32 protein-coding genes are annotated in these 44,666 nt (G+C 53.0%); 21 read left to right on the top strand and 11 right to left on the bottom strand.

Going from position 1 to position 44,666, the window contains the following annotated elements; translation table 11 throughout:
• The first annotated feature begins 561 nt into the window (after positions 1–561).
• On the top strand, positions 562–1,713 hold the full coding sequence (locus JWF83_RS21365) for an MFS transporter (protein WP_413652474.1): 1,152 nt from the start codon (positions 562–564) through the stop codon (positions 1,711–1,713).
• 61 nt (positions 1,714–1,774) lie between these two features.
• On the opposite strand, the gene pflA is transcribed toward JWF83_RS21365, so the two are convergent.
• The 4 genes from pflA to ycaO all read right to left on the bottom strand — a co-directional run bounded on the left by pflA (position 1,775) and on the right by ycaO (position 8,120).
• Positions 1,775–2,515 carry a pyruvate formate lyase 1-activating protein gene (gene pflA / locus JWF83_RS21360; protein ID WP_413652473.1) on the bottom strand — a complete coding sequence of 247 codons (741 nt, stop codon included), beginning with the start codon at positions 2,513–2,515 and terminating at the stop codon, positions 1,775–1,777.
• Positions 2,516–2,736: 221 nt separating this feature from the next.
• Complete coding sequence (gene pflB / locus JWF83_RS21355; RefSeq protein ID WP_413652471.1) at positions 2,737–5,019, bottom strand: formate C-acetyltransferase; 2,283 nt, start codon at positions 5,017–5,019, stop codon at positions 2,737–2,739.
• Between the two features lie 88 nt (positions 5,020–5,107).
• Complete coding sequence (gene focA / locus JWF83_RS21350) at positions 5,108–5,971, bottom strand: formate transporter FocA (protein ID WP_413652470.1); 864 nt, start codon at positions 5,969–5,971, stop codon at positions 5,108–5,110.
• A gap of 391 nt (positions 5,972–6,362) precedes the next feature.
• A complete protein-coding gene (gene ycaO / locus JWF83_RS21345; protein ID WP_413652468.1) occupies positions 6,363–8,120 on the bottom strand; it encodes a 30S ribosomal protein S12 methylthiotransferase accessory factor YcaO in 1,758 nt (585 codons plus the stop codon).
• A gap of 299 nt (positions 8,121–8,419) precedes the next feature.
• Here ycaO and serC point away from each other — a divergent pair, with 299 nt between their 5' ends.
• The 12 genes from serC (at position 8,420) to JWF83_RS21285 (ending at position 22,784) form a co-directional block, all read left to right on the top strand.
• Positions 8,420–9,505 carry a 3-phosphoserine/phosphohydroxythreonine transaminase gene (serC, locus tag JWF83_RS21340; RefSeq protein WP_413652467.1) on the top strand — a complete coding sequence of 362 codons (1,086 nt, stop codon included), beginning with the start codon at positions 8,420–8,422 and terminating at the stop codon, positions 9,503–9,505.
• A gap of 198 nt (positions 9,506–9,703) precedes the next feature.
• The gene (gene aroA, locus JWF83_RS21335; protein WP_413652466.1) at positions 9,704–10,990 is read left to right on the top strand and encodes a 3-phosphoshikimate 1-carboxyvinyltransferase; all 1,287 of its coding nucleotides are present in this window, start codon (positions 9,704–9,706) and stop codon (positions 10,988–10,990) included.
• Between the two features lie 261 nt (positions 10,991–11,251).
• Positions 11,252–11,941: a (d)CMP kinase gene (gene cmk, locus JWF83_RS21330; RefSeq protein ID WP_413652465.1), complete on the top strand. Its 690-nt coding sequence runs from the start codon at positions 11,252–11,254 to the stop codon at positions 11,939–11,941.
• A gap of 137 nt (positions 11,942–12,078) precedes the next feature.
• Entirely contained in the window at positions 12,079–13,752 is a 1,674-nt protein-coding gene (gene rpsA / locus JWF83_RS21325; RefSeq protein WP_413652464.1) for a 30S ribosomal protein S1, read from the top strand.
• An 88-nt stretch (positions 13,753–13,840) separates the two neighbouring features.
• Positions 13,841–14,125, top strand: a complete 285-nt coding sequence (gene ihfB / locus JWF83_RS21320) for an integration host factor subunit beta (protein ID WP_017802462.1) — start codon at positions 13,841–13,843, stop codon at positions 14,123–14,125.
• Between the two features lie 226 nt (positions 14,126–14,351).
• Positions 14,352–16,613 carry a ComEC family protein gene (locus JWF83_RS21315; protein WP_413652462.1) on the top strand — a complete coding sequence of 754 codons (2,262 nt, stop codon included), beginning with the start codon at positions 14,352–14,354 and terminating at the stop codon, positions 16,611–16,613.
• Between the two features lie 35 nt (positions 16,614–16,648).
• Positions 16,649–18,397: a lipid A ABC transporter ATP-binding protein/permease MsbA gene (msbA, locus tag JWF83_RS21310; RefSeq protein ID WP_413652460.1), complete on the top strand. Its 1,749-nt coding sequence runs from the start codon at positions 16,649–16,651 to the stop codon at positions 18,395–18,397.
• Positions 18,394–19,371 carry a tetraacyldisaccharide 4'-kinase gene (gene lpxK / locus JWF83_RS21305; protein WP_413652459.1) on the top strand — a complete coding sequence of 326 codons (978 nt, stop codon included), beginning with the start codon at positions 18,394–18,396 and terminating at the stop codon, positions 19,369–19,371. The genes msbA and lpxK overlap by 4 nt, the downstream gene beginning before the upstream one ends.
• A 188-nt stretch (positions 19,372–19,559) precedes the next feature.
• Positions 19,560–20,777: a winged helix-turn-helix domain-containing protein gene (locus JWF83_RS21300; protein WP_413652458.1), complete on the top strand. Its 1,218-nt coding sequence runs from the start codon at positions 19,560–19,562 to the stop codon at positions 20,775–20,777.
• 34 nt (positions 20,778–20,811) lie between these two features.
• The gene (locus JWF83_RS21295; protein WP_017802467.1) at positions 20,812–20,994 is read left to right on the top strand and encodes a Trm112 family protein; all 183 of its coding nucleotides are present in this window, start codon (positions 20,812–20,814) and stop codon (positions 20,992–20,994) included.
• Positions 20,991–21,737 carry a 3-deoxy-manno-octulosonate cytidylyltransferase gene (kdsB, locus tag JWF83_RS21290; protein ID WP_413652456.1) on the top strand — a complete coding sequence of 249 codons (747 nt, stop codon included), beginning with the start codon at positions 20,991–20,993 and terminating at the stop codon, positions 21,735–21,737. The genes JWF83_RS21295 and kdsB overlap by 4 nt, the downstream gene beginning before the upstream one ends.
• Positions 21,738–21,890: 153 nt before the next feature.
• Positions 21,891–22,784 (top strand): YcbJ family phosphotransferase, encoded by an 894-nt coding sequence (locus JWF83_RS21285; RefSeq protein ID WP_413652455.1) that lies wholly within the window; start codon positions 21,891–21,893, stop codon positions 22,782–22,784.
• Here the strand turns inward: JWF83_RS21285 and elyC are convergent.
• Positions 22,764–23,549 carry an envelope biogenesis factor ElyC gene (gene elyC / locus JWF83_RS21280; protein ID WP_413652453.1) on the bottom strand — a complete coding sequence of 262 codons (786 nt, stop codon included), beginning with the start codon at positions 23,547–23,549 and terminating at the stop codon, positions 22,764–22,766. The genes JWF83_RS21285 and elyC overlap by 21 nt on opposite strands.
• Positions 23,550–23,673: 124 nt before the next feature.
• Between elyC and cmoM the strand changes: the two genes are divergently transcribed.
• The 7 genes from cmoM (at position 23,674) to JWF83_RS21245 (ending at position 34,340) form a co-directional block, all read left to right on the top strand.
• Positions 23,674–24,459: a tRNA uridine 5-oxyacetic acid(34) methyltransferase CmoM gene (gene cmoM, locus JWF83_RS21275; protein ID WP_413652452.1), complete on the top strand. Its 786-nt coding sequence runs from the start codon at positions 23,674–23,676 to the stop codon at positions 24,457–24,459.
• A complete protein-coding gene (mukF, locus tag JWF83_RS21270) occupies positions 24,456–25,778 on the top strand; it encodes a chromosome partition protein MukF (RefSeq protein ID WP_413652451.1) in 1,323 nt (440 codons plus the stop codon). The genes cmoM and mukF overlap by 4 nt, the downstream gene beginning before the upstream one ends.
• Entirely contained in the window at positions 25,759–26,484 is a 726-nt protein-coding gene (gene mukE / locus JWF83_RS21265; protein WP_413652449.1) for a chromosome partition protein MukE, read from the top strand. The genes mukF and mukE overlap by 20 nt, the downstream gene beginning before the upstream one ends.
• Positions 26,481–30,968 (top strand): chromosome partition protein MukB, encoded by a 4,488-nt coding sequence (gene mukB / locus JWF83_RS21260; protein ID WP_413652447.1) that lies wholly within the window; start codon positions 26,481–26,483, stop codon positions 30,966–30,968. Before mukE ends, mukB begins: the two co-directional genes overlap by 4 nt.
• A 155-nt stretch (positions 30,969–31,123) precedes the next feature.
• A complete protein-coding gene (gene ldtD, locus JWF83_RS21255; RefSeq protein WP_413652446.1) occupies positions 31,124–32,929 on the top strand; it encodes a L,D-transpeptidase in 1,806 nt (601 codons plus the stop codon).
• A gap of 186 nt (positions 32,930–33,115) precedes the next feature.
• Entirely contained in the window at positions 33,116–33,664 is a 549-nt protein-coding gene (locus tag JWF83_RS21250; RefSeq protein WP_413652445.1) for a YcbK family protein, read from the top strand.
• 46 nt (positions 33,665–33,710) lie between these two features.
• On the top strand, positions 33,711–34,340 hold the full coding sequence (locus tag JWF83_RS21245) for an MBL fold metallo-hydrolase (protein ID WP_413652443.1): 630 nt from the start codon (positions 33,711–33,713) through the stop codon (positions 34,338–34,340).
• Between the two features lie 183 nt (positions 34,341–34,523).
• Here JWF83_RS21245 and JWF83_RS21240 read toward each other — a convergent pair whose 3' ends face one another.
• The 6 genes from JWF83_RS21240 to pncB form a co-directional block, all read right to left on the bottom strand.
• Positions 34,524–34,946 (bottom strand): DUF943 family protein, encoded by a 423-nt coding sequence (locus tag JWF83_RS21240; RefSeq protein ID WP_413652442.1) that lies wholly within the window; start codon positions 34,944–34,946, stop codon positions 34,524–34,526.
• A 28-nt stretch (positions 34,947–34,974) separates the two neighbouring features.
• Positions 34,975–35,835 carry a DUF3289 family protein gene (locus tag JWF83_RS21235; RefSeq protein WP_413652441.1) on the bottom strand — a complete coding sequence of 287 codons (861 nt, stop codon included), beginning with the start codon at positions 35,833–35,835 and terminating at the stop codon, positions 34,975–34,977.
• A gap of 274 nt (positions 35,836–36,109) precedes the next feature.
• Positions 36,110–37,300: an amino acid aminotransferase gene (locus JWF83_RS21230; protein WP_413652439.1), complete on the bottom strand. Its 1,191-nt coding sequence runs from the start codon at positions 37,298–37,300 to the stop codon at positions 36,110–36,112.
• Positions 37,301–37,524: 224 nt separating this feature from the next.
• Positions 37,525–38,592 (bottom strand): porin OmpF, encoded by a 1,068-nt coding sequence (gene ompF, locus JWF83_RS21225; protein ID WP_413652438.1) that lies wholly within the window; start codon positions 38,590–38,592, stop codon positions 37,525–37,527.
• Between the two features lie 302 nt (positions 38,593–38,894).
• The gene (gene asnS / locus JWF83_RS21220; RefSeq protein WP_413652436.1) at positions 38,895–40,295 is read right to left on the bottom strand and encodes an asparagine--tRNA ligase; all 1,401 of its coding nucleotides are present in this window, start codon (positions 40,293–40,295) and stop codon (positions 38,895–38,897) included.
• A 182-nt stretch (positions 40,296–40,477) separates the two neighbouring features.
• Entirely contained in the window at positions 40,478–41,683 is a 1,206-nt protein-coding gene (gene pncB, locus JWF83_RS21215) for a nicotinate phosphoribosyltransferase (RefSeq protein WP_413652435.1), read from the bottom strand.
• Positions 41,684–41,942: 259 nt separating this feature from the next.
• Between pncB and pepN the strand changes: the two genes are divergently transcribed.
• On the top strand, positions 41,943–44,558 hold the full coding sequence (pepN, locus tag JWF83_RS21210) for an aminopeptidase N (RefSeq protein ID WP_413652434.1): 2,616 nt from the start codon (positions 41,943–41,945) through the stop codon (positions 44,556–44,558).
• The last annotated feature ends 108 nt before the right edge of the window (positions 44,559–44,666 follow it).

The raw sequence follows: 44,666 nt of genomic DNA, 5'->3' as shown, positions 1-44,666 counted from the left end.
CCGTCATTCTTCGGGCCGCAGGTGCGTTGGCTGCGCCCGCTCACCCCGGTCACATAGTCATCTATGCTCCCGGGGATTCGCGGGCTTGTCGCCTTCCTGCAACCCGAATTATTTAGGGCATTTATGCCGTCATTCTTCGGGCCGCAGGTGCGTTGGCTGCGCCCGCTCACCCCGGTCACATAGTCATCTATGCTCCCGGGGATTCGCGGGCTTGCCGCCTTCCTGCAACCCGAATTATTTAGGGCATTTATGCCGTTATTCTTCGGGCCGCAGGCAGTTAAAAAACCGTCGATTTTTATCGGCGGTTTTTTTTATTGTGACGGCAGGTATCCAGTAAAAAACGTTATGGATGGTCCGCGCGTGACTTTTAATTAATACGATGTAAATCAGTGTGATAGAGAAAGTGTGAGTTGTGGCGCATTCGTGGCTTATCTGTTGTAGATAAAAAAATTAAATCGCAAACTGGCAAATTGTGCGGCGGTCGATTTTTGCGCGTTGACATTAGCATTGGTAATGGCAATATGCGCGCAAAATCTCTCTGTTTTCTGGCCCTTGCCTCCTATGTCCACCTGGTCTCGCCCTGTCATTTTGCTGCTCTGCGGCCTGTTGCTATTGACGGTGTCTATCGCCGTGCTTAATACCTTAGTTCCCCTCTGGTTAACGCACGATCGCTTGCCTACCTGGCAAGTGGGGCTGGTAAGCTCATCTTATTTCACCGGCAACCTGCTGGGCACCCTGACGGCTGGCTGGTTAATCAAACGTATTGGCTTTAATTACACTTATTATCTGGCAACGCTGATTTTTGCCCTGGCAACCCTCTGGTTAGGTTTCAGCAGCGGCTTTTTCGCCTGGAGCTTCGGACGTTTCGCCGCCGGCATGGGTTGCGCGCTAATCTGGGTGGTGGTGGAGAGCGCGCTGATGTGCAGCGGCACGGTGCGCAATCGCGGACAGCTGCTGGCGGCCTATATGATGGTCTACTACCTCGGCACGGTGGTCGGGCAGTTGCTGGTCAGTAAACTTTCAACCGAACTGATGAGTGTATTACCCTGGGTTACTGCGCTGGTGATGGCGGGTATTTTACCGCTGGTCTTTACCAAAGTTACCGCGCGTGGTGGTAGTGAAGAGGTTGCACCTGGCCGTATGTGGCCAATGCTACGCCGTCGTAATGCACGGCTGGGTATTCACGGCTGTATTATCTCCGGCGTGGTACTGGGGTCGCTATACGGTCTGATGCCGCTGTATCTCTCTCATCAGGGGATGAGCGATGCCACGGTCGGTTACTGGATGGCATTGCTGGTCAGCGCCGGTATTGTCGGACAGTGGCCTGTTGGCCGTCTCGCCGACCGCTTTGGCCGTCTGCTGGTGCTGCGCGTTCAGGTATTTGTGATGATTGTCGGGTCGATTGCCATGCTTGGCGATACGGCGATGGCTCCGGCGCTGTTTGTGCTGGGCTGTGCCGGTTTTACGCTCTATCCGGTAGCAATGTCCTGGGCCTGCGAAGCGGTGGCGCACCACGAACTGGTGGCGATGAATCAGGCGCTATTACTGAGTTATACCATTGGCAGTCTGGCCGGCCCGAGTATGACGTCGCTGCTGATGCAGCACTACTCCGATAATCTGCTGTTTGTGATGATTGCGGTGGTGGCGCTGGTGTATCTGGTGATGCTGCTGCGTAAAGCCGATCAGCGCGCCACGCCGATTGCCCACGCTTAAAACCAGCACGGGCGGCATAAATGCCGCCCGTGCTGGAGTTGTATGCTTTGTGTCGATCGCCTCAGTACATCACCTTGTGGCCATACCCTTCAAGAATATGTTTTACCCGATCCATGGTGTCGGCCTTCGGCGGTTTCACGCCATCCAGTTTGTACTCTTCACCCATGGCGATCCATTTATGTTTGCCCAGCTCATGATAGGGCAGCAGCTCGATCTTCTCGACGTTACCCATATCGCGGGTAAACTCGCCAAGCTTATGTGCTGAGTCATCATCATCCGAATAACCGGGCACCACTACATAGCGGATCCAGGTGCGGATGCCACGCTTCGCCAGGTAACGGGCAAAGTCCAGCGTACGATGGTTAGAGACGCCAACCAGATTCTGATGAATATCATCATTCATTTGTTTCAGATCCAGCATCACTAAGTCGGTGACATCCAGCAACTCGTCGATCACCGGGTCGTAGCGGCGTACAAAACCGTTGGTATCCAGACAGGTATGGATGCCTTCGGCATGGCAGGCGCGGAACCAGTCACGCACAAATTCCGCCTGCAAAATGGCTTCGCCACCCGAAGCGGTCACACCACCACCGGAGGCATTCATAAAGTGACGGTAGGAGACCACATCGGCCATCAGTTCTTCCACGGTAATCTCTTTACCGCCGTGGGTGTCCCAGGTGTCGCGATTGTGGCAGTAGAGGCAGCGCATCAGGCAGCCCTGGAAAAAGGTGATAAAACGGATGCCGGGACCGTCGACGGTTCCGCAGGATTCGAAAGAGTGAATACGTCCGATAGTTGACATTGCGATGAGTTCTCCATGGTAAACCTGCTGGTTACAGGTTACGCAGTCTTTAATTGCTGCGTTATGTCAGTCTGTTTTGCCAGATGGCTGTATCCTTAATCGCTGCAACCGCAACGGGGTGAGCGGCATTCAATGACCCGGTGATACAGGCCTCTGCAAAGCAGGCTGGTGGTAAAAAGGCTCCTGCAACGGAGCCTTTATTTAGTGCAAGCTGTGGTGACTTACAGCGATTTAGTAAAGGTACGAGTGATTACGTCGTTCTGCTGTTCTTTAGTCAGCGAGTTAAAACGTACTGCGTAGCCTGAAACACGAATGGTCAGCTGCGGATATTTTTCCGGGTGTTCCATCGCATCCAGCAACATTTCACGGTTCATCACGTTAACGTTAAGGTGCTGACCGCCTTCAATGCTGGCTTCATGATGGAAATAACCATCCATCAGACCGGCAAGGTTGGTTTTACGCACATCGTCATCTTTACCTAATGCGTTTGGTACGATAGAGAAGGTGTAAGAGATACCATCTTTCGCGTAAGCAAACGGCAGTTTCGCAACAGAAGTCAGTGAGGCAACAGCACCTTTCTGGTCACGACCGTGCATTGGGTTAGCACCTGGTCCGAATGGCGCGCCGGCACGACGACCATCAGGGGTGTTACCGGTTTTCTTACCATACACCACGTTAGAGGTAATGGTCAGTACTGACTGAGTTGGTACCGCGTTGCGGTAGGTCTGCAGCTTCTGAATTTTCTTCATAAAGCGTTCAACCAGGTCACAGGCCAGGTCATCAACACGTGAGTCGTTGTTACCGAACTGCGGATATTCACCTTCGATTTCGAAATCAACCGCCAGGCCATCAGCATCACGTACTGGTTTCACTTTGGCATATTTAATCGCTGACAGCGAGTCAGCCGCCACGGAGAGACCCGCGATACCACAAGCCATAGTACGGTAAACATCACGGTCATGCAGCGCCATCAGTGAAGCTTCGTAGCTGTATTTATCGTGCATGTAGTGGATAACATTCAGCGCGGTAACATACTGCTTAGCCAGCCAGTCCATAAAGTGGTCCATACGGGCCATTACGGTGTCGAAATCCAGCACTGCATCCATGATCGGTGCTTCTTTCGGACCGACCTGAATTTTCATTTTTTCATCCATGCCGCCGTTAATCGCATACAGCATGGTTTTCGCCAGGTTAGCACGGGCGCCGAAGAACTGCATTTGTTTACCGATGACCATTGGGCTGACGCAACAGGCAATGGCGTAGTCATCGTTATTAAAGTCCGGACGCATCAGATCATCATTTTCATACTGCACTGATGAAGTGTCGATGGAGACTTTGGCCGCATATTTTTTGAAGTTCAGTGGCAGTTTGTCTGACCACAGAATGGTAATATTTGGCTCAGGTGATGGACCCATGGTGTACAGGGTATTCAGGAAGCGGAAGCTGCTTTTTGATACCAGAGTACGGCCGTCAACACCCATACCACCGAGGGATTCGGTTGCCCAGATTGGGTCGCCAGAGAACAGTTCATCATACTCAGGCGTACGCAGGAAGCGCACCATACGCAGTTTCATTACCAGGTGGTCAATCAGTTCCTGGGCCTGCTGTTCGTTGATTTTGCCTGCTTTCAGGTCACGTTCAATAAAGATATCAAGGAAGGTGGATACGCGACCGAAGGACATCGCCGCACCGTTCTGTGATTTCACTGCAGCCAGGTAGCCGAAGTAAGTCCACTGTACTGCTTCCTGAGCCGTAGTCGCCGGGCCAGAGATATCACAACCATATTTGGCCGCCATCTCTTTAATCTGCGACAGCGCATGATGCTGATCGGCAATCTCTTCACGCAGACGGATAGTGGCTTCAAGGTTAACGCCATTTTCCATATCGCTCTGCAGTGAGGTGAACTGCGCAAACTTGTCTTTCATCAGGAAGTCGATGCCGTACAGGGCAACACGACGATAGTCACCGATAATACGTCCGCGACCATAAGCATCTGGCAGACCGGTCAGAACACCGGATTTACGGCAGCGCAGGATATCCGGGGTATAAACATCAAACACACCCTGGTTATGAGTTTTGCGGTATTCGGTGAAGACTTTTTTCAGTGATGGATCCAGCTCACGGCCATAAACTTTACATGAGCCTTCCACCATTTTGATGCCGCCAAACGGAATCAGACCACGTTTCAGTGGGGCTTCAGTCTGCAGACCAACGATTTTTTCCAGGTTTTTATTAATAAAACCGGCATCGTGAGAAGTGATAGTTGAAGCAAGGTCAGTATCAAAATCAACCGGCGCATGAGTGCGGTTCTCAATCTTGATGCCTTCCAGAACATTGTCCCACAGAGCGGTTGTCGCGTCGGTAGCGCCGGCCAGGAAAGACTCATCGCCTTCATACGGCGTATAGTTTTTCTGGATGAAGTCGCGGACGTTAACGCTGTTCTGCCATTCGCCAGCAGCGAATGTTTCCCAGGCTGCGGACAGTTTGTTATTAAGCTCGGCCATTTGATACCTACCTTATTTGTGGAGTTCGTTCTACGGTCCGGTCGGGTCAATACGCGGCCGGTGCCAAATTCTTTTTCAACGTCGGCGCTTAGTGGTGAGGTTTATCGCCGCCGCGCAGATAAATTACCCAGTAGGTTAAGCCTACCAGTAAACCGCCACCAATGATGTTACCGATGGTCACCGGAATCAGATTATCAACAATAAAGTTGCTAACGGTCAGGCTGGAAAAATGGTCGGCGCTGGTGCCGGCGGCCTGCCAGAATTCTGGTGAAGCAAAGTCACGAATCACAATGGCCATTGGAATCAAAAACATATTGGCGATGCTGTGTTCAAAGCCGCTGGCAACGAACATCGCTACCGGCAGGATCATCGCGAGCATTTTGTCCGTCAGGGTGCGGCCGGAATAACTCATCCATACCGCCATACACACCATCAGGTTTGCCAGGGTACCAAGGCAGACGGCCTCGATAAAACTATGATGCATTTTATGGTCGGCGGTTTGCAGCACGTTTAAACCCCATGCGCCATTTGCCACCATATGCTCGCCGGAGAACCAGATCAGCGCGACAAAGAACAATGCGCCAATCAGGTTAGCAACGTAGACGTTAATCCAGTTACGCGCCAACTGCATCCAGGTAATACGTCCACTGGCCTTGGCTACTACGATTAACACGGTAGAGGTGAACAGGTCAGCGCCACACACCACCACCAACATTAAACCGAGTGAGAAACAGATACCGCCGACCAGTTTGGCCAGACCATAGGGTACCGTACCGCTGCCGGTGGTGGCTGTGATATAGAAGACAAAGGCGATGGAAATAAAGACACCCGCAGTAATCGCCAGGAAAAAAGTGGTTAGGGGATGTTTTGTTGCTTTATAAACGCCAGCCTCTTCAGCGACTTTTGCCATCGCGGCCGGTAATAATAGGTCGAACGGATTGTCAGCTTTCACACTAACCTACTCCTGAAATTTGTCAGCAACGTGATACTAACAAAGGAGTATAGAGTACAAATTGATATGGATCATATTAGCGCGGAGCGGGGGGCAAAATAACGCGAAAAAAATAAGGCAAATTCATTTATGTTATTGATTTTGAATGGAAAAAAATATTTTAAAATGTACAAAAAAAGTTGAAAAACACACGTTTTGCTAAAAATGTCGGTACATTTTGTCGTCAGGAATTTATAGAAAATGTAATGTTTCCGACATATTCAGTTCAGGTGATTACTTTTTTTTAACCTTAATTTTTCAATTGCTGTTTAAAACCATTAAATTCAGCGTTTACCCGAATAAAATGGGCTATTTCAGACCCGTTTAAAGATGCTGAAACAGCCCGTCATGATTATTTCCAGTACTGACGTTTAGCGCGCTGCAGCTTCTCGTAAGCCGCCAGCAGTGACTGATGAGCCGGGAAAGCCTTCAGGTCGCCGTCTGCCGCTTGCAGGCCGTAAAACGGCGCTTCACCGCTTATCGCCGCAGAGGCGGCTTCAACCGCCTCGCTGCCGTACATGCGCACAAAGCCCGTGTGGTACTGCAGCGGATCGCGACCATCTTCCTGCGCCAGCAGTAGCAGGGTCTGCAGGCAACGATAATAATTGGCGCGTTGCGGGCTGACCACCGAACTGTTGAACTCCATAGTCCATTCGGTCCAGATCAGCGCCTGATCCAGATCGCCACCGGCCAGCGCCAGCATCGCTTTCAGTTCACCGATGCGCAGGGTATACCAGCCGTTATCTTTGCCGGTAGCAATGCCCAGCAGTTCACGTACGCGGGTGAAGTCATCATGACCGTCTTCATCCAGCTGTTCGATCATCGCGAGATAATCCTGTGGTTCCCACTCGCTGTCCGGTAATGACAGCACGGTTTCGCGCAGATAAGCACCCATACTGTTATTGGCCAGCAGCAGATCTTCCGCCGGATAGATATCGGACATGCCGGGCACCAGAATACGGCAGGCATAAACGTCCAGATGCTGATAGTCGGCGATATAGACTTCTTTATCTTCGGCCTGGAAGATCGCCATCAGGGTGGCGAACTCCTCTTCGGTCGAACCGTCAAAGCGCCAGTCAACAAACGGATAGTCAGCGTCATCTTTAAACATATCCCAGGAGATCAGCCCGCTGGAATCGATAAAATGGGTTTCGAGGTTGGCATGCTCGGCGACTTCTTCATCGTCAAAAGTTGGCGGGGTAAAGACGTCGAGATCCTTCAGACTGCGCCCCTGCAGCAGTTCCGTTACGGTACGCTCAAGCGCCACGCCGAAATCAGGGTGCGCGCCGAAAGACGCGAAACAGGTGCCGTTTGCCGGGTTGAACAGCACCACGCAGATCACCGGGTATTTACCCCCCAGCGAGGCGTCGTACGAGAAAATAGGGAAACCTTCCGCTTCCAGACGCGCAATTGCTTCGACCACGCCAGGATAGCGGTTCAGCACCTCGGCAGGAATCTCCGGCAGGCTGATCGATTCGGCAATAATCCGGTTTTTAATATAACGCTCGAAAACTTCGGATAAGCCCTGTACCCGGGCTTCATTGGCGGTGTTGCCGGCAGACATGCCGTTAGAAACATACAGGTTACCGATAATATTCATCGGAATATAAACCGTCTGCAGGTCTGACTGACGGGTAAACGGCAGGGCGCAGATGCCACGGTCGGCATTGCCGGACTGCAGATCGATCAGCTCGCCGGCGCTTAGCTCGTTTTCCGGATCGTAAAACGCGCGCAGACGCGCATCAAGGATACCTTCCGGCAGGCTTTCATCTTCCGGCAGCGGGAACCATTTCTCGTTCGGGTAGTGCACAAAATCGCCATTGGCGATGGTGTTGCCTAACCAGAAATCGGCAAAGAAATAGTTAGTGGAAAGACGCTCAAAGTACTCACCCAGCGCGGAAGCCAGCGCCGCCTTTTTACTGGCGCCTTTACCGTTGGTAAAACAGAGTGGGCAATCGCGGTCACGAATGTGCACTGACCAGACATGCGGAACAGGATTCAGCCAGGAAGCTTCTTCAATATTGAAGCCAAGATCCTGTAGTTTTTGCTGAAAGCGTGCGATGGAATCTTCCAGCGCGGCGTCTTTGCCAGGGATATAAGTTTGAGTCATGTTGCCCACTAGTTAATGATTGTGCGTAAAGCGCGCAATGATACGGGTTTTGCGGGCTAATCGCTATGCGGCGGCGATAATTATCAACCGGCGCGATAAATAGCCGCCAGGCGAGACGGCATTAATGAATGGTGTCCGCTTTACAAAATATCGTGGTTATTTGCGATTGCCTTACATGCTGTGGCGGCCACGCGGCTAAAAATGTGATCCGGGCCGGATAAATGATTGCAGCAACAAGGACGCAGTGATAAAACCGATAGCAGATGCATAACCGATAGATCTGACAGTGGTGAGGGGAAATGACTCAGGTTTTCAATTTTAGCTCCGGTCCGGCCATGTTGCCGGTAGAAGTACTCCGTCGTGCAGAGCAGGAACTGTGTAACTGGCAGGGCTTAGGCACCTCCGTTATGGAGATTAGTCATCGCAGCAAAGAGTTTATTAAGGTCGCACAGGATGCGGAACAAGATCTGCGTGATCTGCTGAAAGTCCCCTCCAACTATAAAGTTTTATTCTGTCACGGCGGCGCACGCGCACAATTTGCGGCAGTGCCATTAAATCTGCTGGGACAGGCTAAAACCGCTGATTATGTTGATGGCGGTTACTGGGCGCACAGCGCGATTAATGAGGCGCAGAAATATTGCACGCCTAATGTGATTGATGCCAAAACCACCATTGATGGTTTAAGTGCGATCACCCCGATGAGTCGCTGGGCACTCAGCGATGATGCGGCTTATGTTCACTTCTGCCCGAATGAAACCATTGATGGTCTTGCCATTAATGAAGAACCTGACTTTGGCGACAAAGTGGTGGTAGCCGATTTATCCTCCACCATCCTTTCCCGCCCGATTGATGTCAGTCGCTACGGCGTGATTTATGCCGGTGCGCAGAAAAACGTTGGTCCGGCCGGTCTGACGCTGGTGATTGTGCGTGAGGACCTGCTGGGTCATGCGCGTCAGGAACTGCCGTCGATTCTCGATTACAAAGTGCTGGCGGATAATGACTCGATGTTCAATACGCCGCCAACTTTTGCCTGGTATCTCTCCGGCCTGGTGTTTAAGTGGCTGAAAGAGCAGGGTGGCGTGAGTGAGATCGATAAGCTGAACCAGGCGAAAGCCGATCTGCTGTACAGCGTCATCGATAACAGCAATTTCTACCGCAACGGGGTGGCTATCGCTAACCGTTCACGGATGAACGTGCCATTCCAGTTAGCGGATTCTGCTCTGGATAAAGTGTTCCTTGATGAGTCAGTCGCTGCCGGTTTACATGCGCTGAAAGGCCATCGTGTGGTTGGCGGCATGCGCGCTTCCATCTACAATGCGATGCCGCTTGAAGGGGTGAAAGCCCTGACCGACTTTATGGTCGACTTTGAGCGCCGCCACGGTTAATTACCCGTCATACTTCGCGCCGCAGGTGTGTTGACTGCGCCCGCACCCCCCGGCCACATTGTTATCTATGCTGCCGGGGATTCACGGGCTGCCGCCTGTCTGCCACCCGAATGACGTCGGGTGCATAGGTAGCTAATACTGAAACCTTGCCTTCGCGCGAGGTTTCATTGCAATTGTTTTCTGGAGAATAGGTTTCGCATGCAGGAATCCCTGACGTTACAACCCATCGCACGCGTCGACGGCACGGTAAATTTACCGGGCTCGAAAAGCGTATCTAACCGTGCTCTGTTGCTGGCGGCGCTGGCAAAGGGCACCACGCATTTAACTAATCTGCTGGATAGCGATGACGTTAAACATATGCTTAATGCTCTGAGTGCGCTGGGTGTGAACTATACGCTTTCTGCCGATCGTACCCGGTGTGATGTTGTCGGTTGCGCCGGACCTCTGCATGCGGATCGGGCCCTGGAGCTGTTTCTGGGCAATGCCGGTACCGCGATGCGTCCGCTGGCGGCGGCGCTTTGTCTTGGCCACAACGATATCGTGCTGACCGGTGAGCCGCGCATGAAAGAGCGCCCGATCGGTCATCTGATTGACGCCCTGCGTCTGGGCGGCGCGCAGATTGACTATCTGGAGCAGCAGGATTATCCGCCAGTGCATATCAAAGGGGGATTTGTCGGCGGTGAAGTGGCGGTGGATGGCAGTGTATCCAGCCAGTTTCTTACCGCGCTGTTGATGACGGCGCCGCTGGCAACTCAGGACACGCGGATTGTCATTAAAGGTGAACTGGTATCGAAGCCTTATATCGATATCACTCTGAATCTGATGAAAACCTTTGGCGTGGTGGTGGTTAACAATAGCTATGCCAGCTTTGATATTCGCGGCAATCAGCAGTACCAGTCGCCAGGACATTATCTGGTCGAGGGCGATGCCTCTTCCGCCTCCTATTTCCTTGCCGCCGCCGCGATCAAAGGCGGTACCGTGCGTGTTACCGGCATCGGCCGTAACAGCATGCAGGGTGATATTCGCTTTGCCGATGTGCTGGAGAAAATGGGGGCGACTATTGAGTGGGGCGATGACTATATTGCCTGCAGCCGCGGTGAGCTGAACGCCATTGATCTTGATATGAACCATATTCCTGATGCCGCGATGACCATTGCCACCGCCGCACTGTTCGCCAACGGCACGACGGTGATGCGTAATATCTATAACTGGCGCGTGAAAGAGACCGATCGTCTGACGGCGATGGCCACTGAGTTGCGTAAAGTGGGGGCTGAAGTGGAAGAGGGGCATGACTATATCCGCATCACGCCGCCGGCAACCCTTAACTATGCCGAGATTGGTACCTATAACGATCACCGTATGGCGATGTGTTTCTCGCTGGTGGCGCTCTCCCCGACGGCGGTCACCATTCTCGATCCAAAATGTACCGCTAAAACCTTCCCGGACTACTTCACGCAACTGGCGCGGATCAGCCAGCTGGCCTAAACTCAACTCATTGCGCTGAATGCCGCCAGCAGGCGGCATTCAGCGCCTTGCCGGCCAGGCCGCGGCAAACACTTTGCCGCGGGCGTCCAGTTTCTCTTCATTTTGCCGATGCCGTCGCACCGACAGTTCTGAATCTGCTGTTTATTTTGCCCGGGGCTATGCTTTAGGGTAACGATCGCGGCTATTGCAGCGTATAATGCGCGGCGATATTTGTCTGACGTGCAGGCAGCCACGGGAATTTCCAGCAACAGGAGAGAATAGATGACGGCAACAGCCCCGGTTATCACCATTGATGGGCCAAGTGGTGCGGGTAAAGGCACGCTTTGTAAAGCGATGGCTGAAGCACTGCAGTGGCACCTGTTGGATTCTGGCGCAATTTATCGCGTATTAGCGCTTGCGGCACTACATCATCAGGTTGATATCGAATCTGAAGAGGCGCTGGTCCCGCTTGCCGCCCATCTGGATGTGCGCTTTGTCTCGACCAACGGTGAAATGGAAGTGATTCTGGAAGGTGAAGATGTCACCGCCGAGATCCGTAGCCAGGATGTCAGCAATACCGCATCCCGGGTGGCCGCTTTTCCGCGGGTGCGTGAGGCGCTGCTGCGCCGCCAGCGCGCATTTCGTGACGCGCCCGGTTTAATTGCCGATGGCCGCGATATGGGCACGGTGGTTTTTGTTGATGCGCCGGTAAAAATCTTTCTCGATGCCAGCTCAGAAGAGCGTGCGCACCGCCGTATGCTACAGTTGCAGGAGAAGGGCTTTAGTGTTAACTTTGAACGCCTTTTATCCGAGATAAAAGAGCGTGATGACCGCGATCGTAATCGGGCAATCGCGCCTTTAGTGCCGGCTAAAGATGCTCTGGTACTGGATTCTACCAGTATGACCATTGAGCAAGTGATTGAAAAAGCATTACAATATGCCCGCGAAAAGCTCGCGTTACCGAACAGCTGATCGGATAATAACGCGGTAAGTCACGCAGCAATGAATACCTTAACCCTGTGATATGGATGTCATGGGGCATGTGAAACAACCCCATCCGGCAGGAAGTCAGATGGACGTTAAATTGAAGAATCCTGAAGATTATCAATATGACTGAATCTTTTGCTCAACTCTTTGAAGAGTCCCTGAAAGAAATCGAAACCCGTCCGGGTTCCATTGTTCGTGGTGTCGTTGTCTCTATCGACAAAGATATCGTCCTGGTTGATGCGGGCCTGAAATCTGAATCTGCAATTCCTGCAGAGCAGTTCAAAAACGCAGCCGGCGAACTGGAAATCCAGGTTGGTGACGAAGTTGACGTTGCTCTGGATGCAGTAGAAGACGGCTTCGGTGAAACCCTGCTGTCCCGTGAAAAAGCGAAACGTCATGAAGCTTGGATCACGCTGGAAAAAGCTTACGAGAACGCTGAAACTGTTACCGGTGTTATTAACGGCAAAGTCAAGGGCGGCTTCACTGTTGAGCTAAACGGTATTCGTGCGTTCCTGCCAGGTTCTCTGGTAGATGTGCGTCCGGTGCGCGATACGCTGCACCTGGAAGGCAAAGAGCTTGAATTCAAAGTAATCAAGCTGGATCAGAAACGTAACAACGTGGTGGTTTCACGTCGTGCGGTTATCGAATCCGAAAACAGCGCAGAGCGCGATCAGCTGCTGGAAAACCTGCAGGAAGGCATGGAAGTTAAAGGTATCGTTAAGAACCTCACTGACTACGGTGCATTCGTTGATCTGGGCGGCGTTGACGGCCTGCTGCACATCACTGACATGGCATGGAAACGCGTTAAGCATCCAAGCGAAATCGTCAATGTTGGCGATGAAATCAATGTCAAAGTACTGAAATTCGACCGCGAGCGTACCCGTGTTTCTCTGGGTCTGAAACAGCTGGGCGAAGATCCATGGGTTGCTATCGCTAAACGTTATCCGGAAGGCACCCGACTGACTGGCCGCGTGACCAACCTGACTGACTACGGCTGCTTCGTTGAAATCGAAGAGGGCGTTGAAGGTCTGGTTCACGTTTCAGAAATGGATTGGACCAACAAAAACATCCACCCATCCAAAGTTGTTAACGTTGGTGATGTTGTGGAAGTTATGGTTCTGGATATCGACGAAGAACGTCGTCGTATCTCCCTGGGTCTGAAACAGTGTAAATCTAACCCATGGCAGCAGTTCGCAGAAACCCACAACAAGGGCGACCGCGTTGAAGGTAAAATCAAGTCAATCACTGACTTCGGTATCTTCATCGGCCTGGACGGCGGTATCGACGGCCTGGTTCACCTGTCTGACATCTCCTGGAACGCTACCGGAGAAGAAGCCGTTCGTGAATACAAGAAAGGCGACGAAATCGCTGCTGTGGTTCTGCAGGTTGACGCAGAGCGCGAGCGCATCTCCCTGGGCGTTAAACAGCTGGCAGAAGATCCGTTCAACAACTACATCTCTCTGAATAAGAAAGGTGCTATTGTTAATGGTAAAGTGACTGCAGTTGACGCTAAAGGCGCTACTGTTGAATTAGCAGACGGCGTTGAAGGCTACCTGCGTGCTTCTGAAGCTTCACGTGACCGCGTTGAAGACGCAACTCTGGTTCTGAGTGTTGGCGACGATGTTGAAGCCAAATTCACCGGTGTTGACCGTAAAAACCGCGTTGTTAGCCTGTCTGTTCGTGCGAAAGACGAAGCTGACGAGAAAGAAGCCATCACTACTGTTAACACCAAACAGGAAGAAGGCAACTTCTCTAACGCGATGGCTGAAGCGTTCAAAGCTGCTAAAGGCGAGTAATCGACCTGTGAATACGGGTAGCGCAAGTTACCCGTATTTTGTAGTAAGCTGTCAAAACCTTTCCCATTAGGGGTTAACCGGAGGATTTATGACCAAGTCAGAACTAATTGAAAGACTTGCAGGCCAACAGTCTCATATTCCGGCGAAAGTCGTTGAGGATGCGGTTAAAGAGATGCTGGAGCATATGGCCACTACGCTGGCTGAAGGCGAACGCATCGAAATCCGGGGATTCGGCAGCTTTTCTTTGCATTATCGTGCACCTCGTACTGGCCGGAACCCGAAAACGGGTGACAAAGTGGATCTGGAAGGTAAATACGTTCCCCACTTCAAACCAGGTAAAGAGTTGCGCGATCGCGCAAATATCTACGGTTAAGCAGCCGCGAAGCGGAAACCATAAAACGACACTCAAGGGTGTCGTTTTTTTTGCCGGCGCTAGCCGGAAATTCAGGCTACCGCATTGCGCGTCCGCGCACACTCTTCTGCCCTGCACTGTACTCCTGACATATCGCTCTGAAGCCGCTTCCCATTTCGTCAGACTGCTGGCTGCAACCACGCCCGATTCAGGTCACACTTTTTGCTCAGGCAAACAAGGAGTGGCAATGACGATCTCTGTTACACAGCTCTCATGGATGATGATCTGCGCGGCATTGCCACTCTGTGTTCTGCCCGCATTACCCGATAACCAACAGCTCAGCGGCATGGCTATTGTCGCACTGATATTGCTATTCGCCCGCTGGCGCGCTGGCAAAAAGGTGGCGCTGATACTGCTGCTGTTTATCTGGTGCTGTGGTGCCGGGCGTCAGATATTGCAACAGATTACCCGGCTTAGCGCTGCGCCGGTGGTGGCTGAGGTACAAATTGAAAATATCGCCCGCGATGGGCAACGTGTCAAAGTGCGGCTGCTGGCGATCGATCAACGCCGGTTGTTTCCGCCGCTGTATGCCACGCTGAGCGGTGCAGAGCCGCTTAGCCTGGCCTGTGCCGGGCAACGCTGGCAGATGACGCTGCGTTTAAGGCCGGTTCATGCCCGTCTTAATCAGGGGGCTTTCGATCTGCAACGCCAGGCGCTGGCCAGCCATACCCCGCGGCATGGCCGTATTTTAGCCGCCCGCCAGCTGCAGAGTGACTGTAGCTGGCGGCATGACATTATGGCTGCCACCCAGCCCGCTTATCAGCAATTGCCGTGGCAGGCGGTGATCGATGCGCTGGCGTTTGGCGAACGCGGCGCGATGCCTGCGGAGATAACCCGTCTGCTGCGTGAAACCGGTACGGCGCATCTGATGGCTATCTCCGGGATGCATATCGGGCTGGCTGCGATGTCTGGCTGGTTGCTGGCGCGTGGCGTACAGCGGTTTTTTCCTGCTCACCGGATTGGCTACCGTTTGCCGCTGTTGATCAGTCTGCTGGTGGCCCTGTTATACAGCTGGCTGTCAGGGGCCAACCCACCCGCGATACGCGCGATGCTGGCGTTAACCCTGTGGTATGGCTTACGGCTGTCCGGCATGCGCTGTAGTGCCTGGCAGGTATGGAGTCTGTGCGTTGGCATCATTCTGTTTATTGACCCGCTAACCATCCTTTCCGATAGCTTCTGGCTATCCGCACTGGCGGTGGCGGCACTGATCCTCTGGTATCAGTGGTTTCCGCTGCCCGCAGGTTTCAGGGGGAAACGACGCTGGTGGCTGTTGCAGCTGCTGCATCTGCAGATCGGCATGATGCTGTTGTTAATGCCGGTGCAGGGCTTTATTTTTCATGGCATCAGCCTGAGCGCGCTACTGGCGAATCTGCTGGCGGTGCCGGTGGTCTCGCTGATTAGCGTGCCGCTGATCCTGCTGGGGCTGCTAATCCCGTTTAACATCCTCAGTCAGCCCCTGTGGTGGCTGGTTGACCGCTCCCTGGCGCTGGTAATCAATAGCCTGCAGTGGTTACCACCCGGCTGGCTGGCGATCGATGAGTCGACGGCGCTGAGCTGCCTGCTGTGCTGGCTGTTACTGGTGGTATGGCGCTTTAACTGGTGGCGCTCTTCGCCGATTACGATTATCAGCCTGGTGGTTACGCTGATCTGCTGGCGACAGGCATCCCCGCGACCTGACTGGCGTATTGATATGCTGGATGTCGGTCACGGCCTGGCGATAGTGATTTCACGCGAAGGCAAAGCGGTGATTTACGATACCGGCAACCGCTGGCCGGGTGGCGATGATGGAGAAAGGATTATCACCCCCTGGCTGCGCTGGCAGGGGCTTGAGCCGCAGCAGGTGATTATCAGCCATGCCCACCTCGACCATATCGGCGGGCTGGCAAGTTTACAGCTGGCATGGCCGCAACTGACGGTTAGAAGCGCTTTAGCCAAAGCCAGTCATTTGCCCTGTTACCAGGGGGAACACTGGCAATGGCAGCGGTTAAAATTTTCGGTGTTATGGCCGAAACAAGGCAATCAGCGCGGGGGAAATAACGACTCCTGTGTGGTGCTGATTGATGATGGCCGGCGTCGGGTGCTGCTGACCGGCGACCTCGAAGCCCCGGCGGAGAGAGCGATGGTGGCGCAATATCAGGCAACATTAGCTGCCGATATTATCCAGGTACCACACCACGGCAGCAGCACTTCATCGACGGCATTGCTATTACGTAACGTGCAGGGAATCGCGGCGCTGGCCTCGGTCGCGCGCTTTAATGGCTGGCGCTTACCGGCAACACAAATTATCCAGCGCTATCAGGATAATGGCTATCAATGGCACGATACGGCGCTCTCCGGGCAGCTGAGTGTGCAATTTTTCAACGAAAATTGGCAGGTCAACGGGTTAAGAGAGCAAATATTGCCCCGTTGGTACCATCAGTGGTTTGGCGTACCCAGGGAATCCAGGTAGAATGAGCGGCTACTTCATTTCAAGCTGGTTATATAATGCATCTGGATAAAGATCTCTCGACATGGCAGACATTCCGTCGCCTCTGGCCGATGATCGCGCCGAACAAGGCAGGCTTAGTGGTGGCTGCGATTGCACTGATCATTAACGCAGCCGGCGATACCTTAATGTTGTCACTGCTGAAGCCTTTACTTGATGATGGTTTTGGTAAAGCGGACAGTGCGGTGCTGCTGTGGATGCCACTGGCGGTGATTGGCCTGATGCTGATGCGCGGTATTTCTGGTTTTATTTCCAGTTATTGCATCTCCTGGGTCTCTGGCAATGTGGTGATGAATATGCGCCGCCGTCTGTTCAGCCATATGATGGGCATGCCGGTATCCTTTTTCGACCAGCAGTCGACCGGTACCTTGCTGTCGCGCATTACCTATGACTCTGAACAGGTCGCCTCCTCTTCATCGAGCGCGCTGGTCACCGTGGTGCGTGAAGGCGCCTCGATTATCGGTCTGTTTATCATGATGTTCTACTACAGCTGGCAGCTGTCGTTAATTCTGATTGTGCTGGCGCCGATTGTCTCGTTTGCCATTCGTCAGGTTTCTAAGCGTTTTCGTAATATCAGCAAAAATATGCAAAACACCATGGGTGAGGTGACCACCAGTGCCGAGCAGATGCTGAAGGGCCATAAAGAAGTGCTGATTTTTGGTGGTCAGGAGATTGAAAGTAATCGCTTTGCTTCCGTGAGCAATAAAATGCGTCAGCAGGGGATGAAACTGGTTTCTGCTTCGTCGATTTCCGATCCGATTATTCAGTTGATCGCCTCAATGGCGCTGGCCTTTGTGCTGTATGCCGCCAGCTTCCCGAGCGTGATGGCGACCTTAACCGCCGGCACCATTACCGTGGTGTTCTCCTCCATGGTGGCGCTGATGCGCCCGCTGAAGTCACTGACTAACGTAAATGCCCAGTTTCAGCGCGGTATGGCCGCCTGTCAGACGCTGTTCTCGATTCTTGATAGCGAGCAGGAAGTTGACACCGGCAAGCGCGAAATTGAACGCGCCAGAGGGGATATCGAATTCCGCGATGTGACCTTCACCTACCCGGGGCGTGATAGTCCGGCGCTGCGTAATATCAACTTAGCCATTCCGGCCGGCAAAACCGTGGCGCTGGTGGGGCGTTCCGGTTCCGGTAAATCGACAATCGCCAGCCTGCTGACGCGTTTCTATGATATCCAGCAGGGTGAAATCCTGATGGATGGCTATGATTTGCGCGAATACACCCTAAGTTCGCTACGTAATCAGGTGGCGCTGGTATCGCAGAATGTCCACCTGTTCAATGACACCATTGCCAATAATATCGCCTATGCCCGCAGTGAACAGTACAGCCGTGCCGAGATTGAGAAAGCGGCGGTAATGGCACATGCGATGGACTTTATTAATAAAATGGATCATGGCCTCGATACGGTGATTGGTGAAAATGGCGTGCTGCTTTCTGGCGGTCAGCGCCAGCGTATCGCCATTGCCCGCGCGCTGTTGCGTGACTGTCCGATTCTGATCCTGGATGAGGCCACTTCTGCACTGGATACCGAATCAGAACGGGCGATCCAGGCGGCGCTGGATGAGCTGCAGAAAAACCGCACCTCGCTGGTGATTGCGCACCGTCTGTCGACGATTGAGAAAGCAGATGAGATTGTAGTGGTTGAAGATGGTTACATTGTTGAGCGCGGTTCCCACCAGCAGTTGCTGAGTGAGAAAGGCGCGTATGCTCAGCTGCATAAAATGCAATTTGGCCAATGATTGAGCGTATCTGGAGCGGGCGTTCGCGGCTGTATTTACTGCTGTTGCCTGCAAGCTGGCTGTACGGGCTGATTAGCAACGGCATCCGCCTTAGCTATCAGCTGGGCTGGCGTAAGGTGTGGCGTGCTTCGCTGCCGGTGGTGGTGGTGGGGAATCTCACTGCCGGCGGCAACGGCAAAACGCCGGTAGTGATCTGGCTGGTTGAAGCGCTGCAGCGGCAGGGGGTACGGGTCGGCGTGGTTTCGCGCGGCTATGGCGGTAAGGCGGCACAGTATCCGCTGCTGCTTAATCCGCAAACCACCACCGCGGAAGCGGGCGACGAACCGGTATTAATCTATCAGCGCACTCATGCTCCGGTGGCGGTTTCACCGCGGCGCAGTGATGCAGTGAAGGCGCTGCAGGCGGCGGGTAATATTGATTTAATCGTCACCGACGACGGGCTGCAACACTATGCACTGGCGCGCGATTTTGAAATTGTGGTGATTGACGGTGTGCGTCGTTTCGGTAACGGCTGGTGGCTACCGGCCGGACCGATGCGCGAGCGGGCTGCACGTCTTAACCGTGTTGATGCGGTCATCGTTAACGGCGGTACGCCGTGCGCCAATGAGATTGCCATGCAGCTGCAACCGGGTGATGCCATCAACCTGAAAACCGGTGCCGCAAAACCGCTGGCGGCGTTCGATCAGGTGGTGGCAATGGCCGGTATTGGCCATCCGCCACGCTTCTTCACCACCCTGAAACAGCAGGGGATTACCCCGCTGAAGGAGCTGTCATTTGCCGATCATCAGGCGTATAGCGAAGCAGAGCTGCGCGCGCTGACCAGTGCCGGGCAGGTGCTGATGATGACCGAAAAGGATGCGGTAAAATGTCGCGCTTTCGCGGCAGATAACTGGTGGTATCTGCCGGTGGATGCCGGGTTAAGCGCTGCTCCTGCGGCGGAACTGCTGAATAGAATTAAGACGCTGTGTCACTGACTGGCATCAGGGCCGGTGGGCGGCGGACAGTGAGCCGCAGCAGGTAAATATGCTGCGGCACGAATTATTTATCTGAGTTGAACCTGCCATGCCGGGATAAAGCGAATTATCCGGCCAGCGGACAAAAATCTGTGGCGATGCCGGGTTAGCCGCTAAACTATAGGCAGCTTATTATTCAGGATGCCACGATGTCTGCGATTGAACTCTCCCTGAGCACCGCCCGTAAACTACATCTTGCCGCGCAAAAACTTCTGAAATCTCCTGGCCGTAAGGCGCAATATCCTGATCTGCTGGCCGCGATCCGCGAGATGTCGTTGCTGCAAATCGATACCATCCATGTGGTGGCGCGCAGCCCCTATCTGGTGCTATTCAGCCGCCTCGGCGCGTATCCGCAGCCGTGGCTGGAACAGGCGCTGGCGGAGGGCAAGCTGTTTGAATACTGGGCGCATGAAGCCTGCTTTATTCCCGCTGAAGACTATAAACTGCTGCGCCATCGCATGCTCGATCCGGTCAATCTTGGCTGGAAATACAATGCCGGATGGATGCAGCAATATGCGCAGGATATTGAGCAACTGGTGCGGCACATTGAGCAGCATGGTCCGGTACGATCCGCCGATTTCACTACCGCCCCCAACCATAAACCGGGTTGGTGGTCATGGAAGCCACATAAGCGTCATCTGGAGAATCTGTTTACCGCCGGGGAGTTAATGGTGGTTGAGCGGCGTAACTTTCAGCGGGTTTATGATTTACGCACACGCGTATTGCCACACTGGGATGATGATATTCATCTGCTGGCGCCGCCGCAGGCCGTGCAGCAGATGTTGCAAAACAGTATGCGCAGCCTCGGTATTTTCCGCGCCGAGTGGCTGGCTGATTATTACCGCCTGAAACGCGCGCCGATAAAAGCGGTGCTGGCCGCGGCGCTGGAGAGCGGTGAGATTATAGCGGTTCAGGTGGAGAAGCTGGGGGAGATGTATTTGCATCACTCCCTGCTGGCGCTGCTGGAAAAACCGCTACTGGCGACGCACAGCGCACTGCTATCACCGTTTGACCCGGTGGTATGGGATCGCCGCCGCGTACTGGAGCTGTTTGACTTTGATTATCGCATTGAGTGTTACACCCCGGAGGCGAAGCGCAAATTTGGCTATTTTGTGTTGCCGGTATTGCATCGTGGCGCGCTGAAAGGGCGGCTGGATGCCAAAATGCTGCGCAAAGAGCAGATATTGCAAATTAAAGGATTATGGCTGGAGGATGGGGTGAAAGTCACCGCCACGCTGATCAGGGATCTGACCCGGACATTAAGCGATTTTGCCCGCTGGCAGGGCGCGGCGCAGATCGTTATCGATCGTGCGCCTGAAGCGCTAAGGGCCAGTTGGGGAGAGGGCTGGCGCTGTGATATGCTTTAGCTTCTGATAAAACCGGGTTCATTACGGAGGAACCATGGATCACCGTTTACTCGAAATAGTGGCTTGTCCTGTCTGTAACGGCAAACTTTACTACAACAAAGAGCAGCAAGAGCTGATCTGCAAGCCAGATGGTCTGGCCTTCCCGGTTCGTGATGGTATTCCGGTACTGCTGGAGACCGAAGCCCGTACCATGACGCTGGAAGAGACTAATCCATGAGTTTTGTTGCCATTATACCGGCGCGCTTTGCGTCGACGCGTTTGCCCGGTAAACCGCTGGTGGATATTCACGGTAAGCCGATGGTGGTACATGTGATGGAGCGGGCGCTGGAATCGGGAGCCGATCGCGTTATCGTGGCGACCGACCATGCTGATGTGGCGGCTGCGGTAAAGGCTGCAGGGGGCGAAGTCTGTATGACTCGTGCCGATCATCAATCCGGAACTGAACGCCTGGCGGAAGTGATCGATCATTATCAGTTCCCGGATGAGACGGTTATCGTCAATGTTCAGGGTGATGAGCCGCTGATCCCGCCGGTGATTATCCGCCAGGTGGCGGATAACCTGACGCACTCCATTGCCGGTATGGCGACGCTGGCGGTGCCGATTGACAGTGCGGAGGAAGCCTTTAACCCTAATGCGGTCAAAGTGGTGATGGACGCGCAGGGGTATGCGCTTTACTTCTCCCGCGCCACCATCCCGTGGGATCGCGAACGTTTCGCGCAGTCGCGTGAAACCATTGGTGACAGCTTCCTGCGCCATATTGGTCTCTATGCCTACCGTGCGGGGTTTATCCGCCGCTACGTGCGTTGGGAACCCAGTCAGCTGGAACAAATTGAGCTGTTAGAACAGTTGCGTGTGCTGTGGTACGGCGAAAAAATTCATGTCGCTGTCGCGAAAGCGATTCCCAGCGTCGGGGTAGATACCCCGGACGATTTGCAGCGTGTTCGTGCTGCGATGCAGTAAATCCTGCGGGGCCATTCTGGCCCCGTTGTTATTTTTGCTGCCGCATTCACCTTCCTCGCGGCGATTTTTTTGTCACGTATTTGATCTGTGACGGTGAAACGTACAGCGGCGACGCTCATGATAGAGATTCTGCCAACGCAATGAGGAAATACCATGGAGTTGTTGCGCGCTGAACTGGCTCTGGTTTTGGGTGAAAAAATCAGTCGACTGGTGCCGGTTTCTGAACAGCCGTATGCCACGCTTTTTGCGCTGTATGATAAATCCGGCCATGCCATGTCACTGGTAGCGAAATGTTTTCGCAATACCGGTATGGCGGCGCAGGAAGCCTATAAGCTGTCGATGCTGGCGCGGGAAGGCTGCGTCAGACTACCGACGGTATATGGTGTGGTGCTTAGTCAGCAGAAGCCGCAGCATGAAGTGCTATTGATCGAACGGATGGGCGGTGTCTCCGCCGAAGCGCCGACGCGGACACCCCAGCGCTGGGCCGAGCTGCAGCAACAGATTATTGAGAGTATGCTGGCCTGGCATCGCATTGACAGCCACGGCCTGGTTGGCAGCGTCGACAGTACCCAAGAAAACCGCTGGTCAGCCTGGTATCAGCAACGGGTAGAGGTGTTATGGGCGACATTAAGTAACCTGACGCCGCCGGATCTGACGCTGGACGACCGGCGTATTCTTTATCGCAGTCGCGAACAGTTACCCCAGTTGTTTCACGATTTTGATGACGGTTGTGTGCTGGTGCATGGCAATCTGACGCTGCGTAATATGCTGAAAGATGTGCGCAGCGACCAGTTGCTGGCGATGATCAATCCCGGCACCATGCTCTGGGCGCCTCGCGAATATGAACTGTTCCGCTTAGCCGATGGCGGCGCGGCGGAGTCACTGTTGTATCGCTATCTTGAACACGCGCCGGTGGCGGAAGCCTTTATTGGCCGGCGCTGGCTCTATCAGCTATGGGAAGCGGTCGCTACCATGGTGGATACCGGCAAGTTCGATCGCGTTCAGTTTCGTAATGCGTCGGCCGCGCTACTGCCCTGGCTCTACTGACGCCTCGTCCCCTTTCAGCCATTGCCACGCCAGACCTAAAGATTCATACCAGACGCGCTCGCTGTGACCGAGATAGAGCGCGGAGGGGATGGCTTTCTCCCACCAGTTTAGCGGTGAGTCAATCGCCAGCTGATTGGCGGGAGCGGCAATCGGCTCCAGTCCCTGCGCATGAAAAAAGTCCATCGCTCTGCGCATATGGACCGCGGAGGTGACTAACAGGAATGGCTGATTGCCAATCGCCAGTTTTACTTCATGCGCCTCTTCTTCCGTATCGCGCGGTTTATCCAGCGTGATAATCGCTGCTGCCGGAACCCCCAGGGTTTGCGCCACGCGCGCACCCGCTTCGGCAGTACTGACCGGATTACCGTTGGCGGCGTAGCCGGTAAAAATCATTTTCGAGCCCGGATTGTCGCGCCACTGGCGGACCCCTTCGACCAGCCGCGGCAGGCTGTTATTGATCAGATTGGAGCCGGGGGCCCAGCTGGGGTTCCAGGTATAGCCGCCGCCGAGCACCACAATATAATCAACTTTCTTACCGCCGTTCCAGGTCGGATAGCTCTGCTCAATGGGTTTCAGCAGCCGATCGGCAACCGGTTGCAGGCCAATTAACAGCAGGATTAACCAGGCAGAAGAGAGTATAATTTTGCCGGTTTTCTGCCAGCGGCTAAACCACAGCAGAAAAATGCCGATTGCCATCACCACAAGCAGGAAAGGCAGGGGTAATAGCATGCCGCCAATGAATTTTTTTAGGGTGAAAAGTAACAAAAATTACTCCTTTTGTCTGAAAAAACGTCACCTAAAAGCGAAGCGATGACTGAAAGGTTCATTCTCCGCCAGTGTATGCCAAAATAGCCGCTTTATTAACGGCAGCAACTCCGGAGCCGAAGTCATGCAGGATCGCAACTTTGATGATATCGCCGAGAAATTCTCGCAAAACATTTACGGCACCACCAAAGGGCGTATCCGTCAGGCTATCCTCTGGCAAGAGCTGGATGCCTTATTAACCACGCTTCCCGCGCGGCCGCTGGCGGTGCTGGATGCCGGTGGTGGCGAGGGGCAAACCGGCAGTGGCCTGGCGGCGCGCGGCCATCAGGTACTGCTGTGCGATCTCTCCGGCGAGATGTTACAACGTGCGCGTGCTTATGCTGAAGAAAAAGGTGTGAGCGATAACATGCAATTCAAACAAATTAGCGCCCAGCTGGTCGGTCAACATTTGGATAAGCCGGTTGATCTGGTATTGTTTCACGCTGTGCTGGAGTGGGTGGCGCAGCCACAAGAGGTTCTGGCGGCGCTGTACGATACGCTGGCGCCGGGTGGCGTGTTGTCGCTGATGTTTTACAATCTGCATGGTTTGACCATGCGCACACTGACCCTCGGCAATTTTGGCTATCTGCAGGCCGACCTGCGTAAGCGCAAAAGGAAGACCTTATCACCTGACTACCCGCGTGACCCGGAGCAGGTCTATGGCTGGTTACGTGAGCTCGGTTTTATTATTGAGCGGCGGGCAGGGATCCGCGTATTCCATGACTATATGCGCGACAAAGAGAAGCAGATCGAAAGATTCGAGGAAGTGCTGGCAATGGAGCAGCGTTATTGCCGGCAGGAGCCATTTTTAAGTTTAGGGCGTTACATCCACGTCACAGCGCGGAAACCCATTCAGAAGGACGAACTATGAGTGAATTTTCCCAGACTGTACCGGAACTGGTTGCCTGGGCGCGAAAGAACGATTTTTCCGTCTCCTTACCAACCGAACGTCTGGCATTTTTGCTGGCCATCGCCACCCTGAACGGGGAGCGCATGGACGGTGAAATGAGTGAAGGCGAGCTGATTGATGCCTTTCGCCATGTCAGTAAGGCCTTCGAGCAAACCAATGAAACCGTGCTGGTTCGTGCCAATAACGCCATCAATGATATGGTGCGTCAGCGCCTGCTCAACCGCTTTACCAGCGAGATAACCGAAGGCAACTCCATCTATCGCCTGACACCGCTGGCTATCGGCATTACCGATTATTATATTCGCCAGCGCGAGTTCTCGACCTTACGCCTGTCGATGCAGTTGTCGATGGTGGCGCAGGAGTTGAAGCGTGCGGCAGATGCCGCGGATGAGGATGGCGATGAATTCCACTGGCATCGCAATGTGTTTGCGCCGCTGAAATACTCGGTGGCAGAAATTTTCGACAGTATCGATATGACGCAGCGCATCATGGATGAGCAGCAACAGTCGGTAAAAGATGATATCGCCCAGTTGCTGAATCAGGACTGGCGCGCGGCGATCTCCAGCTGTGAGTTGTTGCTGTCTGAGACCTCCGGCACCCTGCGCGAACTGCAGGATACGCTGGAAGCGGCAGGGGACAAGCTGCAGGCCAACCTGCTGCGCATTCAGGACGCCACCATGAACAGCCCGGATCTGGGTTTTGTCGACAAGCTGGTGTTTGATCTGCAAAACAAGCTCGATCGCATTATCAGCTGGGGACAACAGGCGATTGACCTGTGGATCGGTTATGACCGCCATGTGCATAAGTTTATTCGTACCGCAATCGATATGGATAAAAACCGCGTCTTCGCCCAGCGTTTGCGTCAGTCAGTGCAGAACTATTTCGCCAATCCATGGGCATTGACCCATGCCAACGCCGACCGTCTCTACGATATGCGCGATGAAGAGCTGACGCTGCGTAGTGAAGAGGTCACCGGCGAGTTGCCTTCTGAGCTGGAATACGAAGAATTTAATGAAATTCGTGAACAGCTTGCAGCGATGATTGAAGAAGCGTTGCAGATTTACAAAACGCAGCAAAAACCCCTCAACTTAGGGACGGTAATACGCGATTATCTGGCGCAATATCCGCGAGCCCGCCATTTTGACGTGGCGCGTATTGTCGTCGATCAGGCCGTGCGTTTAGGCGTGGCCGAAGCAGATTTCTCAGGCCTGTCAGCAGAATGGCAGGTCATTAATGATTACGGAGCCAAGGTGCAGGCACATGTCATCGACAAATATTGAACAAGTGATGCCGGTTAAAATGGCCCAGGCACTGGCAAATTCGCTTTTCCCGGCGCTGGATAGTCAGTTACGTGCAGGGCGCCATATTGGTATTGAAGAGTTAGATAATCATGCTTTTCTGATGGATTATCAGGAGTTTCTGGAAGAGTTCTACGCGCGCTACAACGTTGAGTTGATTCGTGCGCCGGAAGGTTTCTTCTATCTGCGTCCGCGCTCCACCACGCTCATCCCGCGTTCGGTGCTCTCCGAGCTGGATATGATGGTGGGCAAAATCCTCTGTTATCTCTATCTCAGCCCGGAACGCCTGGCGAACGAAGGTATCTTTACCCAGCAGGAGCTGTATGACGAACTGCTGAGCCTTGCTGATGAAAGCAAGTTGCTGAAGCTGGTTAACCAGCGCTCAACCGGTTCCGATCTCGATCGCCAAAAGCTGCAGGAGAAGACCCGTGCGTCATTAAACCGTCTGCGTCGTTTGGGTATGGTGTGGTTTATGGGCAACGACAGCAGCAAGTTCCGGATTAACGAAGCGGTATTCCGTTTTGGCGCCGACGTGCGTAGCGGCGACGATCCACGTGAGGCGCAACTGCGCATGATCCGTGACGGCGAAGCGATGGCGATTGAGAGTGGCCTGGCGCTGAATGATGAAGCCGACGAGAACGAGAGTGACGATATGACGTCAGACAACGCGGAGGATGAACAGGCATGATTGAACGCGGAAAATTTCGCTCGCTGACGCTGATTAACTGGAACGGTTTCTTTGCGCGCACTTTCGATCTCGACGAGCTGGTAACCACCCTGTCGGGGGGGAATGGTGCGGGTAAATCCACCACTATGGCGGCATTTATTACCGCGTTGATCCCCGATCTGACGCTGCTGCATTTTCGTAACACCACCGAAGCCGGGGCCACTTCCGGTTCCCGCGATAAAGGTCTGCACGGTAAGTTGCGCGCTGGTGTCTGCTACTCGGCGCTGGATGTGGTTAACTCGCGTCATCAGCGGGTGATTGTCGGCGTGCGCCTGCAACAGGTCGCCGGACGCGACAAAAAGGTCGATATTAAACCCTTCAGTATTCATGGTTTGCCGACGGCGATGAACCCGACGGAAATTTTGACCGAGACGCTGAATGAACGCCAGGCGCGCGTACTGCCGCTAAGTGAATTAAAAGATCGTCTTGAGGCGATCGAAGGCGTGCAGTTTAAACAGTTTAACTCGATCACCGACTATCACTCGCTGATGTTCGATCTGGGCATTGTGGCGCGTCGTCTGCGCACGGCGGGCGATCGCAGCAAATACTATCGCCTGATTGAAGCTTCGTTGTATGGCGGCATCTCCAGCGCGATTACCCGCTCACTGCGCGACTATCTGTTGCCGGAAAACAGCGGCGTACGTAAGGCATTTCAGGATATGGAAGCGGCGCTGCGTGAAAACCGCATGACGCTGGAAGCGATTCGCGTCACGCAATCCGACCGCGATCTGTTTAAACATCTGATCTCTGAGGCGACCAGCTATGTGGCCGCTGACTATATGCGTCACGCCAATGAGCGCCGTATCCATCTGGACGGCGCGCTGGTGCTGCGCAACGATCTGTTTACCAGCCGCAAACAGCTGGGCGCCGAGCAGTTCCGCCATATCGAAATGGCGCGCGAGCTGGCTGAGCATACCGGTGCGGAAAGCGATCTGGAAACCGACTATCAGGGCGCCAGCGATCACCTGAATCTGGTGCAAACCGCGATGCGTCAGCAGGAAAAAATCGAGCGCTATGAAGGCGATCTTGAGGAGCTGACCTATCGTCTGGAAGAGCAGAATGAGGTGGTGGCCGAAGCGCGCGAAGTGCACGAAGAGAATGAAGCCCGTGCCGAAGCCGCTGAACTGGAAGTGGATGAGTTAAAAAGCCAGCTGGCCGATTATCAGCAGGCGCTGGACGTGCAGCAGACGCGTGCGATCCAGTATCAACAGGCATTACAGGCATTGCAACGCGCGCAGGAGATCTGTGGTCTGCCGGAGCTTTCCGTCGACAACGCGGAACAGTGGCTGGAGACCTTCCAGGCAAAAGAGCAGGAAGCGACTGACAAGCTGTTAATGCTTGAGCAGAAAATGAGTGTGGCAGAGGCCGCGCACAGCCAGTTCGAGCAGGCATTCGATCTGGTAAATAAAATTGCCGGTCCGGTAAGTCGTAGCGAAGCCTGGCAAACCGGCCGTGACTTACTGCGCGAAGCCGCCAATCAGCGCCATCACGCAGAGCAACTGCCGTCGCTGCGTTTGCGCCTGAGTGAGATGGAGCAACGTTTGCGTGAGCAGCAGGAGGCCGAGCGCCTGCTGAATGAGTTCTGCAAACGTCAGGGCCAGCAGTATGACGCCCAGGAACTGGAATCGCTGCAGCGTGAGCTGGAAGCGCAGATTGAACAGCTTTCGCAGAGTGTAGCCGATGCTGGCGAGCGTCGCATGATGATGCGCCAGGAGCTGGACCAGCTGCGCGAGCGGATTAATCAGCTAACGGCGCGCGCGCCACACTGGCTGGCCGCGCAGGAGATCCTGACGCAGTTAAGTGAGCAGACCGGACAACCGCTGGAGAACAGCCAGCAGGTGACCGAGTTTATGCAGCAGCTGTTGGAGCGTGAGCGCGAAACCACCGTTGAGCGTGATGAAATTGCCGCGCGTAAGCGGGATATTGAACAGCAGATCGAAAGGCTCAGCCAGCCTGGCGGCGCTGAAGATGCGCGGCTGAACAACCTGGCTGAGCGTTTCGGCGGTGTACTGTTATCGGAAATTTATGATGACGTCACCATTGATGATGCGCCTTACTTCTCGGCGCTGTACGGCCCGTCGCGACATGCCATCGTGGTGCCGGATCTGTCGCTGGTGCGTGAGCAGCTTGACGGTCTGGAAGATTGCCCGGAAGATCTCTATTTAATCGAAGGGGATCCGCAATCGTTCGACGACAATGTGTTTGGCGTTGAAGAGCTGGAAAAAGCGGTGGTGGTAAAAATCGCCGACCGTCAGTGGCGCTACTCCCGCTTCCCGAAAATCCCGTTGTTTGGTCGTGCGGCGCGTGAGAATCAGCTCGAACTGCTGCATAACGAACGTGAGCAACTGGCGGAAAACTACGCCACCCTGTCGTTTGATGTACAAAAAACCCAGCGTTTGCATCAGTCATTCAGCCGCTTTATCGGTAGTCATCTGGCGGTGGCCTTTGAAGACGATCCGGAAGCACAGATTCGCCAGCTCAATAGCCGTCGTACTGAGATTGAGCGCGGGCAGACCAGCCACGAAAATGACAATCTGCAGCAGCGCCAGCAGTATGAGCTGGCAAAAGAGGGCGTGGCGCAGCTTAACCGCCTGTTGCCGCGCGTCAGCCTGCTGACCGATGAGACGCTGCAGGACCGCTGTGAAGAGATCCGTGAACGTCTGGATGAAGCGCATGAAGCCTCGCGCTTTATTCAGCAGCATGGTAATAACCTGGCGCGCCTTGAGCCGATTATTTCCGTCTTGCAGAGTGACCCGGAACAGCATGAACAGCTGAAAATTGACTATCAGCAGGCGCAGCAGGTACAGCGCGATGCCCGTCAGCAGGCGTTTGCCTTAACGGAAGTGACACAGCGCCGCGCCCACTTTGGCTATACCGATTCTGCCGGCATGCTCAATGGCAACAGCGATCTTAATGAGAAGCTGCGCCGCCGTCTGGAGCAGGCGGAGTCGGAACGTGCCCGTGCGCGTGACCAGCTGCGTCAACATCAGGCACAGCTGACCCAATATTCGCAGGTGCTGGCTTCGCTGAAAAGTTCCTTTGACGCCAAACGCGACATGCTGAAAGAGCTGAACCAGGAGATGCAGGATATCGGTGTGCAGGCTGATGCCAGTGCCGAGGAACGTGCTCGTATTCGTCGTGACGAACTCTATACGGCATTAAGCACCAACCGTGCGCGTCGTAACCAGCTGGAAAAACAGCTCACCTTCTGTGAAGCGGAAATGGACGCGTTGCAGAAGAAACTGCGTCGTCTGGAGCGTGATTACCAGCAGAATCGTGAGCAGGTGGTATCGGCGAAAGCGGGCTGGTGTGCCGTGATGCGTATGGTGAAAGATAATGGCGTCGAGCGCCGTTTGCATCGCCGCGAACTGGCTTACCTTGGCGCCGACGAGCTGCGTTCGATGTCGGATAAAGCGTTGGGCGCGCTGCGTCTGGCAGTAGCCGATAATGAACATCTGCGTGACGTGCTGCGTTTGTCGGAAGATCCTAAGCGTCCTGAGCGCAAAATTCAGTTCTTTATCGCGGTTTACCAGCATCTGCGTGAGCGTATCCGCCAGGATATTATCCGTACTGACGACCCGGTGGAAGCCATCGAACAGATGGAAATTGAGCTGAACCGTCTGACGGAGGAGCTGACGGCCCGCGAACAGATGCTGGCGATCAGTTCGCGTAGCGTATCGAACATTATCCGCAAAACCATTCAGCGCGAGCAGAACCGTATTCGTCAGCTGAACCAGGGGCTGAACAGCGTCAGTTTTGGCCAGGTACGCAGTGTCCGTCTGAACGTTAACGTCCGTGAAGCGCATGCCACGTTGCTGGATGTGCTGTCGGAACAACATGAGCAGCATCAGGACCTGTTTAACAGCAATCGCCTGACCTTCTCCGAAGCGCTGGCAAAACTCTATCAGCGCCTGAATCCGCAAATCGATATGGGCCAGCGTACCCCACAAACCATTGGCGAAGAGTTGCTTGATTACCGCAACTACCTTGAAATGGAAGTGGAGGTCAACCGTGGTTCTGATGGCTGGCTGCGTGCGGAAAGCGGAGCGCTCTCTACCGGTGAAGCCATCGGTACCGGGATGTCGATTCTGGTGATGGTCGTTCAGAGCTGGGAAGAGGAGTCACGGCGTCTGCGTGGTAAAGATATTTCTCCATGCCGCCTGCTGTTCCTTGATGAAGCTGCACGTCTTGATGCGAAATCGATCGCTACCTTGTTCGAATTGTGCGACCGTCTGGAGATGCAGTTGATTATTGCCGCACCGGAAAATATCAGCCCGGAAAAAGGCACCACCTATAAACTGGTGCGTAAAGTGTTCCAGAACACCGAGCATGTGCATGTGGTTGGCCTGCGCGGTTTCGCTGCTGAATCATCTCCGGCAAATAGTGTGGCGGAGGATACAGATCCATCGGATGCTGAATCAGAAAAAACGCAGGCGCAAATGTAGTAAAACAGTTGCACTCGCATTAATCTGTTAACGGCATTTGCTGCCATCCGGGCAAATGCCGTTTTTAGTTTCTATACTTAGAACAAAGAGTAATAGCCCAACGGGTAAATATTTTTTCGCCTGTAATGGCTTAATAAAAACACAGGGGGCAAGGGATGTTGCTGGCAAATTTTGTTACGTTGAAAAAAGCGACGTTAGGGTGTTGTATCGTACTTTGCCTCGCCCAAGTGTACAGCGCTGCTGCAGCGATTAAATCACCACTGCCGGCAACAGCGGGTGTGACCACCGTTGCTCAGAGTCAGGCGCAAATTCTTGCGGTCCTACCTCATACGGTAAAACCTTTCTATCTGGCCTCGTTAGCCTCGATTTATGCTGCGCGCGATATGCGGCCTCTCTGGCTGGATCGCGGGGCAATACAGCAATTCCAGCAACAACTGGCGGAAGTGGCTATCTCTGGTGTTCAGCCGCAGTTTACCCAGTGGGTGCAGCAATTAACCGATCCGGCAATCACCGGGCTGGCGCGCGACATTGTGTTGTCAGATGCGATGCTGGGGTACTTACAGTTTGTGGCCAACGTACCAACCGAGGGTGAAACCTGGTTATACAGCAATGTGCCGTATAAAATGGCGCTGCCGCCTGTCTCGGTGATTAATCAGTGGCAAACCGCCGCCGATGCCGGCGCGTTAAATACCTTTGTCATCGCACTGGCGCCGCAACATCCGCAATATGTCCGTATGCATCAGGCGCTGAAAACCATGCTGGCGGATAATCGCCCATGGCCGCAACTGAGTGATAAACAGACCTTACGTCCGGGGCAGGTTAGTCAGGATGTTCCGGCGTTGCGTGAAATACTGCAGCGTACCGGGATGTTAAATGATATCTCAATGGCGCCGCAGCCTCATCAGGATGCTGTGCCAACTGCGGCGATACCGGTTGACGAAAGTGATACTCCCGTTGCCGTCAGCCCGTCGGCGACCAGCGATGTCGATTTGCCGGTACAGACACCGGAAAATGCCGGCAATGTGCAGCCAGCGTCCGCTGTCAGCAGCGATAGTATTTATACTCCGGATTTGGTGGAGGGGTTAAAACGCTTCCAGCAGTGGCAGGGATTAGCATCAGACGGCACCATTGGCCAGCGCACCCGCGAATGGTTGAATGTCTCGCCGCAACTGCGCGCCTCACTACTGGCGCTAAATATTCAGCGTTTGCGTCTGCTGCCGGATGATATGCATAACGGCATTATGGTGAATATCCCGAACTATTCACTGATTTACTATGCTGGTGGCAATGAGATCCTCTCCTCGCGGGTGATCGTCGGCCGGCCGGATCGCAAGACCCCGCTTATGCGCAGTGCGCTTAATAATGTGGTGTTAAATCCGCCTTGGAACGTGCCGACAACACTGGTGCGTCAGGATATTGTGCCGAAGGTTAAACAGGACCCGACCTATCTTTATAAACATGGTTTCACTCTGTTATCCGGCTGGAGCAGCGACGCAGCGGTTATTGACCCGTCAATGATTGACTGGAGCATGGTATCTGCCGCTTCTTTCCCGTATCGCGTCCGTCAGGCTCCGGGCGATGCCAATTCGCTGGGACGCTATAAGTTTAATATGCCGAGTTCAGATGCCATCTATCTGCACGATACGCCGAACCATAATCTGTTTCAGAAGGATATTCGTGCGCTCAGTTCAGGCTGTGTAAGGGTGAATAAAGCATCGGATTTAGCCAATCTGTTGCTGCAGGATGCGGGCTGGAACGATACCCGTATCTCCAGTACGCTAAAAGAGGGGAGTACGCGCTATGTGCCGATTCGTCGCCGTATTCCGGTTAACCTCTACTACCTGACGGCATGGGTGGCTGATGACGGGAAACCACAGTTCCGAACAGATATTTACAATTATGATGCTACCGCGCGTTCAGGTTCGCGGGTACAGAACCTGGCCGGACAGCTGCTACTCTAATTATTGAAAATTCAGTAAGAAACTATGCCGGGCGGGGCCCCGGCATTTTTTTGTCTGCCGCTTACTGGCGTTTGCATGCCTCCAGATTTGCCCTTAATGGGTTGACGGATGGCTGCACGGCAGTTATGGTTCGGCCTTGTGCACTTTTTGCTCATTCAGCCATTGTTTTTCAGGTAACAGCATTTCATGGATAAATTCGATACTCATCGCCGGAAATTACTGGCATTTGGCGGCGCAGCGCTTGGCTTATCGCTGCTGCCCGGTCAGGCTTTCGCTACGCTTTCTACCCCGCGTCCACGCATTCTGACCCTTAATAACCTTAATACCGGTGAAAGCCTGAAAACTGAGTTTTTCAACGGTCGTAGCTATAACAAGGATGAGTTGTCGCGCCTTAATCACTTTTTCCGCGATTACCGGGCCAATAAAGTGAAGAACATCGATCCCCGGCTTTTCGATCAGCTCTATCGTCTGCAGGTGATGCTGGGTACGCGTAAACCGGTACAGCTGATTTCCGGTTATCGTTCGCGGACCACCAACAACGAACTGCGTGCCAACAGCAGCGGGGTAGCGAAACACAGTTACCATACCCTCGGTCAGGCGATGGATTTTCATATTGAAGGCGTTTCTCTGAGCAATGTACGCAAAGCAGCATTAACTATGCGCGCAGGTGGTGTAGGATATTACCCCAGCAGTGACTTTGTTCACATTGATACCGGGCCGGTAAGGCACTGGTAACTGAGAGAAATTCCGGCGACCCTGTGTTAGCCGGTAACGGAGTGTTATGGACTATCACATTGTTCCCGTCACGGCGTTCGCGCAGAACTGTTCGTTGATTTGGTGTGCGGAAACGCAGCAGGCGGCTATTGTTGATCCGGGCGGCGATGCCGAAAAAATTATCCGCGCGGTGACTGAGCAGGGCGTGACCGTCAGGCAAATTTTGCTGACGCATGGTCACCTCGATCATGTTGGCGCTGCCGCTGAACTGGCCGCACACTATACGGTACCTGTTATTGGTCCGCAGAAACAGGATGCGTTCTGGTTAGAAGGTTTACCCGCCCAGAGCCGGATGTTTGGCCTGGCGGAGTGCGCACCGCTAACCCCGGATCGCTGGCTGGAAGAAGGTGAAACGGTTCAGGTAGGTAATACGCTGCTTGAGGTGTTGCATTGTCCAGGCCATACGCCGGGGCATATTGTGTTCTTCGACCGTACCGGCCGTCTGCTGGTCTCTGGCGATGTAATTTTCTATGGTGGCGTCGGGCGCAGTGATTTCCCGCAGGGGAGTCATCAGGCGCTGATTAGTTCGATTAAAGAGAAGCTGTTGCCGCTGGGTGACGATGTGACTTTTATTCCCGGTCACGGGCCGATGTCGACACTCGGTAATGAACGGCTAAATAACCCTTTTCTGCAATAGTTTTTGCTTCCCCCTTCGGGTAAGGGGGAGCCAGCAGCGGCTGGACCTCTGTTGGTATCAGAATATCCTGTGTTTGCACAAAAAACAGTCTCCACCCCCGACGGCGAATCACTATGCAACAGAAAAGCATACAAATGGCTATTTGAATAAATGCTTTATCTGGCATCGAAATTAATAAGCATGTCACTCAAGTTGCCTGTAAAGGATTATTTTGTTGTTCTCGAAGGTGTAAATATTACCGCTATAGCCGATGGAAAAATATATTTTATTGTTGGCTGATTTTTCTATAGTTAAAAGTAGTTTTTTTTCAATGCAGTTTCTTTTGTCTTTCATATCAGAAAAGCACAACAAATCTTTGCGATAGTACTCGTCGGAATTTAGATAACCATCGCCAATGTTCCATATTGTAATGTTATAACTACCATCTTTATAAGAATGAGGTATGTTATATTTTTTCATTATTTCTTGCTGGTTTTTTAGCCACCACTCAATTTTTTCTTTGTCTGTAAAAGGTAAGTGGTCGACGATTATCTGGCTATATTCTCTTGCAGAATGAATATCAATAATATTGACCGCTCTCAGGCTCCAGAAGTTTAAAACAGGCACAAAAATCAATCCTGAGAAGATAATTATCTTAAAATAAATTTTCATTGCGGTAGCCACGTAGGGTTAGCTTTGTGCTGAAGTTAGTCATAAACGGTTTAAAGGCCATATTCTGATAACGTTGTAATACAAACCAAATACGGAAAAAACGGAATGATCGATACAAATTGTTGTTTATATCTTTATCATCGAGACCAAAATGGTCCTGGGCATTGAACTCTATTTCGGCTGTCCAGTTTGAACTATCTACCACAAGGCTATTTATTTTGATGGTCTGAGCATGTATCTCATGTACTGTTATCCCCAGTCCGTTGACGCAATCAGACCATCTGTCAAATTTAGGTAACCGTGTTAGAAAAATTTTGTTTTTTGCATCGGAAAGGAAAAAACCTACTTCTGTAATGGTTCGTTTTGAGTAGTTAATATTCTTAGCGATCGCTACTCTCAGGGCATTCAAGGTATTGCGCAGTGGATTTTCATGAATCACCCTGTTATATGCTTCGTCAAGCGACGAGGACGAAAATGAGTTTCCCTTTCCGCGATGGAAATGTGTGATCATCTGGTCAATCAGATGAGCGTATCTCCCTGTCGCAAAGAGTGTGGATAGCTCCCTCATTTCATCAAAGAGCAGACTGGCACATTCCTCTTTAGAGACCGCTCTGTCAATGGTATGAGATTTCGGTTTGCGGGTTAAACTTCGCGCTGGCAGCATTATCGGGTATTCGCAGGGGATTCGTGAATATGGTTCTATTTTACTGGATACATCTGTTAGCTTATATTGATTACGTAGTTGATTCTCGGTAAGGTCGCCGCAGCGCATGTCTGGTGCGCTATAGTCATTCATTCTGTTCTGTGTTGAAAAGACTTTAAGCGGAAAAGATATAAGTCGCATCGCGTAATAACTCCCTGTAAGTCACTTCGGTGAAACTACCTTGTTTCCCGGCAATATGATAACTAATAAGAATATAATTTAAAATATATATTATGGTAAAAATAGCAGCGGAAATAGTATTAATAAATGGGTTGTTTCCCTCTCTCATCACGGAGCGATGTCGATACTCGGTAATGAACGGCTAAATAACCCTTTTCTGCAATAATACATGCTAAGGGGAGCCATTAATGGCTCCCCTGGACGCACCGTGCCGGCGTATGCCGTCGGTAGAATTTTACAGCACCGCGACGATGGCTTCACACAGTGGCGCCATATTATCCGGTGTCATTCCGGCGACGTTTACACGTCCGGAATTTACTGCATAGACGCCAAACTCTTCACGCAGACGAATAACCTGATCTTTGGTCAGGCCGCTGAATGAGAACATCCCGTTCTGGTTGATAATAAAGCTGAAATCACGATTGGCGCCTTTCTCCTGCAGGGTATTCACAAACAGCTGACGCATACGTTGGATGCGCTGACGCATATCGGTCAGCTCCTGTTCCCAGATGGCGCGCAGCGCATCATTGCCAAGAATAGTGGCAACCACTGCCGCACCATGCGCCGGTGGGTTAGAGTAGTTGGCACGAATGGTGGCTTTCACCTGGCTGAAAGAGACATCAGCGATGGCCGCCTCGGCTGCGACCAGCGTAAAGGCACCTACGCGCTCATTGTAGAGGCCGAAGTTTTTGGAGTAGGAACTGGCTACCAGAAACTCTTTATGGCTGCCAGCGAAGATACGCAGGCCTTCTGCGTCCTCTTCCAGACCGCGAGCGAAACCCTGGTAAGCAAAATCGAACAGCGGCAACCAGCCACCAGCCAGTGATAACTCGGCCAGCTGCGCCCACTGCTCTGCCGTTGGGTCAATACCGGTAGGGTTATGGCAGCAGCCATGGAATAACACCACATCACCCGCCTGCGCCTGACGCAGACTGGCAACCATACCGTCGAAATTCAGCTGATGATGTTCAGCGTCATAATAGTTGTATTCGCAAACTTCCAGACCGGCAGATTCGAACACGTTTTTATGGTTCGGCCAGCTTGGGTTACTGACCCAAATGCGTTTTACCGCTGTTTGCCCGGCAAGAAAATCCGCAGCCACACGTAATGCACCGGTGCCGCCTGGAGTCTGTGCGGTACGCGCACGTTTGGCACTAATAATCTCGTGACCTTTACCAAACAACAGCTCCTGTGTGCAGTGACCGAACTCAGCCAGTCCGTCAATGCTCAGATAGTTTTTGCTGGTTTCATTTTCCAGCAGAAACTGTTCCGCTTTTTTCACACTGGTCAGAACCGGGGTTTTGCCGGTTTCATCTTTGTACACACCAATCCCGAGATTGATTTTATTTGGGCGGTCATCGGCGCGGAAAAGATCGGCTAAGCCAAGAATAGGGTCGGCGGGTGCAGCTGCAATATTTTCAAACATGTGAGAGGTCCGTAAGCTTAAACAAAGCGAATTGAGCGCTCAGGTTAACGCCAGAAAGGCTAAATGCCAACCGTTTGCGAGAAAAAGAGCGGTCCTGATCGGGAGTCTGTGATCGGCACGGTAAAAACCGTCGGAGTGGGTAGCGCACAAATAAAAACGGAGCCTTGCGGCTCCGTCTTTTATGCAGCGATGAGTGGCGATTGCTCGCACATCATGGCAGGCAATTAGAACTGGTAAATCAGACCCAGTGCTACGATATCATCAGTTGCCAGACCCAGAGCATTGTCGTCGTTCAGCAGGTTGATACGGTAGTCAACATAGGTGCTCATGTTTTTGTTGAAGTAGTAAGTGCTACCAACAGAAACATATTTGTACAGGTCAGCATCGCCAATGTTTTCTACGTCTTTAGCTTTGCCCTGAACATAGGCCACTTCCGGGCGCAGACCGAAATCGAACTGGTACTGAGCTACAAATTCAGTGGTAGAAGATTTGTTAGCGAAACCATCAACGCCAGCAACAGTAATTGGTGTTTCGTTACGGCCTTCACCGTAGGTTGCTGCCAGATAGATGCTGTTTGCGTCATATTTCAGGCCAGCAGCCCAAACTTCTGCACGGTCACCTCTGCCAACGCCGGTAGCGTTCTGCACTTCAGTACGATCCTGGCTTGCGTATGCAGCAACAACACCAACACCGATTGGGGAAACGTAAGATGAGGAGATACCGTAGCCGTCGCCGTTGGCTTTCTGAGCTACGCTACGTTCGTTTTTGCCCTGGTACTGAACTGCAAAGTCCCAGCCATCAACCAGACCAAAGAAGTTGGTGTTACGGTAGGTAGCCACACCAGTAGTACGGCTGGTCATGGTGTCGGAGTTGCCGAAGTCACCACCGAATTCTGGCAGCATGTCAGTCCATGCGATTGCATCATAAGCCACGCCGTAGTTACGACCGTAGTCGATAGAACCGGCGTCGCCGAATTTCAGACCAGCAAAGCCCAGACGGGTTTTGGTGCCGTCAGTAGCGTCAGAACCTTCAGATTTGTTAGCCTGAATGTTGTATTCCCACTGGCCGTAACCGGTCAGCTGGTCATTGATCTGAGTTTCGCCTTTAAAGCCGAAACGGACGTATGATTTGTCACCGTCATTGCCGCTGTCGTCTGAGAAGTAGTGCAGACCCTGCGCACGACCGTACAGGTCCAGTTTGTTGCCATCTTTGTTGTAAACTTCTGCTGCGTTTGCTGCACCAGCAGCCAACAGAGCTGGAATTACCACTGCAAGAATGTTGCGCTTCATCATTTATTTATTACCCTCATTGGAGTTTATTCGGACACCTGCCACTGCCGTCATTAATTCTTTACAGAACTATGAGGATAGTTTGGTGTCTTCCTGTGTCTGCACGCATCTTTCCATTCCAGGCACCGTTAATCTACCCCGAAAATGCTACTAATATCCTAATCTGGTTTCAAAAGGAAAATATGTATTACAAAATGTAAAAAACACGGAACTTTGTGAGACAACTCAAAATTTACAAAAATAAAAAAAGGCCAGCTGGGCTGACCTTGTTATATATATGAATTTCTTATATTTAATGCCGAAAATTAGAAACTCGCGTTGCGTGGCGTGCGTGGGAAGGGGATAACGTCTCTTACATTTTGTACGCCGGTGACATAGGCGATTAATCGTTCGAAACCTAATCCAAAACCTGAATGCGGTACTGTGCCATAGCGACGCAGATCACGATACCACCAGTAATCTTCTTTATTCAGTCCCATCTCTGCGAGACGGGCATCCAGCACATCCAGACGCTCTTCACGCTGGGAACCACCGATAATTTCGCCAATGCCTGGCGCCAGTACGTCCATGGCGGCGACCGTTTTGCCATCGTCATTCATACGCATATAGAAAGCTTTGATGTCTTTCGGATAGTTTTTTACCACTACCGGCGCTTTAAAGTGTTTCTCTGCCAGATAACGTTCATGTTCGGAGGAGAGATCGATACCCCAGGAGACATCGTTTTCAAATTTCTGGCCGGAGGCTAACAAGATATTGACGGCATCGGTGTAATCGACCTGAGCAAAATCGGTGGTGACAAAACGTTCCAGGCGCGCAATGGCGTCTTTGTCTACACGCTCAGCAAAGAAGGCCATATCATCAGCGCGTTCGTCGAGCACCGCTTTAAAGACATACTTCAGCATCGCTTCCGCCAGTGCGGCGGCATCATCAAGCGTCGCGAAGGCAATTTCCGGCTCCAGCATCCAGAATTCAGCCAGATGGCGACTGGTATTGGAGTTTTCCGCACGGAAGGTCGGGCCAAAGGTGTAGATTTTTGACAGCGCGCTGGCGTAGGTTTCGCCATTCAGCTGGCCGGAAACCGTCAGGAAGGCCTCTTTACCAAAGAAATCTTCGCTGAAATCCACTTTACCCTGCGCGTCACGCGGCAGGTTTTCCAGATCCAGCGTCGAGACGCGGAACATTTCACCGGCGCCTTCGGTATCCGAAGCGGTGATCAGCGGCGTTGATACCCAGAAATAACCATTCTCATGGAAGAAGCGGTGCAGAGCCTGCGCCAGAGTATGGCGCACACGCGCCACGGCGCCAATCAGGTTAGTACGCGGGCGCAGGTGGGCGACTTCACGCAGATACTCGATGCTGTGGCGTTTGGCGGCCATCGGATAAGTATCAGGATCGTCAACCCAGCCGACGACTTCAACGGCGGTTGCCTGGATTTCAAACTGCTGGCCTTCGCCAGGCGAGGCAACGACTTTACCGGTGACAATCACTGAGCAGCCGGTGGTCAGGCGCAATATTTCATCCTGATAATTATTCAGAGAATTATTTACGACAGCCTGAACGGGATTAAAGCAGGAACCGTCATAAACGGCGACAAAGGAAATACCGGCTTTTGAATCTCTTCGGGTACGTACCCAGCCGCGTACGGTGACTTCGCTGTCAACCGCGACCCGGCCATGCAGTACATCCGCTACAGGCACTACGCTCATAAATTTCTCTCTTTAATTGTGATCTGATTTGAATATTAAGGGCCCCCAAATTGGGGGGTCTTGCTATGTTACTTGCCGTCAGGCAGGACACAAGAAGAATTAGCGGCAGAAGATAAGATTTCTTAAGGCGATAGCGTGCGCAAAGTGATGCCGGGGGCAACTCAGTTTGCCCCCGGCGGGTGTTAACTGGCTTTTTTCACCAGTGGCAGATCAAAGGCTTTACGCAGGGCGCGAACAAAAGCCTGATCCTGGCAGATGGTTTTCCCCGGGCTGTCGGAGAGTTTTGCCACCGGCTTACCATTACACTCAACCAGCTTGATAACGATATTCAGCGGCTTGACCTGCGGAATATCGCAGGTAAGGCGGGTACCAATACCGAAGATCACATTGGCGCGCTGACCAAAGTGACGATACAGACTGACCGCTTTTTCCAGATCCAGATTATCGGAAAATACCAGGGTTTTGCTGAGCGGGTCGATATCCAGCCGCTGATAATGGGCGATGGCTTTTTCACCCCATTCCAGCGGGTCGCCGGAATCATGGCGCAGCCCCTGATAGTGACTGGCAAACGCCGGCCCGAAATCCCGCAGGAAAGCATCCATGGTAATGCAGTCGGTTAAGGCGATGCCGAGTTGGCCGTCATACTCATCCAGCCATGCCTGCAACGCTGCGCGCTGGCTGTTGGCCAGTACCGGACTGATCTGCTGATGGGCCTGGAACCATTCATGGGCCTGGGTCCCCACCGGCGCAATGCCGAGCTTACGGGCGATATCGTAGTTACTGGAACCGACCAGCCACGGGAACTGCTGCTGCAGCGTGCTGACAATGGCCAGTTGCACCTCGCCAGAGAAGCGGCGGCGAGTACCGAAGTCCATTAGCTTAAAGCGCGACATATCAAGATCGGCGGTCAGAGTGTTAAATGCCGTCAGCTTACTGTGCAGATGTTCAACCGCCATCGCGCTGGTCACCCAGGGTGAGCGATGGCGATGCACCACTTCACTGATCAACGCCAGCAGCGGAACTTCCCACATGATCACTTCGCGCCACGGACCGGTGATGCGAATATCCAGTTTGCCCTGATGATTACGTACCCGCACCTGGGCGGGGTCGAAGCGGAAATCACGCAGCCAGTCGAGATAGTCCGGTTTAAAGAACGGCAGGCCGGAGAGGTAAACATACTCCTCATCACTCAGCGCCAGTGAAGCCATCAGGGCAATCTGCTGAGAAATTTCATCAGCATAAACACCCAGTAAATCGTCACCCCGGCAGCGAAACTCAGCCGCAACGGAAACGTTGTGATAGCGATGAAACACGGCTTGCTGCATATGTAGCTTATAAGCGTCAGTATCAAGCAGTGTCGTCAATATCGGGGAAGCGTGTCGTGTCATGGTGCGTTTCAGCATCCTCTCGCGCAGAGCGTTATCCCTGGTGATAAGTAAGATGTCTCAATTAAGAGGCGAAGTATAACCGGATATTATATTTAATGAACCCGATCACAGCACAAATCAGCCGGTTGGGTCGAGGTTAAAAAGTGCCATTGTTAATGGGATGTATCAATTGCTGCGATTGACGGCATTCGACGTGGCAACATGCACGTAACAGGAATAGACTTGAATGGATTAACTTTTATGACGTGAGAAGGATTCTATGACGCAACAGCCTCAAGCTAAATATCGCCATGATTATCGTGCGCCTGATTACACTATTACTGATATTGATCTGACTTTTAACCTTGATGCCAGCACTACTCAGGTGACGGCGGTGAGTCGGATCAAGCGCCTCGGCGCCAGCAATGCCGCATTGCGCCTGGATGGCGAAGATTTGACGCTGATTTCGCTGGAAATTGATGGCCAGCCGTGGCGTCATTATCAGCTGGAGGAGGGCGCGCTGCTCATTGAACAGCTACCAGAAGCCTTTACGCTAAAAATTGTTAACGAAATTCACCCGGATAAAAATACCGCGCTGGAAGGGCTGTATAAATCTGGTGAAGCACTCTGTACCCAGTGTGAAGCGGAAGGTTTCCGTCATATCACCTGGTATCTTGACCGTCCGGACGTACTGGCGCGTTTTACCACCACCATTATTGCCGAGCAGGCGCGTTATCCTTTCCTGCTATCCAACGGCAATCGCCTCGACAGCGGTACCATGGAAGACGGTCGCCACTGGATGAAGTGGCAAGATCCGTTCCCCAAACCCTGCTATCTGTTTGCGCTGGTCGCCGGTGATTTCGATGTGCTGCGTGACAGTTTCACTACCCGTTCGCAGCGTGAAGTCGCGCTGGAGATCTACGTCGATCGTGGCAATCTCGATCGCGCAGACTGGGCGATGACTTCGCTGAAAAACAGTATGAAATGGGATGAGGAGCGTTTTGGCCTCGAATACGATCTCGATATCTTTATGATCGTCGCCGTGGATTTCTTCAATATGGGGGCGATGGAAAATAAAGGCCTGAATGTCTTTAACTCCAAATATGTACTGGCAAAAGCGGAAACCGCCACCGATAAAGATTACCTCGGTATTGAAGCGGTGATTGGCCATGAGTATTTCCATAACTGGACCGGCAACCGTGTAACCTGCCGCGACTGGTTCCAGCTCAGCCTGAAAGAGGGGTTGACGGTATTCCGCGATCAGGAGTTCAGCTCCGATCTCGGTTCGCGTGCAGTTAACCGTATTGATAATGTGCGTGTCATGCGCGGTTCACAGTTCGCTGAAGACGCCAGCCCGATGGCGCATCCGATTCGTCCCGATCAGGTTATCGAGATGAATAACTTTTATACCCTGACGGTGTATGAGAAAGGCTCGGAAGTGATCCGCATGCTGCATACCTTACTGGGTGAAGAGAACTTTCAGAAAGGGATGCAGCTCTACTTTGAGCGCCATGATGGCAGCGCCGCGACCTGTGATGATTTTGTGCAGGCGATGGAAGATGCGTCGAATGTCGACCTGGCGCAGTTCCGCCGCTGGTATAGCCAGTCCGGTACGCCGGTGCTGTCGGTGCGTGACGACTACAATCCGGACCTTGAGCAGTACACCCTGCATGTCACGCAGATGACGCCGCCGACCGCCGACCAGAAAGAGAAGCTGCCGCTGCATATTCCGCTGGATATTGAACTGTATGATGGCGAAGGCAAGGTAATCCCGCTGCAGCATAACGGTCATGCGGTACACAACGTGCTGAATGTCACCGAAGAGTTCCAGACTTTTGTCTTTGATAACGTCTGGTTCCAGCCGGTGCCGTCACTGCTGCGCGAATTCTCCGCGCCGGTGAAGCTCGACTATAAGTGGAGCGATGCGCAACTGACCTTCCTGATGCGTCACGCCAGCAACGATTTCTCACGTTGGGATGCCGCGCAGAGTCTGCTGGCGACCTATATCAAATTGAATGTGGCGCGTCATCAGCAGGGACAGCCGCTGTCGCTGCCGTTGCACGTGGCCGATGCCTTCCGTGCGGTGCTGCTGGATGAAAACAGCGATCCGGCGCTGATGGCGCTGATTCTCAGCCTGCCGGGTGAGAACGAAATCGCCGAACTGTTTGAAATCATCGACCCTGAGGCCAATGCGGCAGTGCGTCATGCGCTGATGCTTACCCTGGCCACGGAGCTGGCGGATGAGTTGCTGGCGGTATATCGCGCGAATCACAGTAGTGAGTACCGGGTTGAGCATGCGGAGATTGGCAAGCGTGCGCTGAAAAATGTCTGTCTCAGCTATCTGGCGCTGAATGATGTGACGCTGGCGGAAAAGCTGGTGACCACCCAGTATCAGCAGGCGAACAATATGACCGACGCGCTGGCGGCGATGTCGGCAGCGGTGGCGGCGCAGTTGCCGTGTCGCACTGCGTTGCTGGCGGACTTTGATGATCGCTGGCACCAGGATGGCCTGGTAATGGATAAATGGTTTGTGCTACAGGCTACCAGCCCGGCGGCGGATGTGCTGTCCCGGGTACGTGAACTGCTGCACCACCGTTCCTTTAGTCTGGGAAATCCAAACCGCATTCGTTCACTGATTGGTGCTTTTGCCTCGGCGAATCCGGCGGCGTTCCATGCTATCGATGGCAGCGGCTATCAATTCCTGGTGGAGATCCTTAGCGATCTGAACACCCGCAACCCACAGGTTGCCGCACGAATGATTGAACCGTTGATTCGTCTGAAGCGTTACGATGCCACTCGTCAGGGGCTGATGCGTCAGGCGCTGGAACAGCTGAAAGGTCTGGATAAACTTTCCGGTGATCTGTATGAGAAGATCAGTAAAGCATTAAACGCGTAATAAATAGCGGGCGGCAAAATGCCGCCTGCACTCTCTGTTTTGTGATAACACCCTCATTTCTACCCCATCAATCGTTAAACACCATGTTTTCTTTGCCTGCGTCTGGAT

Origin of the sequence: Pantoea sp. B65, from assembly GCF_047308185.1 — a bacterium.
Lineage (GTDB): Bacteria > Pseudomonadota > Gammaproteobacteria > Enterobacterales > Enterobacteriaceae > Erwinia.
This window is presented reverse-complemented; position numbering and strand designations above follow the sequence as displayed.

Excerpts from the sequence above, each read along its gene's own strand:
- JWF83_RS21230 (WP_413652439.1), bottom strand. The coding sequence starts at position 37,300 with ATGTTTGAAAATATTGCAGCTGCACCCGCCGACCCTATTCTTGGCTTA.
- pflA (WP_413652473.1), bottom strand. The coding sequence starts at position 2,515 with ATGTCAACTATCGGACGTATTCACTCTTTCGAATCCTGCGGAACCGTC.
- lpxK (WP_413652459.1), top strand. The coding sequence starts at position 18,394 with ATGATTGAGCGTATCTGGAGCGGGCGTTCGCGGCTGTATTTACTGCTG.
- JWF83_RS21315 (WP_413652462.1), top strand. The coding sequence starts at position 14,352 with ATGACGATCTCTGTTACACAGCTCTCATGGATGATGATCTGCGCGGCA.
- JWF83_RS21235 (WP_413652441.1), bottom strand. The coding sequence starts at position 35,835 with ATGCGACTTATATCTTTTCCGCTTAAAGTCTTTTCAACACAGAACAGA.
- kdsB (WP_413652456.1), top strand. The coding sequence starts at position 20,991 with ATGAGTTTTGTTGCCATTATACCGGCGCGCTTTGCGTCGACGCGTTTG.
- cmoM (WP_413652452.1), top strand. The coding sequence starts at position 23,674 with ATGCAGGATCGCAACTTTGATGATATCGCCGAGAAATTCTCGCAAAAC.
- ihfB (WP_017802462.1), top strand. The coding sequence starts at position 13,841 with ATGACCAAGTCAGAACTAATTGAAAGACTTGCAGGCCAACAGTCTCAT.
- cmk (WP_413652465.1), top strand. The coding sequence starts at position 11,252 with ATGACGGCAACAGCCCCGGTTATCACCATTGATGGGCCAAGTGGTGCG.
- pncB (WP_413652435.1), bottom strand. The coding sequence starts at position 41,683 with ATGACACGACACGCTTCCCCGATATTGACGACACTGCTTGATACTGAC.
- JWF83_RS21365 (WP_413652474.1), top strand. The coding sequence starts at position 562 with ATGTCCACCTGGTCTCGCCCTGTCATTTTGCTGCTCTGCGGCCTGTTG.
- pflB (WP_413652471.1), bottom strand. The coding sequence starts at position 5,019 with ATGGCCGAGCTTAATAACAAACTGTCCGCAGCCTGGGAAACATTCGCT.
- aroA (WP_413652466.1), top strand. The coding sequence starts at position 9,704 with ATGCAGGAATCCCTGACGTTACAACCCATCGCACGCGTCGACGGCACG.
- ldtD (WP_413652446.1), top strand. The coding sequence starts at position 31,124 with ATGTTGCTGGCAAATTTTGTTACGTTGAAAAAAGCGACGTTAGGGTGT.
- asnS (WP_413652436.1), bottom strand. The coding sequence starts at position 40,295 with ATGAGCGTAGTGCCTGTAGCGGATGTACTGCATGGCCGGGTCGCGGTT.
- rpsA (WP_413652464.1), top strand. The coding sequence starts at position 12,079 with ATGACTGAATCTTTTGCTCAACTCTTTGAAGAGTCCCTGAAAGAAATC.
- JWF83_RS21295 (WP_017802467.1), top strand. The coding sequence starts at position 20,812 with ATGGATCACCGTTTACTCGAAATAGTGGCTTGTCCTGTCTGTAACGGC.
- serC (WP_413652467.1), top strand. The coding sequence starts at position 8,420 with ATGACTCAGGTTTTCAATTTTAGCTCCGGTCCGGCCATGTTGCCGGTA.
- pepN (WP_413652434.1), top strand. The coding sequence starts at position 41,943 with ATGACGCAACAGCCTCAAGCTAAATATCGCCATGATTATCGTGCGCCT.
- JWF83_RS21245 (WP_413652443.1), top strand. The coding sequence starts at position 33,711 with ATGGACTATCACATTGTTCCCGTCACGGCGTTCGCGCAGAACTGTTCG.
- JWF83_RS21250 (WP_413652445.1), top strand. The coding sequence starts at position 33,116 with ATGGATAAATTCGATACTCATCGCCGGAAATTACTGGCATTTGGCGGC.
- ycaO (WP_413652468.1), bottom strand. The coding sequence starts at position 8,120 with ATGACTCAAACTTATATCCCTGGCAAAGACGCCGCGCTGGAAGATTCC.
- mukB (WP_413652447.1), top strand. The coding sequence starts at position 26,481 with ATGATTGAACGCGGAAAATTTCGCTCGCTGACGCTGATTAACTGGAAC.
- mukE (WP_413652449.1), top strand. The coding sequence starts at position 25,759 with ATGTCATCGACAAATATTGAACAAGTGATGCCGGTTAAAATGGCCCAG.
- mukF (WP_413652451.1), top strand. The coding sequence starts at position 24,456 with ATGAGTGAATTTTCCCAGACTGTACCGGAACTGGTTGCCTGGGCGCGA.
- JWF83_RS21285 (WP_413652455.1), top strand. The coding sequence starts at position 21,891 with ATGGAGTTGTTGCGCGCTGAACTGGCTCTGGTTTTGGGTGAAAAAATC.
- ompF (WP_413652438.1), bottom strand. The coding sequence starts at position 38,592 with ATGATGAAGCGCAACATTCTTGCAGTGGTAATTCCAGCTCTGTTGGCT.
- msbA (WP_413652460.1), top strand. The coding sequence starts at position 16,649 with ATGCATCTGGATAAAGATCTCTCGACATGGCAGACATTCCGTCGCCTC.
- JWF83_RS21300 (WP_413652458.1), top strand. The coding sequence starts at position 19,560 with ATGTCTGCGATTGAACTCTCCCTGAGCACCGCCCGTAAACTACATCTT.